This is a genomic window from Paenibacillus sp. NPDC056579, assembly GCF_042793215.1.
Lineage (GTDB): Bacteria > Bacillota > Bacilli > Paenibacillales > NBRC-103111 > Paenibacillus_S.
Genome location: NZ_JBHTVD010000008.1, coordinates 1 through 57,671, shown reverse-complemented (window position 1 = coordinate 57,671; position 57,671 = coordinate 1). Strand labels below are relative to the sequence as shown.

Annotated in this window: 57 protein-coding genes, 1 tRNA gene and 1 pseudogene; 16 read left to right on the top strand and 43 right to left on the bottom strand. The window is 49.6% G+C overall.

What is annotated here, in order from left to right:
- Positions 1–108: 108 nt before the first annotated feature.
- The 3 genes from ACFQ88_RS27035 to ACFQ88_RS27025 all read left to right on the top strand — a co-directional run bounded on the left by ACFQ88_RS27035 (position 109) and on the right by ACFQ88_RS27025 (position 2,932).
- Positions 109–768, top strand: a complete 660-nt coding sequence (locus ACFQ88_RS27035) for a type 1 glutamine amidotransferase domain-containing protein (protein ID WP_379458972.1) — start codon at positions 109–111, stop codon at positions 766–768.
- Positions 769–840: 72 nt separating this feature from the next.
- Positions 841–2,058: an MFS transporter gene (locus ACFQ88_RS27030; RefSeq protein WP_379458970.1), complete on the top strand. Its 1,218-nt coding sequence runs from the start codon at positions 841–843 to the stop codon at positions 2,056–2,058.
- A 1-nt stretch (position 2,059) separates the two neighbouring features.
- A complete protein-coding gene (locus ACFQ88_RS27025; protein ID WP_379458968.1) occupies positions 2,060–2,932 on the top strand; it encodes a LysR family transcriptional regulator in 873 nt (290 codons plus the stop codon).
- 56 nt (positions 2,933–2,988) lie between these two features.
- Here the strand turns inward: ACFQ88_RS27025 and ACFQ88_RS27020 are convergent.
- The 5 genes and pseudogenes from ACFQ88_RS27020 to ACFQ88_RS27000 all read right to left on the bottom strand — a co-directional run.
- Positions 2,989–3,252: pseudogene (locus ACFQ88_RS27020) on the bottom strand (helix-turn-helix transcriptional regulator); the annotation flags it as partial.
- 359 nt (positions 3,253–3,611) lie between these two features.
- Positions 3,612–5,114, bottom strand: coding sequence for a P-loop NTPase family protein (locus tag ACFQ88_RS27015; protein WP_379458966.1), 1,503 nt, complete (start codon positions 5,112–5,114; stop codon positions 3,612–3,614).
- Between the two features lie 120 nt (positions 5,115–5,234).
- Complete coding sequence (gene rlmH / locus ACFQ88_RS27010; protein ID WP_239630607.1) at positions 5,235–5,714, bottom strand: 23S rRNA (pseudouridine(1915)-N(3))-methyltransferase RlmH; 480 nt, start codon at positions 5,712–5,714, stop codon at positions 5,235–5,237.
- A 161-nt stretch (positions 5,715–5,875) separates the two neighbouring features.
- The gene (locus ACFQ88_RS27005) at positions 5,876–6,043 is read right to left on the bottom strand and encodes a CxxH/CxxC protein (protein WP_239630606.1); all 168 of its coding nucleotides are present in this window, start codon (positions 6,041–6,043) and stop codon (positions 5,876–5,878) included.
- A gap of 36 nt (positions 6,044–6,079) precedes the next feature.
- Positions 6,080–7,315, bottom strand: coding sequence for a S1C family serine protease (locus tag ACFQ88_RS27000; RefSeq protein WP_379458963.1), 1,236 nt, complete (start codon positions 7,313–7,315; stop codon positions 6,080–6,082).
- 142 nt (positions 7,316–7,457) lie between these two features.
- Between ACFQ88_RS27000 and ACFQ88_RS26995 the strand changes: the two genes are divergently transcribed.
- Positions 7,458–7,697, top strand: coding sequence for a hypothetical protein (locus ACFQ88_RS26995; RefSeq protein WP_239630604.1), 240 nt, complete (start codon positions 7,458–7,460; stop codon positions 7,695–7,697).
- Here ACFQ88_RS26995 and ACFQ88_RS26990 read toward each other — a convergent pair.
- The 6 genes from ACFQ88_RS26990 to ACFQ88_RS26965 form a co-directional block, all read right to left on the bottom strand.
- Positions 7,663–8,469, bottom strand: a complete 807-nt coding sequence (locus tag ACFQ88_RS26990; protein ID WP_239630603.1) for an MBL fold metallo-hydrolase — start codon at positions 8,467–8,469, stop codon at positions 7,663–7,665. The two genes, ACFQ88_RS26995 and ACFQ88_RS26990, sit on opposite strands and share 35 nt — an antisense overlap.
- A 40-nt stretch (positions 8,470–8,509) precedes the next feature.
- Positions 8,510–9,247, bottom strand: coding sequence for a two-component system regulatory protein YycI (gene yycI / locus ACFQ88_RS26985; protein ID WP_239630602.1), 738 nt, complete (start codon positions 9,245–9,247; stop codon positions 8,510–8,512).
- 343 nt (positions 9,248–9,590) lie between these two features.
- On the bottom strand, positions 9,591–10,877 hold the full coding sequence (locus ACFQ88_RS26980) for a YycH family regulatory protein (protein ID WP_239630601.1): 1,287 nt from the start codon (positions 10,875–10,877) through the stop codon (positions 9,591–9,593).
- Positions 10,874–12,703 (bottom strand): cell wall metabolism sensor histidine kinase WalK, encoded by a 1,830-nt coding sequence (gene walK, locus ACFQ88_RS26975; RefSeq protein WP_379458959.1) that lies wholly within the window; start codon positions 12,701–12,703, stop codon positions 10,874–10,876. The genes ACFQ88_RS26980 and walK overlap by 4 nt, the downstream gene beginning before the upstream one ends.
- A gap of 3 nt (positions 12,704–12,706) precedes the next feature.
- Entirely contained in the window at positions 12,707–13,423 is a 717-nt protein-coding gene (gene yycF / locus ACFQ88_RS26970; protein WP_239630599.1) for a response regulator YycF, read from the bottom strand.
- A gap of 181 nt (positions 13,424–13,604) precedes the next feature.
- The gene (locus ACFQ88_RS26965) at positions 13,605–15,164 is read right to left on the bottom strand and encodes a peptidoglycan DD-metalloendopeptidase family protein (RefSeq protein WP_379458958.1); all 1,560 of its coding nucleotides are present in this window, start codon (positions 15,162–15,164) and stop codon (positions 13,605–13,607) included.
- A gap of 180 nt (positions 15,165–15,344) precedes the next feature.
- Here ACFQ88_RS26965 and ACFQ88_RS26960 point away from each other — a divergent pair, with 180 nt between their 5' ends.
- On the top strand, positions 15,345–15,605 hold the full coding sequence (locus ACFQ88_RS26960) for a hypothetical protein (protein WP_379458957.1): 261 nt from the start codon (positions 15,345–15,347) through the stop codon (positions 15,603–15,605).
- 331 nt (positions 15,606–15,936) lie between these two features.
- Here the strand turns inward: ACFQ88_RS26960 and ACFQ88_RS26955 are convergent, their stop codons facing one another.
- The 16 genes from ACFQ88_RS26955 to rpsF form a co-directional block, all read right to left on the bottom strand.
- On the bottom strand, positions 15,937–16,716 hold the full coding sequence (locus tag ACFQ88_RS26955) for a hypothetical protein (RefSeq protein WP_379458955.1): 780 nt from the start codon (positions 16,714–16,716) through the stop codon (positions 15,937–15,939).
- 242 nt (positions 16,717–16,958) lie between these two features.
- Positions 16,959–18,722 carry a glycoside hydrolase family 2 protein gene (locus ACFQ88_RS26950; protein ID WP_379458953.1) on the bottom strand — a complete coding sequence of 588 codons (1,764 nt, stop codon included), beginning with the start codon at positions 18,720–18,722 and terminating at the stop codon, positions 16,959–16,961.
- 17 nt (positions 18,723–18,739) lie between these two features.
- Positions 18,740–19,564 (bottom strand): carbohydrate ABC transporter permease, encoded by an 825-nt coding sequence (locus ACFQ88_RS26945; RefSeq protein ID WP_379458951.1) that lies wholly within the window; start codon positions 19,562–19,564, stop codon positions 18,740–18,742.
- A complete protein-coding gene (locus ACFQ88_RS26940) occupies positions 19,565–20,440 on the bottom strand; it encodes a carbohydrate ABC transporter permease (RefSeq protein WP_239630593.1) in 876 nt (291 codons plus the stop codon).
- A 90-nt stretch (positions 20,441–20,530) separates the two neighbouring features.
- Entirely contained in the window at positions 20,531–21,826 is a 1,296-nt protein-coding gene (locus ACFQ88_RS26935) for an ABC transporter substrate-binding protein (protein ID WP_239630592.1), read from the bottom strand.
- Between the two features lie 309 nt (positions 21,827–22,135).
- A complete protein-coding gene (locus ACFQ88_RS26930) occupies positions 22,136–23,062 on the bottom strand; it encodes an ArsR/SmtB family transcription factor (RefSeq protein WP_379458948.1) in 927 nt (308 codons plus the stop codon).
- A gap of 240 nt (positions 23,063–23,302) precedes the next feature.
- Positions 23,303–24,586: an adenylosuccinate synthase gene (locus tag ACFQ88_RS26925; RefSeq protein ID WP_379458946.1), complete on the bottom strand. Its 1,284-nt coding sequence runs from the start codon at positions 24,584–24,586 to the stop codon at positions 23,303–23,305.
- A gap of 221 nt (positions 24,587–24,807) precedes the next feature.
- Complete coding sequence (gene dnaB / locus ACFQ88_RS26920) at positions 24,808–26,151, bottom strand: replicative DNA helicase (protein WP_379459438.1); 1,344 nt, start codon at positions 26,149–26,151, stop codon at positions 24,808–24,810.
- Positions 26,152–26,381: 230 nt separating this feature from the next.
- Positions 26,382–26,828 (bottom strand): 50S ribosomal protein L9, encoded by a 447-nt coding sequence (gene rplI / locus ACFQ88_RS26915; RefSeq protein WP_379458944.1) that lies wholly within the window; start codon positions 26,826–26,828, stop codon positions 26,382–26,384.
- Positions 26,825–28,786, bottom strand: coding sequence for a DHH family phosphoesterase (locus ACFQ88_RS26910; protein ID WP_239630587.1), 1,962 nt, complete (start codon positions 28,784–28,786; stop codon positions 26,825–26,827). Before ACFQ88_RS26910 ends, rplI begins: the two co-directional genes overlap by 4 nt.
- A 22-nt stretch (positions 28,787–28,808) precedes the next feature.
- Positions 28,809–29,732 (bottom strand): DUF2232 domain-containing protein, encoded by a 924-nt coding sequence (locus ACFQ88_RS26905; RefSeq protein ID WP_379458942.1) that lies wholly within the window; start codon positions 29,730–29,732, stop codon positions 28,809–28,811.
- A gap of 5 nt (positions 29,733–29,737) precedes the next feature.
- Positions 29,738–30,040, bottom strand: coding sequence for a MazG-like family protein (locus ACFQ88_RS26900; RefSeq protein ID WP_239630585.1), 303 nt, complete (start codon positions 30,038–30,040; stop codon positions 29,738–29,740).
- 52 nt (positions 30,041–30,092) lie between these two features.
- Positions 30,093–30,509 (bottom strand): CBS domain-containing protein, encoded by a 417-nt coding sequence (locus tag ACFQ88_RS26895; RefSeq protein ID WP_239630584.1) that lies wholly within the window; start codon positions 30,507–30,509, stop codon positions 30,093–30,095.
- A 226-nt stretch (positions 30,510–30,735) separates the two neighbouring features.
- Positions 30,736–31,023 (bottom strand): 30S ribosomal protein S18, encoded by a 288-nt coding sequence (rpsR, locus tag ACFQ88_RS26890; RefSeq protein WP_239630583.1) that lies wholly within the window; start codon positions 31,021–31,023, stop codon positions 30,736–30,738.
- Positions 31,024–31,043: 20 nt separating this feature from the next.
- Positions 31,044–31,544, bottom strand: a complete 501-nt coding sequence (ssb, locus tag ACFQ88_RS26885; RefSeq protein ID WP_239630582.1) for a single-stranded DNA-binding protein — start codon at positions 31,542–31,544, stop codon at positions 31,044–31,046.
- 45 nt (positions 31,545–31,589) lie between these two features.
- Positions 31,590–31,874, bottom strand: a complete 285-nt coding sequence (gene rpsF, locus ACFQ88_RS26880) for a 30S ribosomal protein S6 (RefSeq protein ID WP_239630581.1) — start codon at positions 31,872–31,874, stop codon at positions 31,590–31,592.
- A 252-nt stretch (positions 31,875–32,126) separates the two neighbouring features.
- Here rpsF and ACFQ88_RS26875 point away from each other — a divergent pair, with 252 nt between their 5' ends.
- Together ACFQ88_RS26875 and ACFQ88_RS26870 are read left to right on the top strand one after the other, a co-directional pair.
- A complete protein-coding gene (locus ACFQ88_RS26875; protein ID WP_239630580.1) occupies positions 32,127–32,306 on the top strand; it encodes a YjzC family protein in 180 nt (59 codons plus the stop codon).
- 101 nt (positions 32,307–32,407) lie between these two features.
- Positions 32,408–32,656 carry a hypothetical protein gene (locus ACFQ88_RS26870; protein WP_239630579.1) on the top strand — a complete coding sequence of 83 codons (249 nt, stop codon included), beginning with the start codon at positions 32,408–32,410 and terminating at the stop codon, positions 32,654–32,656.
- A 179-nt stretch (positions 32,657–32,835) separates the two neighbouring features.
- Here ACFQ88_RS26870 and ACFQ88_RS26865 read toward each other — a convergent pair.
- The 4 genes from ACFQ88_RS26865 to ACFQ88_RS26850 all read right to left on the bottom strand — a co-directional run bounded on the left by ACFQ88_RS26865 (position 32,836) and on the right by ACFQ88_RS26850 (position 34,483).
- Positions 32,836–32,926, bottom strand: a tRNA-Ser gene (locus ACFQ88_RS26865).
- Positions 32,927–33,073: 147 nt separating this feature from the next.
- The gene (locus ACFQ88_RS26860) at positions 33,074–33,304 is read right to left on the bottom strand and encodes a DUF951 domain-containing protein (RefSeq protein ID WP_379458937.1); all 231 of its coding nucleotides are present in this window, start codon (positions 33,302–33,304) and stop codon (positions 33,074–33,076) included.
- 3 nt (positions 33,305–33,307) lie between these two features.
- The gene (locus tag ACFQ88_RS26855; protein ID WP_239630577.1) at positions 33,308–34,228 is read right to left on the bottom strand and encodes a mechanosensitive ion channel family protein; all 921 of its coding nucleotides are present in this window, start codon (positions 34,226–34,228) and stop codon (positions 33,308–33,310) included.
- A 12-nt stretch (positions 34,229–34,240) separates the two neighbouring features.
- A complete protein-coding gene (locus ACFQ88_RS26850) occupies positions 34,241–34,483 on the bottom strand; it encodes a putative Se/S carrier protein (RefSeq protein WP_379458935.1) in 243 nt (80 codons plus the stop codon).
- 108 nt (positions 34,484–34,591) lie between these two features.
- Between ACFQ88_RS26850 and yyaC the strand changes: the two genes are divergently transcribed.
- Entirely contained in the window at positions 34,592–35,218 is a 627-nt protein-coding gene (yyaC, locus tag ACFQ88_RS26845) for a spore protease YyaC (RefSeq protein ID WP_239630575.1), read from the top strand.
- Here yyaC and ACFQ88_RS26840 read toward each other — a convergent pair.
- The 12 genes from ACFQ88_RS26840 to rpmH all read right to left on the bottom strand — a co-directional run bounded on the left by ACFQ88_RS26840 (position 35,190) and on the right by rpmH (position 46,499).
- Positions 35,190–35,684: a DUF4446 family protein gene (locus ACFQ88_RS26840; protein WP_239630574.1), complete on the bottom strand. Its 495-nt coding sequence runs from the start codon at positions 35,682–35,684 to the stop codon at positions 35,190–35,192. The genes yyaC and ACFQ88_RS26840 overlap by 29 nt on opposite strands.
- Positions 35,685–35,766: 82 nt before the next feature.
- Positions 35,767–36,921, bottom strand: coding sequence for an aminotransferase class V-fold PLP-dependent enzyme (locus ACFQ88_RS26835; RefSeq protein WP_379458932.1), 1,155 nt, complete (start codon positions 36,919–36,921; stop codon positions 35,767–35,769).
- Positions 36,922–37,025: 104 nt separating this feature from the next.
- On the bottom strand, positions 37,026–37,883 hold the full coding sequence (locus ACFQ88_RS26830; RefSeq protein WP_239630572.1) for a ParB/RepB/Spo0J family partition protein: 858 nt from the start codon (positions 37,881–37,883) through the stop codon (positions 37,026–37,028).
- Positions 37,880–38,638 (bottom strand): ParA family protein, encoded by a 759-nt coding sequence (locus ACFQ88_RS26825; RefSeq protein WP_239630571.1) that lies wholly within the window; start codon positions 38,636–38,638, stop codon positions 37,880–37,882. The genes ACFQ88_RS26830 and ACFQ88_RS26825 overlap by 4 nt, the downstream gene beginning before the upstream one ends.
- Before the next feature lie 546 nt (positions 38,639–39,184).
- Positions 39,185–40,000 (bottom strand): nucleoid occlusion protein, encoded by an 816-nt coding sequence (noc, locus tag ACFQ88_RS26820; protein WP_239630570.1) that lies wholly within the window; start codon positions 39,998–40,000, stop codon positions 39,185–39,187.
- Positions 40,001–40,245: 245 nt separating this feature from the next.
- Positions 40,246–40,977, bottom strand: a complete 732-nt coding sequence (gene rsmG, locus ACFQ88_RS26815) for a 16S rRNA (guanine(527)-N(7))-methyltransferase RsmG (protein WP_379458929.1) — start codon at positions 40,975–40,977, stop codon at positions 40,246–40,248.
- A gap of 3 nt (positions 40,978–40,980) precedes the next feature.
- Entirely contained in the window at positions 40,981–42,867 is a 1,887-nt protein-coding gene (gene mnmG, locus ACFQ88_RS26810) for a tRNA uridine-5-carboxymethylaminomethyl(34) synthesis enzyme MnmG (protein WP_239630568.1), read from the bottom strand.
- Between the two features lie 52 nt (positions 42,868–42,919).
- Complete coding sequence (gene mnmE / locus ACFQ88_RS26805; protein WP_239630567.1) at positions 42,920–44,296, bottom strand: tRNA uridine-5-carboxymethylaminomethyl(34) synthesis GTPase MnmE; 1,377 nt, start codon at positions 44,294–44,296, stop codon at positions 42,920–42,922.
- A 93-nt stretch (positions 44,297–44,389) separates the two neighbouring features.
- Complete coding sequence (jag, locus tag ACFQ88_RS26800) at positions 44,390–45,007, bottom strand: RNA-binding cell elongation regulator Jag/EloR (RefSeq protein ID WP_239630566.1); 618 nt, start codon at positions 45,005–45,007, stop codon at positions 44,390–44,392.
- On the bottom strand, positions 45,004–45,738 hold the full coding sequence (yidC, locus tag ACFQ88_RS26795; protein WP_239630565.1) for a membrane protein insertase YidC: 735 nt from the start codon (positions 45,736–45,738) through the stop codon (positions 45,004–45,006). Before yidC ends, jag begins: the two co-directional genes overlap by 4 nt.
- Positions 45,739–45,815: 77 nt before the next feature.
- Positions 45,816–46,160: a ribonuclease P protein component gene (gene rnpA / locus ACFQ88_RS26790; protein WP_239630564.1), complete on the bottom strand. Its 345-nt coding sequence runs from the start codon at positions 46,158–46,160 to the stop codon at positions 45,816–45,818.
- Positions 46,161–46,364: 204 nt separating this feature from the next.
- Positions 46,365–46,499 carry a 50S ribosomal protein L34 gene (rpmH, locus tag ACFQ88_RS26785; RefSeq protein ID WP_028550661.1) on the bottom strand — a complete coding sequence of 45 codons (135 nt, stop codon included), beginning with the start codon at positions 46,497–46,499 and terminating at the stop codon, positions 46,365–46,367.
- Between the two features lie 503 nt (positions 46,500–47,002).
- Here rpmH and dnaA point away from each other — a divergent pair.
- The 8 genes from dnaA (at position 47,003) to ACFQ88_RS26745 (ending at position 57,332) form a co-directional block, all read left to right on the top strand.
- Positions 47,003–48,367 (top strand): chromosomal replication initiator protein DnaA, encoded by a 1,365-nt coding sequence (gene dnaA, locus ACFQ88_RS26780; protein WP_379458925.1) that lies wholly within the window; start codon positions 47,003–47,005, stop codon positions 48,365–48,367.
- Between the two features lie 274 nt (positions 48,368–48,641).
- Positions 48,642–49,784: a DNA polymerase III subunit beta gene (gene dnaN / locus ACFQ88_RS26775; protein ID WP_239630562.1), complete on the top strand. Its 1,143-nt coding sequence runs from the start codon at positions 48,642–48,644 to the stop codon at positions 49,782–49,784.
- Positions 49,785–49,824: 40 nt separating this feature from the next.
- Entirely contained in the window at positions 49,825–50,040 is a 216-nt protein-coding gene (yaaA, locus tag ACFQ88_RS26770) for a S4 domain-containing protein YaaA (protein WP_239630561.1), read from the top strand.
- Between the two features lie 51 nt (positions 50,041–50,091).
- Positions 50,092–51,201 carry a DNA replication/repair protein RecF gene (recF, locus tag ACFQ88_RS26765; protein WP_239630560.1) on the top strand — a complete coding sequence of 370 codons (1,110 nt, stop codon included), beginning with the start codon at positions 50,092–50,094 and terminating at the stop codon, positions 51,199–51,201.
- A 32-nt stretch (positions 51,202–51,233) separates the two neighbouring features.
- Complete coding sequence (remB, locus tag ACFQ88_RS26760; RefSeq protein ID WP_028550666.1) at positions 51,234–51,482, top strand: extracellular matrix regulator RemB; 249 nt, start codon at positions 51,234–51,236, stop codon at positions 51,480–51,482.
- 28 nt (positions 51,483–51,510) lie between these two features.
- Positions 51,511–53,418: a DNA topoisomerase (ATP-hydrolyzing) subunit B gene (gene gyrB / locus ACFQ88_RS26755; RefSeq protein ID WP_239630559.1), complete on the top strand. Its 1,908-nt coding sequence runs from the start codon at positions 51,511–51,513 to the stop codon at positions 53,416–53,418.
- Between the two features lie 257 nt (positions 53,419–53,675).
- Positions 53,676–56,168 (top strand): DNA gyrase subunit A, encoded by a 2,493-nt coding sequence (gene gyrA / locus ACFQ88_RS26750; RefSeq protein ID WP_379458879.1) that lies wholly within the window; start codon positions 53,676–53,678, stop codon positions 56,166–56,168.
- 105 nt (positions 56,169–56,273) lie between these two features.
- Positions 56,274–57,332, top strand: coding sequence for an HD-GYP domain-containing protein (locus ACFQ88_RS26745; RefSeq protein ID WP_239630557.1), 1,059 nt, complete (start codon positions 56,274–56,276; stop codon positions 57,330–57,332).
- The last annotated feature ends 339 nt before the right edge of the window (positions 57,333–57,671 follow it).

Genomic DNA, 57,671 nt, shown 5'->3' with positions numbered 1-57,671 from the left:
TATAATTTTTTTTATGGATATGTACAAAAAACATAATTTGTTTTATTGATAATGCGGTCTTACAATAGCACCTGTAACCACAGTTCAACAACATAGGAGGCCATATCAATGGGAAAACAAATTTTGATGGTTGTCACCAATCATACCGATATGCAGGAAGGCAAAAAGACGGGAATCTGGCTGTCGGAGTTCGCGGAGGCTTATCTGGCGTTCCAAGAAAACGGCTATGAAGTTACCGTAGCAAGCCCCAAAGGAGGCGCTGGTCCGATTGATCCGGGCAGTGTAGACGACCAAACACCGCAAGCCATCTTGGACGCTGCCAAGCATCTGGAGCACACCCGTAAGCTGGATGAGGTAACGGCAGAAGCTTTCGAGGCGATTTTCCTGCCCGGCGGTCACGGCACGATGTTCGATCTACCGGATAACCAACCACTTCAGCAATTGCTTCGTGAATTTTATGAAGCCGGAAAAATCGTCGCCGCTGTTTGCCATGGCCCTGCCGGTCTCGTTGGCGCGACGTTGTCCGATGGACAGCCGCTGGTTGCAGGCAAGCGCGTGAATGCTTTTACGGATAGAGAAGAAGCAGCGACAGGCTTGGGCTCTTCCCTGCCTTTCCTCTTGGAGAGCAAGATCCGCGATCTGGGAGCGATTTTCGTAGCGGCACCCAACTGGAGCTCCCATGTAGAAGTCGACGGCAACCTCATTACCGGACAAAATCCCCAATCTACGCTCGCTGTTACCGAAGCAGTATTGAGTAAATTAAGCTAATACTATACGTGAGACTGATTGAACACATGGATCAGCCTCCTTACTTTATACAAAAGGAGGACACACCCTATCATGATAACGGAACAAATGGCTAATCATTCTGAACAGGCGGCACAGTCTTCTCGCAAAGGCTCGACTCTCGCCATCTACGCGCTCACTCTCGGTGCATTCGCTATCGGGATGACGGAATTCATCATTATGGGGTTGCTTCCAGAAGTGGCAGCCAGTCTGAAGGTCTCTATCCCCATGGCCGGCTTTCTTATTACGGGCTATGCCTTGGGGGTCGCGATCGGTGCTCCCTTCATTACAGTGGCAACTCACAAAATGCCGCGTAAAGCACTTCTGCTATTTCTGATGATACTATTTATCGCGGGAAATGCGCTCGCCGCTATCGCACCGAATTATACGGTGTTGATGCTGGCCCGCATCTTGGCTGCACTTACCCACGGTTCGTTCTTCGGAGTCGGCTCGGTCATTGCCGCGGAGCTAGTTCCCAAGGAAAAGCGTGCAGGCGCTATCGCCATCATGTTTACCGGACTGACACTGGCTAATATATTGGGAGTGCCGTTTGGAACCTATCTCGGACAGGCGTACGGCTGGCGCTCTACGTTCTGGGCGATCACGTTGATTGGGATCATTGCGCTGATCGGGATTGTCATCCTCGTCCCAAAGGTTGCCAGTGCAGTATCCAGCCTGCAAAAAGAGCTCGGGGTACTCAAACGCCCTGCGGTTCATATCGCTCTCTTGATGACCGTATTCGGATTTGGCGGCGTGTTTACAGCTTTTACTTACATTTCGCCCATCCTGGTCGATATTACGGGCTTCTCACCTGGCTCGGTTTCCTACATCCTCGTCCTGTTCGGGGTCGGGATTACGATCGGGAACATTTACGGAGGCAAATTGGCGGACCGCAGCCTGTTCCCCTCCTTGCTTGGAATCCTTGCTTTGCTCGCGATCATCCTTGCGGTATTTAGCTTCACGGATCAGCATAAGCTCCTTACCTTGATCACTGTATTCGTATTAGGAGTCGCAGCATTCGGTACCGTCCCAGGCCTGCAGCTGCACATGCTGAACACGGCCAAAGAAGCTCCGACACTCGCCTCGACATTGAATATCGCGGCCTTTAATCTGGGCAATGCTCTGGGTGCCTATATCGGGGGGATCGTCATTGATGCGGGCTTTGCAGGAGGACTGTCAGCCGTACCTTGGGTCGCTTCACTTGTGACGGTTATCGGAATTTTGTTTACAATATGGGGAGCACAGTATCAGAAACTAAGGAAGGGCAGCTAACATGGTAGACTTTGAGTGGTACCGAAGCTTTATTAGCATCTACAAGCATAGCTCTGTATCGGAAGCGGCCAGAACAAGGATGATGACCCAGCCGGCCATGAGCCAGCATTTGGCTTCTCTGGAAGCCGAGGTGGGTGAACCCTTGTTTACACGAGCTCCCCGCAAAATGATTCCGACCGAGCGAGGCAAAGCGCTGTATACACAGGTGGTGCCGCTCATCGAGGCTTTGGAAGAAACCTCTCAGACCCTCAAGAACAGCACGGCCACTTCTTTGCCCATACTTCGGATTGGGTCTGCACATGAGTTTTTTCGGGAAAAGATCGCTCCACATATCGGCAGCTACCAGATGCGAGTTATTGCTTCTCTCGGTGTCGCTTCCAAGCTGCTTGACTGGCTGCTGGAGGAAAAGGTCGACGTCATCGTCATGTCGCAAAAGCTTGTCGCCCCTGGCATCGAATATATCCCGTACATGCAGGAGGAGTTTGCGCTGGTGGCGCCTCCTGATTACGTTGAGCCGGCTTTTGCCGACAAGGCGTCGTTTGAAGCGTGGTTATGCTCCCAGCCTTGGATCAGCTATGGCTTGGACTTACCCATCATCCGCCGTTTTTGGCGCGAGCATTTCCAGAAACGCCCGCAAACGCATCCTACCCACGTCGTGCCCGATCTGCACAGCGTGCTTAAGGCCATCGAGCATGGCGCGGGAATCAGCTTGCTTCCTACGTTCATGCTGGATGATCATTTATATCGCAGCAAGGTCAAGATTATGTACCCGTCCTGTACCGTTCATAACGACCTGTACTTGGCGTACCAGATGAAAAAACGGAATTCACCAAATGTGAAGGCGTTTATTGAAGCAGTGAAACGGACCGTTTGATTTTGGCGCGATGAGTGAAAGAGGCTGTTATCCTTTGGCGGATAGCAGCCTCTTTTTCAATGGATATGGGAGATATATTCGAGCGCGGTTGTTCCATATACGCTTTTAAAGTGTTTGTTCAAGTGGGTTAAATCAAAAAAACCGCATGCCGCTACGGCTGCATAAACATCTCTATGGGTTTCGATTACCTGCTTGGCACGTTCTATTTTGCAATTAAGGAAGTATTGATAAGGTGAAATGCCCGTATGAGTTTTAAATAGCCGGATAAACTGAAATTTCGATACATTAAGCTCTGTACAGATCTCATCCAGCTTGAGGACTTTCCATTTCTGTTTCTTCATTGATGTCCTATCGGCCGTGATTCTGGTCACTATAGTTTGGAAGAGCACGTTGACCCAACGGCACTTCTTGGATTCACTCAAGGATAAGTTTAAGGTAACCTTCTAAGTTCAATCAATCTTTACAAAACAAAAAGCCCTTTTGATTAGGGCTTTTTGTTCGTTCAGTGTGCTCAGCATGCTTTCACACGTATACAAATCCATGCCCGCAAGGAATTCAACAAAAAACTTGCCGTCACTTATGGTACGGTTCTCCGCTCTATCTTTAACGGCAAGTTTTTGGGTACTGTTTCTAAATCTTTATAGTCAATAAAAGGGCACCCATTGAAGGCGCCCTTTTATTATTGTCTTTGTAAGAAACCAGCAAATTGCGCATGTCTTCTCAATGTAACTTTTATTGCGTCCTTTATTGAAGACGGCATGGTTGCTTCTGTTGAAAAAGCCTTTATTTCAATTATTACCTTCGGCTTTTGAGAACCTGGGCGCTTTATGAAAATATCAGCCCGTACTGAACTATACCCAGAAGTTAAGGTTTCTTCATAAGTAGCCTCAAGTCCGCTTGTTCTAAACACTCTTGCTATCCTTCTCCCAAGCTGGGTTGGCTTAGTTGTAACACTTTCATACCAAACCCTTGCTTCTTCAGCCCGTTTGGACTCTCTCTCCTTTAGAGGAGTATACTCATATTCATCCCACTTATCAGCTACAACTTGGTAAAAATGAGTTCTCATAAACCTTCCAACATAAGAGTCACCATAAGTACCCTCTGGATTATCTAAGTCATTACAGAGCCTATGAAGGTCTGCAGCCCGGATAGGTATTATCCTTACGTCAAAATAAAGACGCGTGCGATTCAATTCCTTCAATGGTAGTTGGGCCCGATCCTCGGTATTTAGCTCTCTATGCCAGGCTTCCCAATTAAGTTTGTAACCTTCACGGGCTTTAGAGAATTGCAAAACGCGCTGGGTTCGTAGAGCATCCGAAACTGGCCACATTAGTATTACTTGGTATTCCGATAGATTGTGAATATCAATTAGATTATCAGCGAGACGTACCCCCACTGCCTCCATAGCACTCCCAATGGTATGGTAATCTATGCTAATTCCCTTTACATCTTCTTCAATAATCTCAAAATCAGCCAGCGACTTGTCACTATTATGGAAACTAAATGTTTCATCTATAATTTTTGGCCATTCATGCTTATCAGGACCAGTAATAATAAAGCTATCATGTAGTAAAATTCTTCTATTACGCGAAGTTGCATCAACCAGCATTTTCTGAAAATCTACGCTGGTTGTTAACCAGATGAAGATAATTGGTATTTGACTTAATTCACCTCGGTCAAAAAGGCTCAAATATTCAACAAACTGCGTTGGGATCTTTTCCTTGCCTACGACGTTTTCTTCGTATTGATCAATAATAGCAATCAACAATTTCCCGACGTTATGATCTCTTTCTCTTTTAATCCTTGTCAGGAGTGAGTCTTTTATTTCTATATCTTCTCTACCCAAGACAAAGGTATATGCACTCGGGATATGGGTACTTATTTCACGGGCAGCAGATGTTTTTCCGGCACCACTTTCTCCATATAGCGGTAGAAACCGTATGCCACCACTAATTTGCATTGATTTGTTTGCACGATTTACTAAGGTTAACAGTTCAGTATTTGGTATTAATCGACCTCGGTAAGCCTCATCTAAGCTTTCATAGCGGGATGGTAAGCTAATACTCATATTTTCTATCACAACCTTTAGGTAAAGTATACTAGTTATATTTACAATACCACGATTGCCATTAATATACAATTTGTAACATTTTTCCGGGGCGCTCGTCTCAAGCAAAATCATTCTGTGGCCTCTAAATAGTTCTCAGAACCCTACTGGCGCCGACTTTGTCGTCAATCATGGCGCCTCTACAAATGCCCGCCAAAGCCCAGGCCCGCTGCGCGCTTCTCAAAAAACTTGCCGTTATTTGTGATACGGTTCCTTCCTAATAATCTTAAACGCCCGATAAATCTGCTCCACCAGCACCAGCCGCATCAGCTGGTGCGGCAAAGTCATGCGCCCGAACGACAGCTTCAGTTCGGCGCGCTCCAGCACCGCGGGGGCCAGCCCTAGCGAGCCCCCGATCACGAACGCCACGTGGCTGCGCCCGTACGTGGCGAGGCCCTCTACATGCCGCGCGAGCTCCTCGCTCGATAGCGGCTTGCCGTCAAGGGCAAGCGCCACCACGTAGGCGTCGCCCTTGATTTGCGCGAGGATGCGTTCGCCCTCGCGCTGCCGCACCTGCGCCTCCTCCGCGGCGCTCATGGCCTCTGGTGCCTTCTCGTCAGGCACCTCGCTGATCTGCACCTTGGCATAGGGCCCAAGGCGCTTCACATACTCTGCGATCCCCTGCACCAGATACGATTCCTTCAACTTGCCTACCGCTACTATCTGTATTTGCATGAAATGCTACCATCCTTTTCATCTTATCTATCTAGCTATGGTTCTTAACCTGTGTGGGAGCCAATTAGGCTAACTACCCAGCATCCCGCTACAGCCATCATCCAAGCCAACAAAAAAAGAAGGCCGCGCCCCTACCTGCGCGCGCAGCCCTCTTTTCCAACTTACACAACCAAAAACCGCGCCTTTTCCATGCAGCGCTCGCAATGGGCGGGCGGCTCCCAAGCCGGGAAGCGCGTCTCCTCCAAATCGACGATATCCGGCGCATCCTCGTATTCGTCGACGAATTGGTCGATCGCCAGCTCCAAATGCTCCTTGCAAACTACATACATATCGAGACCCCACTCTGCTCTACGCTCTAAAATAGGTTACCTATCCGGCAGCTCGCCCATCGTCAGGGCGGCGGTAGCCTTTTTCCCTGCGCGATAATAAGTAACGTTGATTTTGTCGCCTATATTTTTCTGCGAATAAATGTACTTCCTCAGCTCCAGTGTACTGTCCACCGGCTTGCTGTCCAGCTCCACAATGACATCGTTCGTCTTAAGTCCTGCATCCTTGGCAGGCCCCGTAGCTTCAATAACTATAATACCAGTTTTCACACCGGAAGGCAGCTTTAATACTTCCGTCCCTTTAAAAGATTGCAAATTTTGCGTCACGACACCCAAATAAGGCCGTTTGATCTTCTTATCTTTAATCAACGTATCAATGATCGGCTTGGCGGCGTTGATCGGGATTGCGAAGCCCAGCCCTTCCACGCCCGTATCAGCCACTTTCAAAGTGTTGATACCGACGACTTTACCTTCCAGATTGACCAGCGCACCGCCGCTGTTGCCCTGGTTAATGGCCGCATCCGTCTGGATCACGTCCATCTCCCAATCATACTCGCCCTGCTGTCCGAGGGAAACCGGGATCGTCCGTTTCGGCCAGCTGATAATGCCCTTGGTTATCGTCGGCGCATAGCCCAGTCCCAACGGGTTGCCTATGGCGATAGCCGTTTCTCCGGCCTTCAGCGCGTCGGAGTTGCCGAACTCCGCCACCTGCTTCACGCCGCTTCCGTCAATCTCCAGAACGGCAAGATCGGTCATCTGATCGCGTCCCAGCAGCGTTGCCTGCTTGCGCTCTCCCGACGCGGTGACGACGTCCAGTTGGCTGAAGCCTTCCACAACGTGATTGTTCGTTACGATACGCACTTTATCGCCCACTTTTTGGAACATGACGCCCGAGCCTAAGCCTACCGCTCCGCGGATTACTTCTTTGTCCGTCTCCTTGTTCGAAGCAATAATGCTGATGACCGTAGGGCCGATCTTTTCCGCCGCGAGCACCGCCGAATCACTGGCAGCCTGCTGACCGTCCGGACCACTGCCCGGAGAGAGGCTCCCTGAGCCTGTAGAAGAAACCGCTACCGCCGCCGAATCAACGGAACCGTTCCCTCCTCCAAACAGAAGCACGAGCACGAGCATAACAGCCGCACCGCCCAGTGCCGGCAGCAGCCAGGGGTACTTTTGCAAACCATGGATTTTCCAGCTCTTCTCTCCGGTAGACGGAGACCATCCATCCCACCGGGACACCTTCGTGGAATAAAAATCATCATCGAACAGACTCATCGCTTCCCGCTCCCTCCTCTGCACTCTTTGCAGAGCCGCCTCTAGCATTCTTCAAAACTTTTAAAAAGAAAAAGGAATGTTTTCATAACCGAAAGACTAGAATAAGAGTATAACCCCGTTCCCGGAAAGGATGCCGAAGCCTATGAATCGGATTACCAACCATTTGGAGCAAGTAGATTTCATCGCCAAGCTGGCCGACCTCAAAAACGCCCATTACCAAAACGCCCTGTTAGTAAGCGCTCTGATCGAAGTGCTGGTGGAAAAAGGCATTATTACCGCCCGAGACATAGCCGCCATGTCGGCCCATCTGGACGCCGCCTATACACCCGAACCCGTATCGGAGGAGTCTACTCGTCCTCTTCCAACCGATCCCACTCTGTAGCGCGATCATAATATGTATCCATCAGACGAGCCCGATGGTCGTCAGGCTGCAGCCGGTCTTCTACCATATTATTCACGGTCAGCCTGGCCAAATCCATCAGATTATGATCGCGGCTCAAGTGAGCCAAGTACACCCGCTTCGTCTTCGGCGTCATGACATCGACCAGGCCGCTTCCCGCCGCTTCGTTCGATAAGTGCCCGAGATCGCTCAAAATACGTCGTTTGATGTTCCAAGGATATTTACCCATTCGAAGCATCTCGATATCATGATTGGACTCCAATACGAGCACGTCGCTGTCCTGAATTTTCTCCTTCACCTTGGAGCTCATATAGCCGAGATCGGTTGCGAGACTGAGCTTCTGATCCTCATGATAAAAGCAGTACCCCACCGGCTCCGCCGCATCATGGGAAATACCGTAAGACTCCACCTGGAGCGATCCGAAATTGCGCACCTCACCGGTTTCCATGACGCACCGCTTGTCATCGGCGATCTCTCCGATATGCCGGTTCAGCTCTTCCCATGTCTTCTCATTGGCATACACCGGCAAATCGTACTTCCGCGCGACTGCGCCTAATCCCTTGATATGGTCGGCATGCTCGTGGGTTACGAGAATTGCATCGAGATCTGCTGCGCTCATATCTTTTTCCTTCAAAAGCTGATCTATCTTTTTGGCGCTGAGACCGGCGTCGATCAATACTTTGCCATCCTCCGTCGCCACTACCATCGCGTTCCCCGTGGAACCACTCGATAATACGCTAAAACGAATTCCCATAGCTCAAACTCCTATCTTCAAAAACCTGCATTACTGCCTGCTACTTCTTGTTTCTTTGCGGCGGATCGACCGCCCCGTTCAACGCGTGCACGTAATAAATATCTCCATTGCATACAACCCGCCAGTAAGGAACGAGAAACATCGTCTGCGAATCGAACGTTTGCCCGTGATACCCGAGCTTAATGCTGCTGATGACCGTTCCGGACGGGAGATAATTATCTATTAGACTGCGAAGCACCGTATAGGAGGAAATGACCTTCTGTTCCTTCTGCTCGTTCTCCGACTTCACTTCCGCATAGCTTTGCTTGTAGGATGTGATCAATCCGTTCTGCTCCTTTAATTCGAGCCTTACCTCGAACATCGGAAACGACCCGAACATCTCATGAAACATATACGTCCCATTGGCGCTAAGCACCGGATCGTACTGGTATTTATCCATATTCGGTATTGCCGCCCGGGCGGCCGCGTCTCTCGGTGCCCCTTTGCTCAACAGCGGACTGTATTTAAAAGGCGTTTCCAGCGTAATCTCCTTATCCGACGTCAACTTCTCATCGAATTGGACTACGATCTCCTTAAGCCTTGGCACTTCGGTCGGCAGCTCCGCCGATATTTGAATGTTTTTGCTCTTGATCAGCCTCTGTAATTCTTCCGCTGCGCTCGCTGTACTGGCGTCGAACTCGAGCAGGTCGGATCGGGTCGTCCACAGCTGGTAGCCGAGCACCAGATTCAGCAGAAAAAAGGATAAGATTAATATCGTTTTGGCCCGGCTCCAATCCATGGACTTCACCTCCTCTGGGCTTCTTCGTAAGCATGTACTGATCTTTTCTGTATCCGCGCGCTTTCCCAACTAGGAAAGCCAGCCCCTTACTCCTCCACCAGGCTTTCTGTAGGAAAGCCTACTGTCGTAAAATTTCTCTGAAAATTTGCGCTTAAGCAGGTGGTGTATCTCCCGGAGGAGCGCTAGCGTTCGCCTTTGAAACCCGTGAAGATACCATTACATCTAATCAGCAAGTTCACGGGTTTCAACAGCGGCCGGAGGGAGATGTACCACCGTTCGAAACGGATCAGCAAATTTTCAACTCCAAAGTTTTCCTACACAGGCTTTCCTTCAGAAAGCCCCTCTACTCCAAAAATTCGTAAGTCCCATCCCTAAGCTCCACAACCCATGACGGGTCCAGACGCATCCGGTCTTCCCCCACCCCTACAGTCGGACGATAGCCGGGAAATACCGAAATGACGGCGCTCTTCTTCGCGTACTGATTCAGCTTCGCGTCCAGCGCATCACCGAAGAGCATCGCGACTTCTTTACTGGTTGCGCTTTGCGGCTCCGGAATAATCATCGACCGCTCATAGCTCGATACGACACCTTTTTGCAGCACCATCTTGATGAAGCCGATGTTGTCGTTGCGCTGGTTGATGATGGGAAGCGAGCCGTAATATTGCCGGAAAATGAACGCCTGATTAACGGGCAGCAGCCGCTGGGGCACCTTCTGCACCGTATACTGGCCGTTCCAGCCGCCATGCTGATTAACGAACTGCACAGCCGACAGCAGATTTTCCTCCACATCAATCTTGGCGTCCACTGACGCCACCGGGTCGGAATAAATGAGCCAGCGCTCGTCGTTCTTCAGCTGAAGTCCTCTTTTGGCATCGGTATAAATCTCCGTACCGTCGCGCTCGGATAGATTCCGGGTAATGGCCGGATCGACGAAAAAGCTTCGCTTCAATTGATCCACCGTAAATTGCGAAAATCCGAACGAATAGCCGGGAAAGGAAACCGGCTTAGTAGGCAAGTAATAGTCGCCTTCGACCGCTTTATATGGCACCGTTCCTTCTATCGCCATGAGCCGCTCGATATCTTTGGCCGAAATGTCCGCCTTCTGCACCTCATACACCGTGCTGGCCGTATCGGTGAACAGAATAGTGCGTACCTCGTCCTTGGCCTCTCTGGCAATAATCCAGATGCGTGTAATCGTATCGTTGTCCAGCGGGAGGTCGCCCTTCATCTGCATGACCCGATGCAGCACACTTATGGGAATGCCGTCGCGAAACACCACTTCAATACCCTGCTGCTTGCCGCGAACCTCTTCCACATTCATATTCAGGGCGGAGACCGTCGTTTTGCGGAAGCCCGACAACGTTCTCTGCTTCACGCTATCCAGCACCTGATTGTAAGGAGCCGTATTCGGGTACAGCACCGTATGAACCTGATTGCCCATATGAAGGACCACTTGGTCGGGGAACAGCAAATCCTCCAGCTTGGCCTGCGTGCCGATTGGATCGGTCTTCACATAATCCTGCTGCTCCAACGGATCGAACTTCGGCGAGCTGTAGGACAGGAAATAGCTTTGCATCAAACTAACCGCAACCAGCATCACCAACAGACCGGTTTTCACCTTTTCAATCATCCTGCAGCCTCCTCCATCGTATACGGAAGCGTGAAGGTTACCTTCGTTCCTTGGCCAAATTCCGACTCCAATCCTATAGTTCCGCCATGAGCCCGCACTATTTCCCGGGCAATCGACAAACCTAGCCCTGTCCCGCCCATGTTGCGGGATCGAGCTTTGTCGACGCGGTAGAACCGTTCGAAGATGCGGCTCAAATCCTTCTTCGGAATGCCGATTCCGGTATCCTGCACCGAAACCTCCAGCTGCTTCATGTCAAGACGCCGCGCCATCAACGTAATATGACCTCCGTCAGGCGTGTACTTGATCGCGTTGGACACCAGATTGTCCAGCACCTGGTCGATTCGGTCGCGGTCCAGCATAATTTCCGCCACTTCAGGGTCAACCTTCACTTCAATCGCGATATCCCGCTGCTCCAGCTGGAACGCGAACCGGTCCGCGACTTCCTCCAGCATTTCTGCTACGTCCGTGATCTCTCTGCCTATGATAGCCTGCTTCGAATCAAGCCGGGACAATTGCAGCAAATCGGTAACAAGCCGGATCATCCGCTCCGTCTCGTTGCGGGTCACGTTAACGAATTTGCCGGCGAGCTGAGGCTCCTCCAGCGCTCCGTCTTCCAGCGCCTCCAGATAGCTCTTGATCGTGGTCAGAGGCGTCCGGAGCTCATGCGACACGTTGGCCACGAACTCTCTGCGGGCTTCCTCCAGCTTCTCTTGATCCGTCACGTCCTGCAGCATCGCAATCGTACTGGCAGAGCCCTTTTCCTTACTGTAAACGGTTGTAAAGGTCACTCTGACCGACAGATGCTCCTCTTCCCCTTCATGATAAAACTGCAGCATCATCATCGGATCGTCGCCCGATTGCAGCTCCTTCATCGTTTCACGTGTGATGCCCAGCACCTCGGGAAGCGTCCGCCCGACGATGTCGTCCTCGGTCAGCTCCAATATTTGCTTCGCCCGGCGGTTGACTACAATAACACGTCCGTCATCATCGGTTGCGATCAGGCCGTCATTCATATTCGATAAGATCGAGGCGAGCTTCTCCTTCTCTTCCTCATTCAATGACAAAGCATCCCGCAAGCGCTCCATCATAAAATTAAACGTCTGCCCCAGCTGTCCGATCTCGTCCTTCCCGAAGACGGCGACCTTTTCGTTAAAACGCCCTTCGGCAACCGCCGTCGCCTGGCGCGTAATCGCCTTGATCGGGCTCGTTATCGTAGCCGACAGCACGACGCCGAGACCGGCCGTCAAGCCGAGAGCGATCATCGTTCCCGTAATCAGAAACTGGTTGATCCTGTTCATCGTGCTGTACAGCTCTTCCATCGAAGCGATAATGTAAATCGCGCCGTTCACCTTAACGCCGGATCCGACCGGCTTCGTAATAATCATTTTGCGGACGCCGTCAAAGTCGGTGAACATCCGCTGGTTATCTTTAATCCCCTGCAGAGCGCGGTTGACTTCCGTCTGCGTATTTTTTTGCCCGATAATCGCCTGGTGGCTTGCCATCGAAGTCGTCAGGACAAAGCCGTTGGCGTCGATCACCTGAATTTCGGCGCTGCTGTTGGCGAACAGCTTGTTCACGACATCATTCATCTCGGCATACGTTTTCTTCGTATCCCCCAGCTTCGTTTCCTCATTTAAGTACTTTTCCACCCATTGGGTGAGCAGCTCCGCCTGAATGTTATGCGATTCGATGAAATCGTTCTTGAAGTAGCTCTCCAGCGTCCGGACGAAGTAGACTCCGATCAGCTGCATGGCGATTAAAATCAGCAGCACATAAATGATAATGACCTTCGCCTGGATCGATTGAAAGAAACGAAGTCCTTTCATGCGTCAGAAGCCTCCGCTTTTCGGATTGCGCATCATGTAGCCAAGCCCTCTCCGTGTCAAAATATATTCAGGCCGGCTCGGATCGTCCTCGATTTTCTCGCGCAGCCGCCGAATCGTCACATCGACCGTACGCACGTCGCCGTAATATTCGAAGCCCCATACCGCCTGCAGCAAATGCTCCCGGGTCATCACCTTGCCGCTGTTTTTGGCCAAATATTGCACCAGCTCGAACTCACGGTGCGTCAAATCCAAAGGAACCTCATCTTTATAGACCACATACATGTCGGAGTCGATAAAGAGCCCTTGGATTCGTATTCCCTGCCTTTTCTCCGGCTCGGAAGGGGCAGGATTAGCCGCCTTCGTCTGACGCCGCAAATGAGCCTTCACGCGGGCCAGCAGCTCCCTCGTACCGAACGGCTTCGTGACGTAATCGTCGGCGCCCAGCTCGAGCCCGAGCACCTTGTCGATTTCGTTGTCCTTGGCCGTGAGCATAATAATCGGCGTGTTCAGACGCACGCGCACCTCCCGGCACACATCCATCCCGTCCTTAACGGGGAGCATCAGATCGAGCAGAATCAGATCCGGCTCCTCGTTGAAGGCAAGCTCCACAGCCGCCCCGCCGTCGTAGGCGCATATAACCTCGTGGCCTTCCTTCTCCAAATTAAACTTCAATATATCCGCAATCGGTTGTTCATCATCGACAACGAGTATTTTCGCCATCCTTACGATCACCGCCTATGAAGAAACTAGTCTTGTATTTAAGCAACAGAAAATCCAGACAAACCCATGCTTCTATCTTACCACACCTTGAAGCAAAAAGAGACATGGACAAGCAGCTTTCCTGCTTCTTCCATGCCTCTCTATTAAGATCTATGAAGAATGATTTTCCACGAAATAAGTGCTAACGATTTAGGAACTTCAGAGGGTTTTGCGGTGCGTCGCTTTGCTGAACCTCGAAATGCAAATGCACGCCTGTCGAATCCCCGGTGCTTCCCATCAGACCGATTTTTTCGCCCTTCTCGACGATTTTGCCGGTTGAGGTGTCAATCTTGCTCAAATGCCCGTACAGCGTCTTGTAGCCGTTCATATGGTCTATAATGACCGCGTTGCCGTACCCGCTCTTCACGCCTGCAAAGACCACTTTGCCGTTATCTGAAGCCAAAATGTTTTTGTTCGGCGACGTCAAGTCGATGCCCTTGTGGAATGCTCCCCATCGGGTACCGAAGGTACTGCTGATGCTCGACGATACGACCGGCCAAGCGAACTTGCCTGTCCCTTCGCCCTTGATTACCTTCGTTCCTTTGCGAACGACGGCTTTCACCGGCTCCTCGATGATTTCCTCGTTCAGAACCGTTTCATCCGTCATGAGACCGTTCACCTTCGTGACCTGAATCATGACTTTTTTCATGCCGTTCTTGCCTTCCTTAATAGTCTGGGACGTTCCCGCCCGCATGCTGTCGTCCTTCTCGTATTCCGTCTCATACTGTATCTCTTGAGACTCCGCTACCTTCTCGACCGTCCGAACGGCGAGCTTCGGCTGCAGCACCGTCAAATCCAGCTGCTGACCGACCTTGATCATATCGTCGCTGATCCAAGGGTTGTTTTGATAGATGACCTGCTTCGGAATATCCAGCTTCTTCGCGATGCAGGAGACGCAGTCGCCTTTTTCCACCGTATATTTCGTAGGCTGCACATCGCCCGTTTCCAGCTTCTTCTTCAGCTCCGCCGGATCCATTACGTCCTGAGGCTGAATTTCGATTTCCTTCAGCTCTACCTTTTGCACGAACTCTACCTTTTCCAATTCCACTACTTGGGCAGGCGGTGCAGCAGAGGCGGACAACACGCGAACCTTGGCTTCCTTCTTATTCTCCAGCGCGGTGTCTTTAATCGATTCGAGCAGCTGTTCTGCCGTTTGCTCATCCTTGACGACTCCCATGGATTTGCCGTCTACGCTCAGCTCCGTTCCTACCGGATAAGCGGTAATGGCGCTGGCGACGCGGTTCAAGACGTCCTTGTCGTTCGTCTCCTCCATGAAAACCTTTTCAACCTGAAACGTGACCTCGGGCTCCTTGACCTTCATCCGGACTTCCTGACTGGAGGCAGCCAGTTCCTTGGCTTTCATTTGCTTCAATTGCTCTACTTCCGCCGTATCCTTGACGGTTCCTACTTCCTGCCCGTTCACCGAGACATGATATACGTTCTTCAAGCCGGTGTGCACATAGGTATGGCCACCCCAAACGACTGCAGCTATAACGCCCAATGCGGATATAGTTTTAGCAAGAGTCCATTTATGTAAAAGAATATCCTTAGCTTTATGTGCAGAAGCTTCCATCTGTTGTTCTTCGGTAGCTAGGCTGACTTCCGTATCGGCAGTCACTTTTTGCGTGCGGATTTGCGAAAGCTTCTGCTTGGACTTGTCCAGCAGCTCCTTCATCCAACCCGTTCCTCTGAAAACTGTCATGTTCTACTCCTTTAAGCCGTTTTCTACGAAAAATACATAAAAACACCTGAATTAGAGACAATAACCACGTAAGACGACCTTCTTAATCAATTTACCACAGTTCGTCTTCATTTTTCAACATTATTCACGGGCTCTGGTTTCGATTGCCGGGGTTTCGTGGCAGGGGTGTGAAGTCAATCCATGGAAAACATAACGGCATTTTTCAAAAATCGGGAGGATATGGACCGCGCTGCGAGCGCATTGCGAGAGCAAGGAGCCATCGATATTCAGCTGTACTCCGCCGGTCAGACGGAACTAGGGGAACTACCTGGAGCTTCCGCTGCATTAGGCATGTCTTCTGCAGAAGAGCATCATGATCATCATATTCTTCAGGTCGTTGTCGAATCATCACGCTTTCGCCAAGCCGAGGATACATTGGCCCGCTTTGGGGGCCAGAGGTAAGGGACCATGACATCAGTATCTTATAAATTCTATTAAAGTAAAAAAACCTAGCCTGCGGCTAGGTCCATGTCTAAATTCGTACGTGTACGCGTGGGAAGGGAATGGGGTGTGGGATTCCGGCCGCTGTTGAAGTCGTGTTCCTTTGAATGATAGGCTTGTCGCGGTAGTTCACGAGCTTCAAAGGCGGACACTGCCGCTCCTCCACCTACACCCATTCCTTCTCTTGTTCTACTCTGAGCTTTGTGCTGCTTCCCTACTCCCTAACTTGTCGTTAGAGATCATCTGTTAACCTGGTGCCATCACAGCCGCATTCCCTCATCGGCCGATTTCATCAGCCTGTCGTCTTAATCATGGTAAGAAGCTGCGAATATTCCTCCGGCTTCAAATACGTTTGCAGCAGCTGCTCGATCTGCTTGAGCTCCGCCGCCGTAATGCCGTCCTCCATCAAACGGGATATCGTCTGCATTTCCGCTTGCGGAACCCGCGTTACGAGCATGTTGAAAATTTTGTTCTTCTCGTCGCCCGACAGCTGATCCTTCTTCTTGGTAAATTCCTCTCCGGACACGACGATCCGCTTGCTTTCCTCCGCTGCCGACGACCCGGCTCCCGAGCTTGCCCCGCTTCCGGCCACCGCGTCCTTGCTGATGCCAGAGCCGCTTTCCTGTCCGCTTTGGTGGCCGAATACGGCAACCGCATCCTCCGGCGGCTTTTTGCCGGTGGAAGACCCGCTTCCTTGGTTCGTGGAAGCGTCGGTTCCCGTAGAGCTGCCGCCGGCAGCTCCCGTCTCGGACGGCCGGAGCGGATCCGCAGGGCCGCCCGAAGAATCGATGGCTCCGGCGACGGACCGGTCCGCCGGCACCGTATTCGTACCGGCAGCCTGCTGACCGCCGGTCCCGCCCGTCCCTTGGCCGAACAAGCCGGAGGCCGTGCTGCCGAGGTGTGCCACGAATTGCGACCAGCCGGGCGCAGCGCTAACCGCCGATTTTAAATTATATTGCGTCAATATCAGATCCGCATAAGTGCTCACAGCCCAAAAGGTGGATGCAATACAGACCGCCGACGTAATCAAAGCGGTCAATACGAGCTTGACCAGCCATTCTATTGCTTTCATAAATTCCGCAACTCCCATCTAACTTAAGAAATCCTTATAGCAAGCACCAACGTGCCTCTACCTTCCCCAGTATTGACGATTTTGGCCGATGCCAACCGTTCTAGCCTGTGAAACTTTCATGATGCAGCCAGCGGATCGCTGCTCCGCCACCTGTGGATTACCCCGGATACCGCAGCTCCACGCAAAAAAGACCCGGCGCAAAAGATACGCCAGGTCTCTCCATGCAAACAAGGAAGCCCAAACTACTCCAGATTGATAGCTCGAATCTTGCTCAATTCGATTTTCGGCTTGCGGTCCTCCGTCAGCAATCCGTTGATCTCCTGCTGAACATCTGTCGTCTGCGTATAGCAGTAGCCGCAAACATACGGTACGTTCTTGATCGCTTGCGTAATCTCCCGGTACCGTTTCAAAAACTGCTCCTCCGACTGAACCATGCTGCCGTAGCCCCAGCCGGATTCGTTCTTGAAGGCGATGCCTCCATATTCGCTTATGATGATCGGCTGCCCCCGGTAGGCGTATCCTTGAGCGAAGGCCAGCCTATGATTGCTGAACGAGCGCTCATTGCTCACGAGCGGCTCCTTGTCGGCGTAGCGCGAGGCGAACCTCTCGCCGAACTCCTCGTAATCATGCAGCGTGAGAATGTCCGACACGGTATGCTCCCAGCCGTCGTTCACGACAACCGGTCTCGTCGTATCCAACGACTTCGTCAAATGATAGACCGCCTCCGTAAACGCCTGCTGCTTCCGGTCGGTATAAATATTGGGAACTCCCCACGATTCGTTGAACGGCACCCATGTCACAATGCAAGGATGGTTGTACTGCTGCCGGACGATATCGGTCCATTCCTTCGTAAAACGGCTTACCGCTTCATCCGAGTACTCGTAGGTGGCGGCCATCTCGGACCAGACGAGCAGCCCTTTGCGGTCGCACCAGTACAGAAATCTCGCGTCCTCGATCTTCTGATGCTTCCTCACGCCGTTGAAGCCCATCTCCAGCGTTTTGTCGATATCCTCGATGATCGCCTCCTCGGAGGGCGGCGTCAGCAGGCTGTCAGGCCAATATCCCTGATCGAGCAGCAACCGCTGGTACAGCGGCCGGTTGTTCAGATAGATCGTTCCGTTCTCGATCGAGATTTTCCTCATGCCGAAATACGAGGAGACCCGGTCCAGCTCCCGGCCGCCTTCATACAGGACGAACTCGACATCGTACAGGTTCGGGTGTCCCGGCTGCCATAGCATCACTCTCCATTCGTGGATTTCGCTCGCTATGTCGACGCTTAAGCTGACTGATTCGCGGTCCACCAGAGCGGATATCTGCTTCACCGGCTTCCCTTGAAACGTAACCGCCGTCTCGATGCGAAGGCTGCGCCCTTCCGAGCCTTGAACGCTGTATTGAAACCGGACGGAACGAGTATCGATATCCGGCGTTATTTTGACATCGGCAATGCAGGCGTCGTTGACGAACTCCAGCCACTCCGTTTGCCATATACCGGTCGTTTGCGTATACCAGCAGCCGTAGTTTTCTTCCTTCCACCTCTGCTTGCCCCTTGGCTGGTAGCAGCTCATGGTGTCCTCGGCTTTAACCACAATGCTTTGCTCGTCTGTATCGTTGCGAAGGGCTTGCGTAATATCAAACGAAAAGGCCGTATACCCGCCTTCATGACTACCGATAAACCGGCCGTTCACCCATACTTTAGCCAAGTAGTCAGCCGCCTGAAAATGAAGGATTACCCGCTTCCCCTTCTGATTTGCAGGAAGCTTCACCTTTTTCTGATACCATACGTGGCTGTGATGAGCTTCCTCCCCTATCCCGCTTGCTTTGCTCTCATAGGTGAACGGAACGATAATGCTCCGGTCCATCACGGACCCGGCATACCACTGCTGCTGCTCGCCTGCGTTGCCGTCGTCAAAACGGAAGCCCCACTCCCCGTTCAAGTTCAACCATTCGCCTCTAACGAACTGCGGTCTCGGATATTCCGGCCTCACTGCACTCTTTTCATGAACCATTATCTGTTCTCCTCCTCTTATCCTTTAATTCCGCTGAAGCTGATTCCCTTGACGATTTGTTTTTCAAACAGCATGAACGCAATAATGACCGGTATCGATGCGATAGCATTCACAGTCATAGGAGTCACGTAGTCGACCGTATAGTTCGCGAGCAGCGTAGGGATGCCGACAGGCACCGTATACAGCTCCTCGGAAGTAATGGACAAGTACGGCCACAGGAAATTGTTCCACGATCCGATGAAGGTGAAGATGGAAAGGGACGCGATGGCCGGCTTGGCCAGCGGAAGCACGATCGTGCTGTACGTTTTGAACGAGCCGCAGCCGTCGATTTCCGCGCTTTCGACCAGTTCTCTCGGCACACCGTCGAAGAAGCTTTTTAAAATGACAACCCCAAGAGGCGCAGCAATCCCCGGCAAAATAATGCCTAGATAGCTATCCAGCAGCTCCATATCCTTTACCACGGCATAGAGCGGAATGATCGTCGCTTCTCCGGGAATCATCAGGCCGGCGACAAAGAACAGGAAGATCGCCTGTTTATAGTGAAATTGAATTTTCGAAATGGCGAAGGCGGCCAGAGAAGTAAACAGCACGGTCAGCACCGTCTTGACCAATGCGATAAACAGGCTGTTGCCCATCCACCGGAGCATCGACGTTTTGCTTAGCACCTTGGTGTAATTGTCGAACGTATACGGCGGCAAAAACCAGTCGACCAGCGTTTTGATCGGCGAGCCTTCGGTCTTGATAGAGACGAACAGCATCCAGACCACCGGTATCAGGAAACATACTGCGATAATGATGGCGATAACCAGCTGGATCCGATGCAGCAGCGTGACAGACTTCACCTAGACCTCCTCCTTAGGCTTTACCTTGAGCTGAACAAAGGCAAGCACGAGCAAAATCACAAACAATGCGTACGACATCGTGGCTGCGTAGCCCAAATCGTTATTTTTAAAGCCGGTCTCATATATGTATTGGATAATCGGCCTCGTCTTGGTGCCGGGCCCTCCTCTGGTAATGAGCCAGATTTGCGAGAACACCTTGTATGAGGCGATGATTTGCAGCAGCAGGATGACCCGAGTGATTGGCCCCAGCAGAGGTAATGTCACGTGCCAGAACAGCTGCCCGTCCGTGGCGCCGTCGATTTTCCCCGCTTCGTACAAATAATCGGGGATATCCTGCAGAGAGGCAAGGTACAGCACCATATTGAACCCGACCGTCCACCACAGCGTCACGCCTACAATGGATACCCATGCGAGAGTTTTGTCGGCCAGCCAGAACGGTTCCGCCGTACTCCCTAGAAGATGCAGCAGCGAATTGATAAAGCCCGTATACGGCTGGAGCATGAAGATAGCCAGGAAGGAAATGACGGAGACCGACAGGATGCCCGGCAAAAAGTAGCTCCCCCGCAAAAACGTACGGAACCTCGTTTTCATATTTGCAAGCAATGCCAGCACGAGGGCCAGCACGATCATCCCCGGAGTCGACAGCAGGACGAACAGCGTCGTGTTCTTCAGCGCTTCCCAAAATTGCGGGTCCTTGAGCATGGCGGCATAGTTGGCCAATCCCACATAGTCCATTTTCTTTATCAGCGTCCAATGATACAGGCTCATTTGCAAGCCCTTCAGCATCGGATAGATCGTGAACAGAACATAGACGATAAAAAAAGGCAGAAGGAACGGAACCGCCTTCAGGTTCCCTATCCGTTTCTTGCTTTTCATTGCGCACCTCTCTCACTGGATCCTTATAAAGCCCGGAGGGGCATCCTTCGCCCGCTCCGAGCTTCCGGACGTAAGATTCATCAGTCGTTTTTACTTGATGACTGTTTTCATTTCCTCAATCATTTTCTTAAAGGCGTCTTCCGTCGGAACGCTGTTGTTCCAGATCGTATCCAGGTTGCGGATGACGACGGTTTTGACCGCCCAGTTATAGGCCGAAGGCTTGTTGAAGCTGACGGTGTCGGCAACGGCTACGTAATCGCTTCGGTAAGGAAGCTTCTTGAATTCCGGATCGTCGACGATTTTGGACTTCGCCGGGATATGTCCCGCTTTGGCCCATATTTGGCCGTGGTCGGCAATATAGTTCATGAAGGTGATGGCTGCTTTTTGCTTTGCCTGATCCTCTTTCTTCTGAATCGGAAGGATGAGCGTATGGGAATCGCCCCAGGTCGCTTGCTTGTCAAAAAATTTCGGGATCGGCATGACGCCGAAATCCAAGCCGTTCGTCTGCTCCATCGTGCCGGTGTTCCATACCCCCGACATGAAGAATCCGGCATTGCCCGCCTGGAACGACTTCGTGAAGTTTTCCAGATTCAGCGGAATGACCTGCTGCTTGTGGTACAAATCTTTAATGTAGTTGGCCGCTTGAACCGCCTTGGCCATATCGATCGAAGGGGTTTTCAAATCGTCGGCTATGACATCCTTGCCGCCGAGCTGTGTATATAGCGCCCACCAGAGCCGATACGGATCGTCACCTTTGCTCGGGAAGGCGAAGGCCATCTGGTTGCTTTGGAGGCTCGACTTCAGCTTCACGGCGAAATCCACGAAACCTTGCGCCGACTGGGTCATGATCGGTTTGCCTTTGTCGTCGAGCAGGCCCGCCTGCTTCAGCAGCGCTTTGTTATAGAAAAAGATGAAGGGGTGGGTATCGATAGGGACCGCGTAGTGCTTGCCGTTCAGCATGGTCGCATTCATAATGTTCTGATTAAAAGAGCTCCAGTCCAGATTCGATAGTTTGGCCGGCGCATCCAGCTCCGTTACAACGCCTTGCTTGATCAGCTCCGGAAGTTTGGACGTATGGGAAACGCCAATATCCGGGCCGTTGCCGGACGAAACCCCGGTGATCAGCTTGGTGTAATATTCCCCCCATTCCAGCATCACGTTCTTCACCTGAATATTCGGATTGTCTTTGTTGAACGAATCGATCATCTGCTGCATGAAATCTCCGTCTCCGCCGCTGAATAGAGACCAGAACACCAGCTCTACCTTGCCGTTCGAGGCAGGCGGCTTGTCGCCCCCTTCCCCTGCCTTGGTCCCGCCGGATGTGCAGGCTGCAAGCAGCCCAAGAACAAGAACCAGCGATAGTAGTAATGAAAGCCCTTTCTTCATAGATTACACTCCCCTTCATCATAGTGTTCCGAACGATAACGAAACGACATCCTTGTTTCATTACAATATTTATGTAACGGTAGATCCAAGAATGCTATCGATGGTCATTTCTTTTTGGGGAACATTCGTAGTGCTTTCGGGGATACAGGCTTGTCCTGCGCATACTTTCGTTCACTATATCGTGATTTATTACCGTTTTTTTGTAATAAAGGACAGTCCGCGGCTCATGGCTTCTTTTGCAGACACAAAAAAAGAGACTCCCCACGCAAGCAGCGCCGGCAGTCTCCCGATGGTTGTCCATCTATGATTCTATGATTCCTGATAGGTGACCTTCATCTTAATATCATGCTCGAAGTCCCCGAATTCTTTGCCAAACAAGTTAATGCCGCCCTTATGGACCGCATTCGATTTGACCCCGATCTTGAACGTGACGAAGTCGCTCTGCGCCAGCTTGAGATCGGTGACGTTGACATTCGAGATAGGCACATCGTCGATAGACGATTTGGATTTATCGATTTTCCACGTCTTCACCACACCGAACTGCGTGTTATGTTCAGACCACCAGGCCGGATTCAGCCGACCCTTCCGCCCCCCGAAGTCTCCCGGACACGTCCATGTTCCGATTTCCATGTCATTGACCCATACCGTAATATCGGACGGCCAGTCGTTATCGTAGCTTGGCGCCTCCGAGCAGAGCTCCAGGCTGAACTGTACCGATTCCACGCCCGGTTTGTAGGCGGTGCCCAGCGGAAACTTGTACTCCACGTAGCCTTTCCGAAACCATATTAGCTGCGCCGTCGCCCGGTTCGGATGGAAAAAGCTCGAGGGACTGTCCTCGGGAATGATCATCTGCGTGGAATTGGCCATACCGCACGTTGGATACACCTCACAGTCGACAAACTGCCCGACAGGCATATCGATCTCGTAAGCGTGAATGCCGTTCTGTACGAATGTTCCCGGATTCAGGTTAATATGCACATCATGAAAGCTTCGGCTGCACACCTTCATGACACCGCGGATGCCGGGCTGCAGCTCGGTCAAGACCAGTCCCGCCTTCTCTAGAATCCGAATATGGGATGCCGCGGTCGATACCGGAATATGCAGCGATTCAGCTATCTCCATAATGTTCATGTTGCGGGTGTTCAGCAGATGAAGAATGTGGATTCTGACCTCGGAAGCCAAGGCGTGCGCTACCTTTGCCAGCTCATCAGGCTTACTTATGTCCAAATTAAGCATAGACGCCTCCATACGTAAATACAGACTAGGGTGCCGGGTATTCCGCTGAACGGAACGCTTTCGGTCTTGCCCGGATGGATGGGAACGGAACTTTTTCACAGTTCATTTTACTTTCTGTCCATAGTCATTGTCTATGAGGCGAATTGAACTTTCAGACGTTTTCCACGTAAAAAAACCTCCCGAAGCTCAACATACAGCCTCAGGAGGTTGATATTCGTACCGTTATTGAAGACGGTACAATTAATAGATCGGTCTTACCAGGTTCGTTTGCTCGCGATTGCGGCCAACCGAGAAAATAGCGATTGGGATGCCTGTCAGCTCGGATACGCGCTCAACGTAGCGTCTTGCATTAGCCGGTAAATCCTCCAGCTTACGAACGCCGGTGATGTCCTCGCTCCAGCCTGGGAGCTCCTCATACACCGCTTCGCACTCTGCCAGCATGTTCAGGCTTGCAGGGTAATGCTCGATCACTTCGCCGCGGTATTTATAAGCGGTACAAATTTTGACCGTTTCGAGGCCCGCCAGAACGTCCAAAGAGTTCAAGGACAAGCCGGTAATGCCGCTTACGCGACGCGCATGACGGACAACAACGCTGTCGAACCAGCCTACACGACGAGGTCTGCCGGTTACTGTACCGTACTCGTGACCCTTCTCGCGAATCCAGTTCCCGGTTTCATTATGAAGCTCGGTAGGGAACGGACCGTCGCCGACACGGGTAGTGTACGACTTGGCTACGCCGATGATTTGACGGATTTTGGTCGGTCCTACGCCGGAACCGATACATACGCCGCCAGCCGAAGGGTTGGACGAAGTAACGTACGGATATGTACCTTGGTCGATATCCAGCATAACGCCTTGCGCGCCTTCGAACAGCACCTTCTTGCCATCGTCGATCAAATCGTTCAACACAACGGAAGTATCGGTCACATATTGACGGATACGCTCTGCATAGCCCAAGTATTCATTAATGATAGCGTCGGCATCCAAGCCTTGCGAACCGTATACTTGCTCGATCAGCACGTTCTTCTCGGCAACCAGATGGCGAACCTTACGCTCGAATTCTTTCGCGTCCATCAGGTCGGCGATACGAATGCCGTTTCTCGCCGCTTTATCCATATAGCAAGGGCCGATCCCTTTGCGGGTCGTACCGATTTTGTTGTCGCCTTTGCGCTCTTCTTCAAGACCGTCCAGCACCAGATGATACGGCATGATAACATGCGCGCGATCGCTGATTTTCAGGTTATCCGTAGTAAAGCCGTTCTCATGAATATATTGAATTTCATCCAGCAACGCGCCCGGATTAATAACCATCCCGTTGCCGATCACACATACTTTATCTTTGTAAAAAATACCCGAAGGAATCATCGTCAGCTTATATTTCTTGTCATCAATCAAAATCGTATGGCCGGCATTGTTACCGCCTTGATAACGTGCCACCACTTCAGCGGATTCAGCCAGGAAATCCGTAATCTTTCCTTTTCCTTCATCGCCCCATTGGGTTCCGACAACCACAACCGTTGACATGCACATAACCCCCATTAGGTGAGATTCACCTATAATTAGCCAAAAGGCCTAAAAGCACCATGAATATTTTATCAGTACAACGCGGTAAAGTCAATAAAAACGAACAATAGTGCAGGCCTCTGTACCATTGTTCGGATATATTTCATATTTGAAAATGCGACGCCAAAATGCTGCATTGATGCATGGCTGCCGCCGATTTTGTTCCCCGTGCAACATTAGAATTACCCGGCAGCCATATCTTGATGCGTCCGGTCGAGACTGACAAACTTGTTGAAGTTTTTCAAAAAAGCAAGCTCGACCGTGCCTACCGGACCGTTCCGCTGCTTGGCGATAATGATCTCGATGATGTTCTTCTTCTCCGATTCCTTGTCGTAGTAATCGTCCCGGTACAAAAACGCGACGATATCGGCATCCTGCTCGATCGAACCGGATTCCCGCAAGTCGGACATCATCGGCCGCTTGTCTTGACGCTGCTCTACGCCCCGGCTCAGCTGCGACAGTGCGATGACCGGAACATCGAGCTCACGGGCGATTTGCTTCAGCGTACGCGAAATCTCGGATACTTCCTGCTGCCGGTTATCTCCTTTGCCCCGTCCGTGGATCAGCTGCAGGTAGTCGATCAAAATCATGCCGAGTCCCCTCTCCTGCTTCAACCGCCGGCACTTGGCGCGAATATCGGCGACCGTTACCGAAGGCGAGTCGTCGATATAAATGTTCGCTTCGGACAAAGCTCCGATAGCCATCGTCAGCTTCTCCCAATCGTCGCCCTCCAGGAAGCCTGTCCGCATGCGTCCGGCGTCGACGTTGGCTTCGGCGCAGATCATACGCTGCACCAGCTGCGCGGCGCCCATCTCCAGACTGAAGATGGCGACGGTCTCCTTCTCGCGCACCCCAACGTTCTGTGCGATGTTCAATGCGAAGGCCGTCTTACCTACGGAAGGACGGGCGGCTACAATGATCAAGTCCGAGCGCTGAAAGCCGGACGTCATCTTATCCAAATCGTGGAACCCCGATTTGACTCCGGTTGTTCCTCCTTTATTGTTATAAAGGTATTCAACCTTATCGAACACCTCCATCAGCACGTCGCGGATGGCGACGAAGCCGGTGCTCGAGCGGCGCTGCGATATTTCGAGAATGCGCTTCTCCGCATCGCTCAATAGATCGCCCACATCATCCGCCGCGGCGTAGCCGTCGGTGACGATGTTCGTTGCGGCGCGGATCAACCGACGCAGCATCGACTTCTCTTCTACGATTTGCGCGTAGTAGTCGATATTGGCCGCTGTCGGCACCGCGTTCGCCAGCTCCGACAAATACTTGATCCCGCCGATTTCCTCCAGCTCCTGCTTGTTTTGCAGTCGCGCGGTCAGCGTGATCAGGTCAATCGGCTCATTCTCCTCCGCCAGCTCGATCATGGATTCGAAAATACGCTGGTGCGATGTGCGATAAAAATCATCGCTCGAAATACGTTCCATCGCGGTGACAAGCGAATCGCTGTCAAGCAAAATAGCGCCGAGCACGGCCTGCTCGGCTTCCAGGTTTTGCGGAGGGATCCGATCCATAAACATACCTTCAGCGTTCAAGTCGTATCCTCCTCTTTAGGAAATGACCCTGTCATGGGTTTGTGAAAACATGGGCCGAGCCCTATCCCGGCCGTCCCGGCTCTCTATTGTATCCAACGGTGAACAGTAGGAAGGCTTTCCTTATAGGAAAGCCTCGGTGGTTGCCGCAACGCTCTCTTGTCTATCATACAATTGCAAGGAGCGCAGCAGCTATAAGTATATTCATCCAGCCCGGATTATTCTTCGGTTACATGGACCTTCAGCTTCGAGGAGACTTCCGGATGCAGCTTCACGGCAACCTCGGTAACTCCCAGCGTACGGATGGAATCCTCCATCATGATTTTCCGCTTGTCCAGCTTGATCTTTTGCTGCTTCTCCAGCTCTTCCGCTACTTGCTTGCTCGTAATGGCGCCGAACAAGCGTCCGTCTTTTCCGGACTTCGCTTTCAGCTGAACCGTCAGCGCCTCCAGCTTTTTGCCAAGCTCAACGGCGTCGGCTTTCTCTTGATCCTTCTTCCGCTGTTCCGCCTTCTTCTGGGTTTCCAGCACTTTCATCGACGATTCGTTAGCCGGTGCAGCCAGCTGCTGCGGGAACAAGAAATTGTTCGCGTAGCCCTCGGAAACGTTTTTGACTTCCCCTTTTTTACCTTGACCTTTAATATCCTTCAGCAAAATGACTTTCATTCGAAAAGCCCCTCCTCTGCTTCAATCTCATCTAGTATTTGTTTCAGCTTCTGCTCGGCTTCAGCTACCGTGCTCTCCAGCTGAGTCGCAGCATTGGTCAGATGACCGCCGCCGCCCATCCGTTCCATAACTACCTGAACGTTCATTTGTCCCAGCGACCTGGCGCTGATCCCGATCAAACCGTCCGGCCGCTCGCCAATGACAAAAGATGCCATAACTCCTGTCATAGTTAACAATGTATCAGCAACTTGCGCGATGAGCAACTGCGAATATTTCCGGTTAGGCTCCGTGACGGCTATTGCGATATGGTCATGGATGATGACCGCATTCTTGATGACCTCGGAACGCTGAATATATGCGTCCAGATCCTCCTTCAACAGCCTCTGGATCAGCGACGAGTCCGCTCCGTTGCGTCTTAAGAAAGAGGCCGCCTCGAACGTCCTGGCGCCGGTACGCAGACTGAAGCTTTTCGTGTCCACGACAATCCCGGCAAGCAGCGCCGTCGCTTCCAGCACGCCCATCGTCAACCGGTCGTTGAAGTATTGCAGCAGCTCCGTCACGAGCTCACAGGTGGAGGAAGCGTAAGGCTCCATGTACACCAGCGTCGCGTCCTGAATGAATTCTTCTCCGCGGCGGTGATGATCGACGACGAATTTGCGCTGCGTCAGCTGCAGCAGCTTCGGCTCGGCAACCATGGAAGCCTTGTGCGTATCCACCACGACAGCGAGCGTCCGCTGATTCGTAATTTGCATCGCCTGCTCGGGGGTAATGAACCACCGGTTCAGCTTCTCGTCTTCATATATTGTATCCATCAGCTTTTGAATGGAAGGATTGATTCCTTCCAGCACAATATAACCTTCTTTATTGCTCACATGGACCGCCTTGAGCACCCCAATCGCAGCGCCAATTGCATCCATATCCGGGTACCGGTGACCCATGATGATGACTTTGTCGCATTCCTTGATCAAATCGCGGAGTGCATGAGAGATCACCCGCGCCCGGACTCTTGTACGCTTCTCGATAGCGTTAGAGCGTCCGCCGTAGAACGACAGCCGCTCGCCGACCTTGACGGCCGCCTGGTCGCCGCCGCGTCCTAACGCCATATCCAAGCTCGTCTGCACCAGCTGTCCGAGCTCCGTCAGCGAGTCGATGCCGGCAGCGATCCCGATGCTCAAGGTCAGCGGAAGCTTGTTCTCGATCGTCAGGTCGCGAACCTCGTCCAATATTTCAAACCGGGATTGCTCGAGCGATTTCAGGCCTTTTGTGTTCATCAGAATGAGGAACCGGTCTGATGCCGTGCGCCGCAAGTAGACGTTGTTCTTTTGCGCCCACTCCGTAATCTCGCCGGTCACCCGCGCGAGCATGATGCTCCGGGTCTGATCATCCATCCCCTGCGTCGCTTCTTCTAGATTGTCCATCATGACGATCCCCATTGCGATGCGCTCTTCCTCATACCGTGCCGTCAAGGTACGGTGCGCCGTAATGTCGGTAAAATACAACAGCCGCTCGTCCGGCTTGATTTGAACCAGGTACATACTTTTGCCGATGGCGATCTCGAGCTTCAAATCCTTTTCCTTGCGCGCCTTGAGCGCCGGAAACAATTCCACCAGCGATTCGCCTATCAGCGATTCCTTCGACACCATCTTGGCGACGAACGGGTTGTGCCATTCAATGATCTTCTCCTCGTTATACAGCAATATCCCGATCGGCAGCTCATGGATGACTTCATTGCCGGCTCGCTTGATCCGATGGGATAGCGTTCCTACATAATCGTTCAAATCTTTGCGGAACGCCTGCTCCGCCTTCAAGGTGAAGTAAGCCAAAATGCCGCACAAAAACAAGGCGATCACACTGATCAGCCATTGATATACCATAAGAATGAATATCAAGACCGTCAATAAAACAAATATCCATACGATATGCAAGCCGTGCCATCGCTTTAGCAGGAACTTTGGCATTCCACTCGCTCCTAATCCATCATTATTTTCGCGTCATTCGTTCACGGATCGGAAAGGCTACGTCAAACACGCCTAGCATACTGAAGATGAAGTAGGCCGGAGGGAAAATGAACAGCAGCACGATGCCGCCGATAGGCAGCGCCCGATTCCAACGATTCGTATGAACCACGAAAAACAAAAACGCTAGTGCTTGTATTGCAAAAGCAGCTGTCAGCAGCGGCAGCAAGTTAATCAATATGGTGAACAGCATCGAATTCGTATCTTTAACGAAAAATTCCATAAACAAAGCGATCATATAATACCATACGAACGACCGCGGCAGCATCCATTCGCGAATCGGCTTGAATGCAGGAATCGATTCTCCGGAACGGTTCAATATTTTTCTCGACAGCCAATGCGTGATGACGATGAGGAATAAGGAAATCCCTATCATGTACAGCGGCAGCATTTGGCTCATCAGCTGGACAAGAACATCCTGGTCCAGCGCTACCATGCCTTTCAGCTGATCCGGCAGCGTGTTGATGCTCTCCGTCATAAACTGCTTGATTTTATCGATAATATTAAATCCGAACATATAACTGACTACAAGGCTTAACAGCATCTCGGCCAGCAAAGTCACCGTTCCGGCCGTCAGTACCGTACGGGCTGCGGCCCGTTTCTTATACAGATTGCCCATCTGGATGACTGGAGGCAAAAAGAACAGCGACATCGACACGAGCAGCACGCCCGCCCATCCTACCAAAAACAAGGAGGTCAGCACGTACACTATGGCCAGGCTCACGCCGTAATGGAGCAGAAACCGCTTCGTATCCAGCTTTACGAACTGAACGACGACCGGAATCATCAATAAACTGAATGTAATAATACTAAGCGGCGTAATAACCGAAAGCAGCAGTAAGATTGTCGCTGCACTCCAGCCTAGCATTCGTACGGAACTCTTCCCCAACACCTTCACCTCTTACGCAAATGTTCTTCCAAAGCGGAAATATCGCCGTACCATTCTTCCAATTGGTGCCCATCTTGCCTATGCTTCTTCATTTTCTCCAAAACCGCTTCGTCTAAACTGCGCAGGGAGATGCCGAGACGCCTTCCAAGAATATAGCAGCAGGCAACAAGGCTTGCTAAACCGTCTATAATTTTATGATGGCTTCCTTCCCATATGCCTTTTAACAAATGTGCCATTTGATCGACGAGCTCTGTTTTCAGCCATTCAATGATCTTGGCCCGCTTTGCCAAATCCATATCCCGATCCATTGGACAAGCCGCCTTTCTCTATAACCGACACTTAGTTAATTATACCACAATTTCAAACCTTTTGTTCTGCCTGCCAAAGCTTGAAGCAATAATCGATGATCTCTCTTCGGCGGATGATGCCTATGAATACCTCATTATCGTCGATAACGGGAACGTAATTCTGATTGGTAGCCAGCGTAATTAGATCCTGCATCTGCTGATCGATCCGGACCGGCTTGATATGCATATGCTGCGGAACGTCCTTCAGCTGTACTTTATGAGTATTCTCGAACCCGATCTCAGGCGAATGCTTCAGCTTCCATAACAGGTCGCCCTCGGTTATCGTACCGGCGTATTTGCCGTTGTCATCGATTAACGGCACCGCCGAGTAGCGGTGGTATTCCATACGCTCCAATGCCTGACGCATCGTTGAATGAGGGGATAAATAAATGACGTCATCTTTAGGCAGTAGAAAAAACGCGATATTCACCTAAGCCACCCTTTCTCCTTCTTAACTTCCATGGCGCTGCCTTCTTCATAATACACTATGATGGGAGCCGAAGATATACAACGCCTCTTTGCAGATCCCTTTTATTTTACCAGATGTGCGCGATAGGTTCACCTTTCCCAGTTAGTCCCTCCACCCGGTAAAATAACTCCACCCACCCAATAAAAAAAGACAGCCGGTATCCCGGCTGTCTTCTTCCGTCCATCTACTACTCAGTTGTGTAAGGCAACAACGCTACTTGACGGGAGCGTTTGATCGCAATCGTCAGCATACGTTGGTACTTAGCGGAAGTTCCTGTTACACGGCGAGGAAGAATCTTGCCGCGCTCCGAGATAAACTTCTTGAGCGTTTCGATGTCTTTATAGTCAATGTGTTTGATTTTGTTTACAGTAAAGTAACACACTTTACGGCGCTTGCCGCCTTTTTTACCACCACGACCGCCGAATTTACGCTCACCGCGCTCTTCGCCGCCGTTGTCTCTTCTTTGAAAGCCCATCGTATTCAGTCCTTTCTACGTTAGAATGGCAAATCATCATCGGAAATATCAATCGGTCTTCCGTCATCCTGGAACGGATCTTGATTGTCGCGCGCTCCGCCGTAACGCTGTTGACTTTGACCTTGTTGACCTTGACCTTGCGGTCCCGGGCCACCATAACCGCCGCCACTCATTCCTTCTTCACGGTTCCCGCCGCCGCTGTTAGCAGATTCCAAGAAACGAACATTATCCGCAATAACTTCCGTCACATAAACGCGCCGGCCTTCGTTATTATCGTAGTTGCGCACTTGTATCCGGCCTTCTACAGCAGCCAAACGGCCTTTACGCAAATAATTGGCACAGGTCTCAGCAAGCTGACGCCATGTCACAATATTGATAAAGTCCGCTTCACGCTCTTTCTGCTGGTTCGTAAAAGGACGATCCACAGCCAGCGTAAATGTCGTCACGGCAACGCCTGACGGGGTATAACGCAATTCAGGGTCACGAGTCAGCCTTCCAATCAGAATCACACGATTTAGCAACCTATTACCCTCCCAGCATGTCAATTACGGCACGTATGCCTTGTCCTACGCTACGTCTTTAACGATCATGTAACGAATGATTTCGTCGGAAATCTTCATCACGCGGTCAAGCTCGGAAATAACCTCGTTGTTAGCGTTGAAATGAACTAACACATAGTGGCCATCGCGGAACTTGTTGATCTCATACGCAAGACGGCGTTTACCCATTACATCGTGCTTAGTAATTTCTCCACCGTTGTTGATGATGCCTTGGAACTTCTCAATCGTAGCTTGAACAACATCTTGTTCAATGTCCGGACGAATGATGTACATTACTTCATATTTGCGCATGGTTTCACCTCCTTTTGGACTAACGGCCCCCTCAAATAGGGAGCAAGGAGCGAGAATTTCACTGTCGTATCAAAACTCGCACCATAATACTATAGCAAAATCGAAGACCAATGACAAGTTTATTTTCGAAATGACTGATTTCTTGTCGATATTCCTCACGTTTCTGTCGGCGCATGGTAAATATTATGGCTCATGGATTGTGCCGTGCATGGAAAAACTAGCATTACACTTTCGTACAGGAGGTGACCTGATATGGGCGAATGGAGCCAGTTTAGTCCTGGAGACACCGCTCCCAACGACGGCGAATATATGGAGATCGGGGAAAATGCCTTTCACATGGGAATTAACAATCCCAAAATCATCAACTTGAAAAAAGGCGACAAATTCCCGGAAACCTCCAATCATAACCGGAAGTGGAAGCGTAAGTACTAGCCTTATTCGTGATTCATTACCCTCTCTCCGCCGATGCCTATCTGGGTACCCACGTGCGGAGGGAGACCAATCCTCATTTCATCCAAAAGGAGCATACCGCGATGCGATACCCTATAACCGCTCTGTGCGCCGCCATAGGCGCAGCCCTGAGTCTCGTTCATTATTTCGGGCATGAAATCGAACCGATCTATATTTTGTTCTATTGCTTGAGCGTACCGGCATGGTTTTACCCGATCTGGGGCACCAACAACGTCAACCCGGTGATTCTGTATACGCTGACGATTTTATCTTGGGCTGTCATCGGCTATGTGGTCGACCGGTTCACCGTACGAAGGAGAAGCCGGTATTAACCTAACCTCATACAGCTTTGTTTAAAAGGGAATGGCATTCATGTGCTGCATTCCCTTATTTGCTGTTTCTCCATTCCTACTATTATAAGTAGGCTTACGCAAAATGAAAAAACCTCCTGCGCATTCAACGCAAGAGGTTTATGTATAGTTTACCGCACGCTGCGGGTTCGTTCAATTGGTGGCGGAAAGAGTGGGATTCGAACCCACGCACGGCTTGCGCCGCCTAGCTGATTTCGAGTCAGCCCCCTTGGGCCTCTTGGGTACCTTTCCGCATTAAAAGGGACAAGTGTTATAATATCATAAATACATATCGAATTGCAATACTTATGATCGATAATTTTCTTCATTTTTTATCCAGTAAACAAATAAGGAACGAACGTCATCTTTGCGTTCGCTCCCTTTATGATGCTGTCTTTTTTACTCCATGGAATAAGGTCCGTTCTGCTGTGAGGCATCCGGATTCGACCGCAGCACTTTTTTCAGCTTGCTTTCGAATTTCGCCCGCGGAACCAATACGCTATGCTTGCATCCCACACACTTGATTCGGATATCCATCCCTAGACGAATAATTTCCATTTCATTGCTGCCGCAGGGGTGAGGCTTCTTCATTTGAACGATATCGCCAAGCTGATATTGCTTTCTTTCCATAGCTCACTCCCCCTTTTCATTCTTATGATAATTGACGACCCGCGGATACGGAATGTCGATTCCGTGGGCATCGAACGCCTTTTTCAGATCGGCGTACAGCTCTCTGGCCACCACCGGGTGCATATTCGGCTTGCATTCCACCGTGGTTCGCAGCGTTACATTCGCTCCGACCAGTGACTGCACTCCCAGAACCTCCGGCTCCTTCACCATGTTCAGGTTGTGCTCGTAGTTTCTCTGTACCGTCTCTTTCATCACCTGGATCGCTTTATCGATATCTTCCTCATAAGCGATGGTCACGTCGACTACGGCAACCGAATTATTGACCGAGAAGTTGGTCACCTGCGTAATCGAGCCGTTCGGTATGTAGTGAACTTCTCCAGTCCAGCTGCGAATTCGCGTAACCCTTAAGCCTATTTCTTCCACCGTGCCTTTGAACGTACCGGTCTGGATAACATCGCCTACGGCGAACTGATCCTCGAATATGATGAAAAATCCGGTGATAACGTCCTTAACCAGGCTTTGCGCCCCGAAGCCTACCGCCAAGCCCACAACGCCGGCTCCGGCCAGCAACGGCTCGAGACGGATCCCGAATTGATTCAGAATCATCAAAATCATGATGAAATTGACGACATATTTCACGATATTGCCAATCAGCTTGCCAATAGTCTTAGTTCGCCTCGTATCGAACTTCAACGGACTTTTCTCCCGCTCTACGAGCATATGCTCCAGTGCTTTGTTGGCAATTTTGATCACAATGCGGCAGGCGATGAAAATAAAAACGATTTTAATAATAGTAAATAATATAGTAGTCCATACTGCAGGATTCGAAACATAGTTCACGACTTGTTCTTTGAGGTTCTCCAATGCTGTTAAGCTCGCTCCCGCGTTCTCATTAGCAAGGAACAGATTGACCCACTGATCCATGCCTACACCACCTTATAATTCCATGTTAACATATTGATCGCCCACTTTGGAATAGATGCCCCGGATCTCGACCCGTTCTTCTCTCACGATGAGCTTTACCCTCTCAAAATCTTCTTCGGGAAACTCGAGGGATAACGCGCAGCCGGCCGTAATTTGTTTGGGCGTCGGGCACATATCGTTCTCGATATCGGCATATTCCAGCAGCATTTCGGCCCGCAACGCCTGTTGAGTCGAATCGAATGCCATCAGCAGCATGCTCCCGGCCTCCTCTACTTTAATTTCCATGGCTACGTATATTTCGCTATCTCTTTCCGTATACTAGTAAAAACGTTCTTATGCTCCTAGTAAATGGAGGGTTATTATATGAAACTGCCTTTTCATAGAGATCAAGCAGCGCCGCAAGAAGCCGGAATGACCGAATCGTTGAAGGTACAGCATACCGAAAGCAACATTATCGAAATCTTGTCCGGCAAGCTCTCTTCCATTTTAGCGCAAATTCCGTCTCATCAGCCTATCATTATTATATGTGTAGGCACAGACCGTTCAACCGGTGACTCCTTGGGGCCTTTGGTCGGAACCCAGTTGAAGAAATACCATTTGGAAGGCCTTCATCTCTACGGCACGCTGGATCAGCCCGTTCACGCCATGAATTTGAAAGAAACGTTGAACTCGGTACAGGAACGATTCACGAATCCGTTTATTATCGCTATTGATGCCTGTCTCGGTCAATTGACCAGCGTCGGCTGCATTCAGATCGGCGATGGACCGGTCAAGCCCGGTGCCGGTGTCAATAAAGACTTGCCCCCGGTTGGAAACATGCACATTACAGGAATTGTCAACGTTGGCGGTTTTATGGAATATTTTGTATTGCAAAATACTCGTTTAAGCCTGGTTATGAGCATGTCCGAGGTCATATCCAAATCATTCCATGTGGCTATAAGCAACCTGAAACAAATGACGGCTACTTCTTTTGCCCGACTCGATGGATAGCTTCCTTCTCTTCCGGTGAAAGAACGTATTGCGAAGTTCCTTGCGCAACCGGCTTGGCATATACATACGTTTCTTCGCGGTTGTGAATGCCGGTCAATACGACACCGTCGAGCTCCTCGTCCAGAATAGCTACCGAGAAGCTGAGGTCGCTGCCGTTTTGAGCGAACGCATTATATCGATGAACACCGATGTTGGACTTCATTTTCTTCATGTGGCGTACGATCCCGGTAATTTCTTGCTGGGATTTTTCTGTTTGCTGCTGCATTTCGGCCATCTTAGCCTGAATCTCAAGCAGTGCACCCTCTACATTGATTCCGGAATCTCCATTCAGCATAGTAAGATAGGTTTTACGAAGCTTTTTCAGCTTGCTCGATAATACAAGTACAATAATTAAAAAAACAACCAATACAGCCGCCATAAAGATTAACAGCACCCTTATATCCAGCAGCTCCAGTATTTCCCCCATACTCCTGTCCCCCTGCGCAAATTCACACGATCTCTAAGTCTTTCTCTACTCCATGCTTATAATCATACTCAACTCATGCCTGTTATTTCAAATGTTGGGCGATTTCCTTCACCGCGTTCACCAACCGCTCCACTTCTTCATCGGTAGTAAAATACCCAACACTTGCCCGGACCGCCCCTCGTTCCATCGTACCTGCACTTTCATGCGCCAATGGAGAGCAGTGAAATCCGGATCGCACCGCAATCTGAAATGAATGATCCAGTATAAAAGCGACCTCGGACGAATCCGCTTCATTGACGGTAAAGGTGACGATTCCCGTTTTATTTTGCCCCAAATCCGGACCGAGGAGCTTGATCCCTTCAATTCCCATAAGCCCGGACATCATCGCCTGGGTCTGCAGCCATTCTTTTTTATGTATTTTCTCCGGCGTTTCCTTGAGAACAAACTTGACTCCTTCGTTCAATCCGGCAATTCCTACCGTATTTTGCGTTCCCGATTCGTACCGGTCCGGTCTCACTGTCGGTTGATCGACCGCTTCCGATTGGCTTCCGGTCCCCCCTTGGAGCAAAGGCTCCAGATCCAGTTCCGGAGCAATATATAAGCCGCCGGTTCCTTGCGGTCCCAGGAGCCCTTTATGACCAGGGAAGGCAAGCATGTGGATCCCCATCCGCCCGACATCAATATCGATCGTTCCGGCAGTTTGGGCGGCATCAACAAGGAAGGTGATCCCCTTTTGCTTACACAATTCGCCCATTTGCTCCACAGGAAGAATCGAGCCTAATAGATTTGAGCTATGACTGCACACCAACAGGGACGTTTTATCGGTTACCGCGGCGGAGACATCGTCGATATTCAACTCGCCTCTTTCATTCGTCGGGACATAGGTGATCGTAATTCCTTTGGTTTTCCGTAGAAACTCCAATGGCCGGCGCACCGAATTATGCTCCACGGAAGTGCATATGACATGCGCGCCTTCTTTTACAAACCCTTTGATTGCTTGATTCAAAGCCATTGTCGTATTTAGCGCAAAAGAAATATCGTTGGGGTTTTTCACAGCGAACAATTTAGCCAAATTTTTCCTGGTCTCAAATAAAGTCCGGCTCGCCTTAACAGCCATCTGATGGCTGCCTCTTCCGGAGTTGGCGGCGTAGTGAAGCATACAATCCTGCATCGCCTCCAAAACTTCAGGAGGTTTGGGCCATGACGATGCCGCGTGATCCAAGTAAGCTACTTGCATAATTGCACCTTCCTTCACAAAAAGTAGCATACCTAGTCTGCCCCAAACCCATCGGCAATACCAAGGTATGCTACGTTCCTTTTTTTCAACATCGTTTCGTGCATTTACGATATTTTGCCTTGAAGCAGCTCCAACAATCGATCGAGGTCATCCTTGGAGAAGTACAACAGCTCGATTTTTCCTTTATTATTGTTGTTATGTTTAATTTTAACCGTTGTTCGGTAAGCTTCACGCAAGTTTTCTTCCAGCTGGTTAATATAAGGATCTTTGCGTTTCGACTTCGCGGTAGCTTTCTTCGTGTCCGCTCTTTCCTCGAGACGCTTCACTTCCTCTTCCAGCTCTCGTACGCTCCATTGATCCTTAATAGCTTGATCCGCCAATGATTTAATTAACTTCGGATCCTTCAATCCTACGATGGCTTTCGCATGGCCCATAGACAATGTTCCACGTGAAACATACTGTTTTACTTCTTCAGGCAGCTGAATTAACCGCAAAAAGTTGGCAATATGCGATCGGCTCTTCCCGACCTTCACGGACAGCTCCTCTTGCGTCAAAGAAAACTGGTCGATTAGCGCTTGATATGCAACGGCAACCTCCATTGCGTTCAAGTCTTCCCTCTGCACGTTCTCGATTAACGCAATTTCCATGACTTGCTGATCGGTAAACTTTTTGACAACAGCCGGGATGGTGGCATTGCCGCATACTTGAGATGCGCGGAACCGGCGTTCACCGGCAATTATTTCGTAACCTTTCAGCACGCTTCTTACGATAATGGGCTGAATAACGCCATGCTCTTTAATCGAAGCGGCTAACTCATTAATCGACTCTTCGTGAAACGTTCTTCTCGGCTGGTACGGATTCGCCCGAAGCTGAGATAACGGGATTTCCACTACTTTGTCGTCGTCATTAATGCTCAATGCTGGCAGCAGTGCGTCCAGTCCTTTTCCTAAACGTTTACTCACAGTGCGATCACTTCCTTTGCGAGCTCCATGTAGACTTCGGCTCCCTTAGATCGCGGATCATAAGTTACAATCGATTGACCATGGCTAGGTGCCTCACTCAATCTAACATTTCGCGGGATTATCGTATGATAGACTTTTTGCTGGAAATACTTTTTCACTTCTTCAATTACCTGCATTCCCAAATTCGTTCTTGCGTCGAACATCGTCAATAGAACGCCTTCGATTTGCAGCGAAGTATTAAGATGCTTTTGCACCAGACGAACCGTGTTCAACAGCTGACTCAGCCCTTCGAGCGCGTAATATTCACATTGTATCGGAATAATGACGGAGTCCGCGGCGGTCAATGAGTTAACGGTGAGAATGCCAAGGGAAGGAGGGCAGTCGATAAGAATGTAGTCGAATAAATGCTTAACCAGGTGCAGCGACTTTTTCAAACGCACTTCACGGGAAATGGTAGGAACGAGCTCGATTTCCGCACCGGCTAATTGAATTGTAGCTGGGATAATTTTCAAATTGGGAATGGCAGTGTCCACCATTGCTTCTTTGGGATGAATATCGTTGATAATGACATCATAAATGCAGTAAACAACGTCAGCCTTATTAACCCCGATACCGCTTGTCGTATTCCCCTGGGGATCAATATCTACCAAAAGTACCTTTTTACCTAAAGACGCCAAAGATGCTCCCAAATTAACGGATGTTGTCGTTTTCCCTACCCCACCCTTTTGATTGGTTATTGCAATAATCTTAGACAAAATCAGTTCACCTCAATAAAATACGATGTACGAGCATAATCAAACCACTACGCTCATGAGTCATACATAGTAACGGGGGGACAACAGGCCTGGTTCGTTTCAAAAAAAAAGAAAACGAGTACACCACAGTTGAAGAACAGCAGCCCAAAGCGGCTCCGCTCGCCAATTACAGCGATCTCATCAAAACTCTTCCTTCTACCCTCGAATTTCGCATTTTTCTCTCAGTTGACTCCAGCAACCACACGGTAAACGACGAAAAAGAAGCATTTCGCTGTGAAAACAGTCAAAAATGGCTATGTAAGCAGAGAAAAGACTTCCCGAAAGTTAGAAGTAAACCATTTGCGGTAAAGAAAAGCTCCCATTACGGAGCTTGGTTAATAAGCGATATGAAGTCTACTTCTCTATCATACTATATTTTTAATAACATAGGAATGTTTAAGTTCACGAAAGCTTAATATACAGCGAAAAACAGAGATAAACCATCCATGTCAAAGATGAATGCATAAAGTTTATCCTCGAATCCAGTGTATCTGATAAACGGACGCCTTATCGCTTCGGTATTTTAATGACGATTTCATAATGATCCTCGAAATCTTGTTCCGTCGTATTGATCTGCAAGCCGGAGGAAGTCACCATATCTACCGATTGGCGAATCGTATTAAGAGCGAGACGGACATCTTTGGAGAAAGAAATGCGTTTTGCCTTCTTCAGCTTCACGGTCTCCTTCAAAAACTGGATCCGCGCCTCCGTCTGTTTGACATTCAGCTCTTTGGTCAAAATATCCTCCAGCACCTTAACTTGAAGTTCCTCTTGATCCAAAGACAGCAGCGCCCGAGCGTGCCTTTCCGTAATCTTCCTCTCCATCAAAGCCAATTTGACCGGTTCACTCAAGTTGAGCAGACGGATCTTATTGGCAATCGTAGACTGGCTCTTGCCCAGCCGTTGAGCAAGACTTTCCTGGGTCAGCGAATGAAGGTCGATCAGCTGCTGATATGCCAATGCTTCTTCGATTGCAGTCAATCCTTCCCGCTGCAAGTTTTCGATCAAAGCAATGGATGCGGCCTGCGAATCGTTGAAATCGCGAATAATAGCGGGAATTGTTTCCAGGCCCAGCTTCTTAACCGCTCTCCATCTGCGTTCGCCCGCAATAAGCTCATACATATTGTCCCTAATTCGGACGACGATCGGCTGTATAACGCCGTGAGTTTTAATGGTTTGACACAGCTCATCAATTCGTTCATCATCAAAAATCGTTCTTGGCTGATACGGACTCGGGACAATATCACGCACAGGAATGTTTTTGATTTCATCCGCCGAAGTTCTCTCCGTAAATCCAAACAACTTTGAGATCTGTTCTTTCATTAATTAACCACCCGATCTTTTGCCGTAAATATGTACCGTAACTTTGTCTTTACTCTAATATAATTCTCCAAATATATGAAATTTCCTGCAAGAGTTTGCTAGACAACTATGTGAAAATAGTGAACAAAAAAAGAAACCTCTTACCCTGCAGTTCAACAAAGTACCAACAGCGACCAAGAGGTTGTTTTACAATAAATCAATAATCATGTTCCACGTGAAACAAAGATCAGCAACAATAAAACTTTTTACTGTTTAATAAGCGGCATTTTTAACGGTGTTCCCGCTTTTCGAGGATACTTCGCAGGTGTCGGAGATCCCTTCTGAATCAAGACCAAATGTCTCTTCGATGCTTCCTGCTCCGGCAGCTCCATCCGGTATGTATGCAATAGCTGCCCTTTCAGTTCTTTCAAACTGAATCCCGCTTCTTGAAGCTCCTCTTCGACCTCGCTGCCCTTCATGGCAAGAAAATGACCTTGTACTCTTACAAAAGGCAAACAGAACTCGTTCAGTACAGTCAATCTGGCAACCGCTCTCGCCGTAACCAAATCGTATTGATCGCGATGCGCTTTATTCCGGGCTACATCCTCCGCTCTGCCGTGAAGGCAGTTCACATCCGATACTTGCAGCTGCGTACACAAATGATTCAAAAACTGAATCCGTTTGTTTAGCGAATCTACAATCGTCACGTGAAGATGCGGGAAAGCAATTTTGAGTGGTATACTCGGAAATCCGGCGCCCGATCCGATATCGGCAACCGTTTTCTTTTCTTCCATGTTCACAAAAAAAGCAACAGAAAGAGAATCGTAGAAATGCTTAATATACACTTGTTCTCTCTCTGTGATGCCGGTCAGGTTCATTTTCTCGTTCCACTCCACCAGTTCCTTGTAATACGTTTCGAACTGATCCAGCTGACGGTCCGATAAATGAATCCCTTTTTCGGCTAACAAATCTCGGAATTTCGATTGAATGGAATCCATACTTTACCCTCTGGCTGCAACCACTTTATTATATTGCTCCAAGTAAACCAGCAGGATGGAAATATCCGCCGGAGTGACACCGGAAATACGCGATGCCTGGCCTATGGAGATCGGACGGATTTTGGCGAGCTTTTGCTTCGCTTCCGTTGCAATACCGTGTACATCTTCGTATACGATATCGTCAGGAATTTTCTTTTTCTCCATCTTGCGCAGACGGTCTACTTGGGCCAACTGTTTCTCGATATAGCCGGTATATTTGATTTGAATTTCGACCTGCTCCATCATTTCATCCGTTAAATGGAGCGGAGACGGCGAAATGGAAGCAATGTCCGCATACGACACCTCAGGACGGCGAAGCAGCGTGATCAAATCGACCGAATTGTTGAGCTCTGCACTTCCCAATGAGGCCAAAAGCTCTTGAACCTCCACCGGTTTGACCTTCGTTGTTTTCAGACGCTCCAGCTCTTCGGCGATCAGCTGCTTCTTAAGCATAAATCTTTGATAACGGTCTTCTTTGATCAAGCCGATTTCGTAGCCGATAGGCGTCAATCGTTGGTCCGCATTATCATGTCTCAGCAGCAGACGGTACTCTGCACGAGAAGTAAGCAAACGATACGGCTCATTCGTACCTTTCGTAACCAGGTCATCGATCAACACGCCAATGTAGCCTTCCGAACGATCCAAAATCACAGCTTCCTTACCTTGAACCTTGCGAGCGGCATTAATGCCAGCCATGATGCCTTGACCTGCCGCTTCTTCGTAACCGGAAGTACCGTTAATTTGTCCCGCCGTAAACAGACGTTCGACTACCTTCGTTTCCAGAGACGGCTTCAGCTGAGTCGGAATCACCGCATCGTACTCGATAGCGTAACCGGTTCTCATCATCTCTACTTTCTCCAGACCCGGAATCGAACGCAAAATGCTCAGCTGCACATCCTCCGGCATACTGGTCGACAAGCCTTGCACATAATATTCCGACGTATTGCGGCCTTCCGGCTCGAGGAAAATTTGATGCTTCGGCTTATCGCTGAAGCGGACGATTTTGTCTTCAATAGAAGGACAATAACGCGGTCCGGTTCCTTCAATAGCGCCGGAGAACATTGGAGCGCGGTGCAGGTTGTCGTTAATGATTTTGTGCGTGTCTTCCGATGTGTATGTCAGCCAGCATGGCAGTTGATTCGGAACCTCCTCCGTCGTCTCGAAGGAGAAAAACTTCGGCTTCTCGTCACCCGGTTGAATCGTCGTTTTGCTGAAATCAATCGTATCCTTGTGCACGCGCGGAGGCGTACCCGTCTTGAAACGAACGAGCTCGAGCCCGTTGTCCTTCAACGATTGCGACAGCTTCACCGCAGGCTGCTGGTTGTTCGGTCCGCTCTCATACATCAGCTCGCCCATGATGATTTTACCGCGCAAGTACGTACCCGTTGTAATAACGACGGCATCCGCCATATAGCGGGCGCCCGTTTTTGTAACGACCCCTTTGCAGACGCCGTCCTCAACGATAAGCTCCTCTACCATCCCCTGACGCAAAGTGAGCTTTTCCTCTTTTTCCATCGTTTCCTTCATCATATGCTGATAAAGAAATTTATCCGCTTGTGCGCGCAGCGCGTGAACGGCGGGCCCTTTCCCTGTGTTCAGCATCCTCATTTGAATGTACGTTTTGTCGATATTGCGCCCCATCTCTCCGCCCAGTGCATCGATCTCGCGTACGACGTGGCCTTTGGCAGGTCCGCCGATCGATGGGTTACATGGCATGAAGGCGATCATATCCAGATTAATCGTGATCATCAGCGTTTCACAGCCCATACGTGCCGCGGCAAGCGCCGCTTCACTGCCTGCATGGCCGGCGCCGACGACAATGACATCATATTGTCCAGCAATGTAGCTCATTTCGCATTACCTCCTATAATAATGGAATCATAAAGTGAATCAAGAAAATATATTATTTACCCAAACAAAATTGGGAGAAAATTTGATCTATCAACGAATCCCCGACCGAATCTCCGATAATTTCGCCAAGCTGCTCCCACGCATTCCGGATATCGATCTGTACCATATCGATCGGAACGAACGCCTCCGTAGCGCTGTAGGCTTCCTCTAGGGAGCCCATCGCCTTTTTCAGCAAAGAAATGTGTCGCACATTGCTCACATAAGTCAGGTCACTTGATTCTACCTGACCGCTGAAGAAAATGCTAGCGATAGCTTTTTCCAAGTCCGTAATGCCCTGCTGCTCGAGCAGCGACATTTTTACCACCCGCTCCGGTGAAAAATGACTCGTCAGCACATCCATTTCGATTTGCTGCGGCAAATCCAGTTTATTCACGATGACGATCGTCTGCTTCTCTTTCAATTGCTCAATCAATCGCAGCTCATCATCCAGCAGCGCTTCCGCCCCGTTGAACACGAGCAGGATCAAATCGGCATCCGCCAGCGCACTTCGCGATTTTTCCACACCGATCTGCTCGACAATATCCGAGGTTTCCCGGATGCCCGCTGTATCCAGCAGCTTGAGCGGAATGCCGTTCACATTCACGTACTCCTCGATCACATCCCGGGTCGTACCAGGGATATCGGTTACGATGGCCCGGTTCTCCTGCGCCAACGTATTTAATAGAGAAGATTTGCCCACATTCGGCTTACCGACAATCGCCGTCACAATGCCTTCGCGCAAAATTTTCCCCTGCCGCGCCGTGTTCAGCAGCTCATCAATCTGTCCCATGGCGAGCGAGCATTTCTCTTTAATGAAAGCATTCGTCATTTCCTCAACGTCATGCTCCGGATAATCGATGTTCACCTCGATGTGAGCCATCAATTCAACCAGATCGTGGCGCAGCGCTTTGATCCTTTTCGACAAGGTGCCCTCGGACTGCTTCATCGCCACGCGAAACGCCCGATCCGACTTGGCGCGGATCAAATCGATAACCGCCTCCGCCTGGGACAAGTCGATCCGTCCGTTCAGGAACGCCCGTTTCGTGAATTCGCCCGGCTCGGCCAAGCGTACATCGTGCTCGAGCAGCAGATCGAGCACTTTTTTCACCGGAATGAATCCGCCGTGACAGCTGATCTCCACCACATCCTCCATTGTGAAGGACCGCGGAGCTCGCATCACCGTAACCAATACTTCATCTATACGCGCCATAGTGGAGGGATCTTTCACGAATCCATAGTGAACCGTATGCGTCGGTACCTCGGCCAATGGGGTCTTGCCGAAAAAGACGCGATCCGCAGCAGCGACCGCCTGGTCACCGCTAATCCTAACGACGGCAATTCCTCCTTCGCCTAGCGGAGTGGAAATAGCCGCAATAGTATCCTGAATCATAGCTGTGTCCTACCTTTCCATCTCCTCACCCGAGAAAAAAATATGGTTTAAAAAAAGCAATGAGTCATAACATGACATCATTGCAGCGACAATTTATCTGGACAAAATAACGACTCTTCGATTCGGCTCCTCGCCTCTGCTGAAGGTGCGAACCTTCGGATGATCCTGCAGCTTGGCATGAATCACCTTGCGCTCTTGGGGCGACATTGGCTCCAGTACGACTTCCTTCTTCGTGCGGATCACCCGCTCCGCCAACCGGGCGGCGAGATCCTCCAACGTTTTTTTGCGGCGCTCGCGAAATTGCTCGGCATCCAACACGATACGCATATGCGAAGTGGAATAACGGTTCGCCACAATGTTGACCAGGTATTGAAGCGCATCCAACGTTTGCCCTCTGCGCCCAATGAGCATTCCGAGCTCCGAGCCGAACAGATGCAGCTCCAGCCCTTCTTTCGTCGACTTCTTCTCTATACGAACCTGCAAGCTCATGGTTTGAAATACTTCTTGTAAAAAATGAATGGCTTCTTCAACAGCATCGGGAATCAGCTCCAATTCCACTTTCGCATCCTTGGCGCCGATTAGACCGAACAGCCCTTTAGAGGGCTGCTCCAACACTACTATTTTTACCCGATCCTCCGTGGTATTCCATTGCTGAAGTCCATTCTTGACGGCTTCCTCAATCGATTTACCCGTAACCACTATTTTTTTCATTTCGACTGGCCCACCTTATTATCAGATCCACCATAAATAAAATAGGATTGAACGATCGTAAAGACGTTGCTGTATACCCAGTATAACGGCAAGGCTGAAGCAAAGTTCATTGCCATAACGAAAATCATAACAGGGAAAATAAACATCAGGCTTTGCATTTGCGGGTTCATCTGCGTCTTCATCATCTTCTGCTGCAGATATGTGGTCAACGCCGCAAGGAGCGGTAAAATGTAATACGGGTCCTTCGTTCCGAGCTGCATCCATAAGAAGGAGTGTTCATTGATGTGGTGATTACGCATAATCGCATTATATAGAGCAATCAAGATTGGCATTTGGACAATCAACGGAAAACATCCTGCCAGCGGGTTAACCCCGTTGCTTTGGAACAGCTTCATGGTCTCTTCCTGCTGCTTCTTCGGATCGTCCTTATACTTATCTTTGATTTTTTTCATTTCCGGCTGCAATTCCTGCATACGCTTCGAGCTCTTGTACTGCTTCAGCGTAAGAGGCAATATAATGAATCGGATAATAACCGTTACGACCAAAATCGATAATCCGTATTGTCCCCATAGTATGGATGCGAACCAATCCAGCACCTGAGCTAATGGGCCGACAAAATACTTGTCCCAAACACCGTTATTCGGGTCGATGGGAGCCGTCGCCGGTGCACAGCCTGCGAGGAGTAAGAGCAGGAATGTAAGCGGCAAATAGGTTGCAAGTCGACGAGTCAAAATAATATCCTCCTATTTTATCTTTTCCAATAATAAACTATATCATATCTCCTGGTAAAAAAGAAATGGAGTCGCCGTTATTTTCGCACCAAAACGGACGCTCTCTTCATCACATGGAGGATGCTTTTTTCCGTTTCCTGATAGGATAACCCGACAACCGGCTTGCGCGCTATCAAAATGAGGTCGAGTCCGCCGGAAATCTTATTCGCATTCAGCCGAACAATTTCTTTGACGACTCTGCGGATCCGGTTGCGGACTACGGCATTGCCGAGCTTTTTGCTGACCGAAATGCCCAGTCGAAAAGATTCCTGCTGCGGACGGCTGTAATAATATAGTACAAACTGGTGGTTAGCCATCGATTTGCCGCCGCGGTACACTTTGTCGAAATATTCTCTTTTCGTCAACCGATTTTTCTTTTCCACGAGTGAACTCTCCATCTTTTTCAGCCCGATCCGTATGCCAAAACAATACTAGCCTACGCCAAAACCGGCCGTTTTAAACTAAAAATGAGCCATAAAAATACAAAATCCCCCGAAAGCGAAGCACCCCTCGGAAGCTGTACCCGCCATTCAGAGGATCATCCGTTCGTGCACAACAAAAAAGACCACCTGTCAGTGGTCTCTCGTTTATGCGCTCAATACTTTTCTTCCTTTTAGTCGACGAGCAGCCAGTACTTTACGACCATTTTTCGTACTCATTCTCTTACGGAAGCCGTGAACTTTCTTATGCTTACGAACATTCGGTTTGTATGTCGGTCTCATTTATCATTGCACCTCCTCGAGGAAATTCCCTTCCCAAAATACCTTATAACATTAAACCATCTTACAGCCCAAAAGTCAACTTGAGAAAAGCTACAAAGTTTTGACAGCGGAGTTGTGGATAGATCGCCAAAAAGTGCCCTGTGAATAAAAAATATCGACTATCCTCAGGTTTTGTCGAAATAGTAACAGCTTATAAACAATATCTTGTGTTGTTGATAATATTTACACACAACTTCTTGAATATGTGGATAAATCGAAACAATCCATTGTAAATCAGGTTATATTTTGTTATTATGATTATGCTTATCCTGTGGATAGTGAACGGTTATCAACTATTTTATCAACAGCCTGTGGATATCTTTGTGAACAATTTTCAGACCCTCTGTATAACAATAATCCTCATCATCTGAATGATGTGGATATTTTGCGACACATCCCGCATTTTTTCTACATCCGTATGGCTTAAGCCACATTGGTTATTTTTTTGAAGGAGTGAATACATTGTGGAAAGCCATCCAAACGAGCAATGGCAGCAGGTACTTTCCATTATTCAAACAAGGCTTAGTAAGCCAAGCTATGAAACTTGGTTTACATCCACAAGAGCCGTTGTTTTCAATGAATCCAAAGTCGTTATCTGCGCACCGAACAATTTCGCCAGAGAATGGCTGGAAAACCGTTATACCAAGCTGATCAAGGATACGATTTTCGATTACATTGGAAAACCGGCGGAAGTGAAATTCGTTATTGAATCCGACGAAGACAAAGCAGCCGGCACTCCCTCCTCCCCGCCGAACATTCCAGCGAAAGCCCCAGCGGCCGTCCCAGAAGAAACGTTCAGTCACATGATGAATCCCAAGTATACGTTCGACACGTTTGTCATCGGATCCGGGAATCGTTTTGCTCATGCGGCTTCTCTTGCTGTGGCCGAAGCGCCGGCGAAGGCTTATAATCCGTTGTTTTTATATGGTGGAGTAGGACTGGGCAAGACCCACTTGATGCATGCGATCGGCCATTACGTGCTGGAGCACAATCCGAGCGCCAAAGTGCTGTATATCTCGTCCGAAAAATTTACGAACGAATTCATCAACGCCATCCGCGACAACCGCGGCGAAAGCTTCCGCAACAAGTACCGGAACATTGACGTGCTGCTTATAGATGATATTCAGTTTCTTGCCGGAAAAGAACAAACGCAGGAAGAATTTTTCCACACGTTCAACGCGCTGCACGAAGAGCGCAAGCAAATCATTATTTCGAGCGACCGGCCGCCGAAGGAAATCCCTACGCTAGAGGAACGTCTTCGCTCCCGTTTCGAATGGGGACTGCAGACGGACATTCAGCCGCCGGATCTGGAGACGCGGATTGCGATTTTGCGGAAAAAGGCGAAAGCAGACAACCTGGAAATCCCTAATGAGGCCATGGTATACATAGCCCATCAGATCGATACGAACATCCGGGAGCTGGAGGGCGCATTAATCCGGGTCGTCGCTTACTCTTCCTTGATCAATGAGGACATTACATCCCATTTGGCTGCCGAAGCGCTGAAGGATATTATTCCGAGCAGCCGGCCGAAGGTGATAACGATCCAGGATATTCAGCAAAAGGTCGGGGAATTTTACGGGTTGAAGCTTGAGGATTTCAAGGCTCGCAAGCGGACGAAAATGGTGGCTTATCCACGGCAAATCGCGATGTATTTGGCTCGGGAAATGACCGATTTTTCATTGCCCAAAATCGGCGAAGCGTTTGGCGGGCGCGACCATACGACCGTTATCCATGCGCATGAGAAAATATCGGAAGCGCTCAAGAACGATCAGGAGCTGTACAAGATCATTCAGAACCTGATGGAGAAAGTAAAGAATATTACCGTCTAGTACTCGTAAAACTATATACATTTTTATGTGGTAAAGAAAAGCTGCTTGCGCCGGATGAGGCTTCTAAGGAGATTCCGCGTCTTTTTAAGTGGCTTTTCGTTTCTGTATAACTATAAGCCTATGCACAAACTATTCACATGTGGATAGGCTTTCGTTTTGAGACTTTTGCTCACATATCCACATATCCAGTGCCCCTACTACTATTACTAAATAAAAACATGGTATTATAGATGTATTCGGCATCTCCCTATTTTCGTATCCTAGGAGTGACAATATGAAGTTAACGATCCTGAAAGAGCATCTGAACGAATCCATACAACACGTATCCAAAGCCATTTCCAACAAGACTACCATCCCTATTTTGAGCGGGATTAAAATAGACGCCGACGCTACGGGCATGACTTTGACGGCTAGCGATACGGACATATCGATCCAAAGCTTTATTCCCATTGAAAAAAACGAATTGAATATCATCGAGCTGGAGCGCCCGGGTAGCGTTGTTCTCTCTTCCAAATTTTTTGTCGAAATTGTTCGTAAGCTGCCGGCACAAGTCGTTGAAATCGAAGTGAAGGATCATTTCCAAACGACCATTCGTTCCGGTTCCTCGGAAATTCAGCTGGTCGGACTGGATCCGGAGGAATATCCTACGCTTCCAAGCATTGAAGAGAACCGTAAAATTCAAATGCCGAGCGATCTGTTGAAGACGATGATCAAACAAACGTCTTTCGCCGTTTCCACCAATGAATCGACTCCTATATTGACGGGAATTTTGTGGACGATCGCCGATCGTACGCTGAAATTTACCGCCTGTGACCGACACCGCTTGGGCAGCAGAGAAACGAACATTGAGGTCGATGCCGACTTCCAGCTGAACAATGTGTCCATTTCCGGTAAGACGTTGAACGAGTTATCCAAAATTTTGCCGGATCAAAATACGCTGATCGACATTATTTTTGCCGAAAACCAGGTGCTGTTTAAGCTCAGCTCGATTCTGTTCTATACGCGCATCCTGGACGGAACGTATCCGGATACTTCCAAACTCATCCCGCAATCGTTCCAAACCGAGCTCGTTATTAACGCCCAGCAGCTGGCCGAAGCGATTGACCGTGCTTATTTGCTGTCGCGGGAAGAGAAGACGAATATCGTTAAATTGGTGATGCGCGAGGATCATACGATCGAAATTTCGTCCAGCTCCTCCGAGCTCGGAAAAGTAACGGAGCAGTTGGATGTCACAACGCTTACCGGAGAGCTGCTGCGCATTTCGTTCAACTCCAAATATATGCTCGATGCGCTCAAAGTGATGGACAGCGACTTGATCCGCATGTGCTTCACCGGCGCAATGCAGCCTATCATCATTCGTCCGGAAGAAACGTCGAGCCTGCTGCAGCTTATTTTGCCGTATCGGACAACGAGCTGATCGGCGTCAATAGTTTTACGCAAAGGAGCATGTAGGTCATATGAAGATGATTTCTATCCACACGGAGTATATTACTTTGGGGCAGTTTCTGAAGCTCGCGGATTGTATATCCACAGGTGGACAAGCCAAAAGTTTTTTGCAGGAAGCGGAAATTTATGTGAATGGCGAGCCGGAAAACCGCCGCGGCAAAAAACTTGTCCACAACGACCGCATTCGCGTCGAGGGCTGCGGTGAATTCCAGGTCGTACGCAGTTAGGATGTTTCGTAGCGGCTATGCACCCGGCATAAGCCTGTAGGAGGAAATGGTTTGCAACTGAAAAAGCTGTCATTACAGCATTACCGCAACTATGACGAAGTGTATTTTGAAACCGGCCATATGGTGAACATTATCGTGGGTCCCAACGCACAAGGAAAAACGAATTTGTTGGAATCCATCTTTGTTATGGCCTTAACCAAATCGCATAGGACCCACCAGGACAAGGAGCTTATCCAATGGAATGCTCCCCACGCGCTGCTGCACGGAGAAGTGGAGAAAAAATACGGCACGGTCCAGCTCGATCTGACCATCGCCCAGCAAGGGAAAAAGGCGAAGATCAACGGCCTGGAGCAAAAAAAACTGAGTAATTTCATCGGCTCCCTGAATGTGGTCATGTTCGCTCCGGAAGATCTCGAAATTGTTAAGGGCTCCCCTTCGGTACGCCGCCGGTTTTTGGATATGGAGATCGGCCAAGTCCATCCCGCCTATTTGTACGACTTGTCGCAATACCAGAAAATTTTGGCCCAGCGAAACAATTATTTAAAGCAGCTGTTCGCCGCGAGGGACACCAAAGCAAGCATGCTGGACGTATGGAACGAACAATTGGCGACTTTTGGTATTAAAATTATTAAAAAACGTCAAAGCTTTATAAAGAAGCTGCAAGCCTGGGCGGAGAAGATCCATCTGGGCATTACGGGCGGGAACGAGCAGGTGCGTATCGCCTACTCTACCTCGTTCGATTCGGCGGTTTTGGAAGATGAAACTGTTTTATTTGACCAATTTATGATAAAGTTATCACAGGTGAAAGAACAGGAATTGCGGCGCGGCGTGACGCTCGTCGGTCCGCATCGGGACGATTTGTTGTTTTATATCAACGATAAGGAAGTGCAAACGTTCGGTTCGCAGGGGCAGCAGAGGACGACCGCACTCTCTTTGAAGCTGGCAGAAATCGAATTAATCCGCGAGGAAGTCGGGGAATATCCGATCCTGCTGCTGGACGACGTTCTGTCAGAGCTGGACCGGTTTCGGCAGACGCAGCTTATCGAGACGTTCCAGAACAAGGTTCAAACGTTCATAACAACGACCGGGATTGAAAGCATAGATTTAGCCAAGCTCGACAGCGCTTCTGTCATTCATGTACGGAACGGAAGCTTAACATAGATAGTCTCACCTTGTAAGGAGATGACCCGGCCATGTTCATCCATTTAGGCGGAGAAAAAATTATTCGTGCATCCGAGCTCGTTGCTATATTTGACCTATCCATCGAAAAATCTTCAAAAATATCCAAGCAATTCATAAGCTACGCACTCAAAGAGAAGAAGGTCGAAGTAATCGGAGAGGAAGAAAGCAAGTCGCTTGTGGTCACGCAGTCCAAAGTGTATTACTCGCCGATTTCCTCCATGACTTTGAAGAAACGGGCGCATCATCTGTTAACAAACTAGATTTTACCTTGGAAAAGTGGGTGTCAACATGTCTGTGAATCAAAACACGTATGATGAAAGTCAGATACAGGTACTGGAAGGGCTAGAGGCCGTACGGAAACGTCCGGGGATGTATATCGGCTCCACCAGCGGAAGAGGCCTTCATCACCTGGTGTGGGAGGTTGTCGATAACAGTATTGACGAAGCTTTGGCCGGATATTGTACGAAAATTGATGTTACGGTCCATACGGATAACAGCATTACCGTTACGGATAACGGTCGCGGTATCCCTGTAGGGGAACATCCGCAGATGAAGCGTTCTACGCTGGAAGTCGTATTGACGGTATTGCATGCCGGCGGTAAATTCGGCGGTGAAGGCTATAAGGTATCCGGCGGTCTGCACGGGGTCGGTGTGTCCGTTGTGAACGCTCTCTCCAAGAAGCTGGTCGTGCAAGTCAAGTACAAAGGCCAAGTCCATCTGCAGGAGTACCAGCGTGGCGTTCCGCAGTACGATCTGAAGGTGATCGGGGAAACCGAGCTGACAGGAACGGAAATTACATTCTGGCCGGACGAAGAGATTTTCACGGAAACAACGGAATACGACTTCGATACGCTGCAGTCCCGGATCCGGGAGCTGGCGTTTTTGAATAAAGGCATCGAAATTTCCCTGACAGACGAACGGAGCAACGTATCGCAAACGTTCAAGTACGAGGGCGGGATCATTTCCTTTGTCGAATATTTGAACCGCAACCGCGAAGCTATCCATGAGCCGATCTACACGGAAGGCTCCAAAGACTTCATTCAGGTTGAAATTGCGCTGCAGTATAACGACAGCTATACGGAGAACATCCATTCGTTCGCGAACAACATCAACACGCATGAAGGCGGAACTCACGAATCGGGCTTCAAGAGCGCATTGACGCGGATCTTGAACGATTATGCCCGTAAATATAATGTCATTAAGGACAGCAACTCGAACCTTTCAGGGGATGATGTGCGCGAAGGCTTGGTCGCTATCATTTCCGTGAAAATTCCGGAGCCGCAGTTCGAAGGGCAAACGAAGACGAAGCTTGGAAACAGCGAGGTTCGCGGTATCGTCGAATCGCTGTTCTCCGAGAAGCTGATGGAGTTTCTCGATGAGAATCCGGTGGTGGCCAAAAAGATTATCGAGAAAGGCATTCAGGCTGCCCGCGCCCGCGAAGCGGCACGCAAAGCTCGCGAGCTGACTCGGCGCAAGAGTGCGCTGGAAGTCAGTGCCCTGCCGGGCAAGCTGGCGGACTGCTCCTCCAAGGATGCGTCGATCAGTGAAATTTACATCGTTGAGGGTGACTCAGCGGGCGGTTCGGCCAAACAAGGACGCGACCGTCACTTCCAGGCGATTTTGCCTTTGCGCGGTAAAATTTTGAACGTCGAGAAAGCAAGGCTCGACCGTATTTTGTCCGACTCCGAGATCCGGGCCATGATTACGGCGCTCGGTACAGGGATCGGCGACGATTTCGATATTGCCAAAGCGCGTTACCATAAGGTAATCATTATGACCGATGCGGACGTCGACGGCGCGCATATCCGGACGCTTCTGCTGACCTTCTTCTACCGCTACATGCGCAAGCTGCTGGATGCGGGATATATTTATATTGCTCAGCCGCCGCTCTACAAGCTGGAGCGCAACAAGACGATCCGCTATGCCTATAACGACAAGCAGCGTGAGATTATCATGCAGGAGTTCGGGGAAGGCAGCAAGGTCAACATTCAGCGTTATAAAGGTCTTGGAGAGATGAACCCGGAACAGCTGTGGGAGACGACGATGGATCCTGAAAGCCGTACACTGCTCCAAGTGAGTATCCAGGATGCTATCGAAGCGGATGCCATTTTTGATACTCTCATGGGCGAGAATGTCGAGCCGCGGAGAGATTTTATACAGCAGCATGCCAAATTCGTAAAAAACCTGGATTATTAATTCTAGCTAATGTTGCAGATCATCCTTACGCATTGTTAACGGCTGATACCGTCCTTTCTGCCGATCGGACGGTTCAGCCTTTCTATGGGTCCTTACCCCTATATCGTTCTTCTGAAAATATCATCGGAATCATTCATAGAATTCTTACCGATTTCGAGTTTACAGCGAAAAGCAGATGATCAAGCAGGACAAAGCGGCGGTCGAACCGTTATGCGGCAGCCTGCGAAGCAGTCTTTGCTAGCCTTTAGGAGGTCAACATGTCCGAAGAACAACGTTCTCAAATTAAAGATATCGATATCGGTTCGGAAATGCGAACCTCCTTTATCGATTATGCGATGAGCATCATCGTAAGCCGTGCTTTGCCGGATGTCAGAGACGGCCTTAAGCCGGTGCACCGCCGTGTTTTGTTTGCGATGTCCGAGCTAGGAATGTCACCGGACAAACCATACAAGAAATCGGCGAGAATCGTCGGTGAAGTTATCGGTAAATACCATCCTCACGGCGATGCTTCCGTTTATGGAACCATGGTGCGGATGGCGCAGGATTTCTCATTGCGTTATATGCTGGTGGATGGACACGGGAACTTCGGGTCTATCGACGGCGACTTTGCCGCGGCTATGCGTTATACCGAGGCTCGTTTGTCCAAAATCGCGATGGAAATGCTTCGCGATATCAACAAAGAGACGATCGATTTCGTTCCGAACTACGACGGCGAAGAACATGAGCCGGCTGTCTTGCCAGCTCGTTTTCCTAACTTGCTGGTGAACGGAAGCTCAGGTATTGCCGTAGGGATGGCAACGAACATTCCTCCCCACAACTTGACGGAAGTCATAGATGGGGTCCAACAGCTGATTGAGAACCCTGACATTACTCCGTTGGAGTTAATGCAGTCGATCAAAGGCCCGGACTTCCCAACCGGCGGCTATATTTTGGGACGAGAAGGCATTAAGCAAGCCTACAGCACCGGTCGCGGCTCGGTTACGATGAGAGCGAAGACGACCATTGAAGAAAACAATAATAAAGCCCGCATTATCGTTCATGAGCTGCCTTATCAGGTCATTAAAGCTCGTTTGATCGAGAAAATTGCGGAGCTGGTTCGTGAGAAAAAAATCGACGGCATCACCGATCTGCGGGATGAATCCGACCGTAACGGGATGCGTATCGTTATCGAGCTTCGCCGTGACGTCAATCCGAATGTCGTGCTGAACAATTTGTTCAAGCATACGGCTCTGCAATCGAATTTCGGTATCATTATGCTGGCGCTTGTTAACGGCGAGCCTAGGGTGCTCAACCTGAAAGACATGCTGCACCATTACCTGGAGCATCAGAAGGATGTCATCCGCCGTCGTACCGAGTTTGACCTGCGTAAAGCGGAAGCGCGCGCTCACATCTTGGAAGGCTTGCGCATCGCTTTGGACCATTTGGATGAAGTCATCGCATTAATTCGGGCATCCCAGACGACGGAGGAAGCTCGCGACGGCTTGATGAGCCAATTCTCCTTGAGCTTCGACCAGGCGCAAGCGATCTTAGACATGCGTCTGCAGCGTCTAACCGGTTTGGAACGCGAGAAGATCGAAGCCGAGTATGCCGAGCTGCTGAAGAAAATCGCCGAATACAAAGCGATTCTGGCTGATGAGAAGCTGGTATTGGCTATTATTAGCGATGAGCTCAAAGAAATTAAAGAGAAATTCGGCGACGAGCGCCGCTCCGAAATTACGTTCGGCGGAGACAGCATCGAGGACGAGGACTTGATTCCTCAAGAAGATGTTATCATTACAATCACTCATACCGGTTATGTCAAACGACTGCCGGTTACGACATACCGCAGCCAGAAGCGGGGCGGCAAAGGCGTCATAGGCATGGATACGAAGGATAATGACTTCGTAGAACATCTGTTCGTGACGAATACGCACCACTTCCTCTTGTTCTTTACGAACAAAGGCAAGGTGTACCGCCTGAAGGCTTACGAGATTCCGGATCTTAGCCGTACGGCACGCGGAACTCCGATTATTAACCTGCTTCAGATCGAGCAAGGCGAGACCATCAACGCGGTTATCCCTGTAGAAGGCTTCGAGTCCGAACAGTATTTGTTCTTCGCAACGAAGAACGGTCTGGTGAAGAAGACGCCTCTGAACGATTACGGCAACATCCGTAAAGGCGGTCTTATCGCGATCACCCTTCGTGAAGACGACGATTTGATCGGTGTGAAGCTGACCGACGGCAACCAAACGATCATTATGGGAACCAGAGAAGGGATCTCCATCCACTTCCCAGAGCAAGAAGTTCGTCCTATGGGACGTTCGGCTACCGGGGTCAAAGGGATCACGATCGGCGAGGACGATGCCGTTATCGATATGGACGTCGTAGATGAGAACAACAGCGTTCTGATCGTAACGTCCAAAGGCTTCGGCAAGAGAACGCCTGTCGCCGAGTACAGACAGCAGTCCAGGGGCGGTAAAGGGATCAAGACGCTCAATGTCACTTCGAAAAACGGCCATGTAGTCGGTTTGAAGATCGTAAGAGAAGATGAGGATCTGATGATCATTACGGCACTCGGGACGATTATTCGCACAAGCATGTCGGGTATTTCGATGATGGGCCGCAATACGCAGGGCGTGAAGCTGATCAATATTCGCGACGAGGATGAGGTGGCAACCGTTTCCCGCGTGGAGAAAAGCGATGAGGCCGAAGAATTGGAAGGTCAGGAGCTTGACGCCGAAGAGAGCGGTTCTGAGGAAAGCAATGAATAGCGCGATCAAATATTAATTTCTTTTGATTTAAGGAATGGGGCTTACATCCCCATTCCTTTTCGTTTAAAATAGGACTGACATGATAGAAAGTAAGGTGGACGTTCCATGGCGACTGTTTCCGTATCCCAGCTTAAGCCCGGCGAAAAGATGATAGAAAACGTGCTGACCAAGCGAGGCAGCATTCTCTTTTACAAAGGGAAAATCGTAACGGACAAAGATATTGAGATATTAAAGGCTTTTCTGATTCCATCGGTTTCGATCGAATCGAAAGCCAGCGAGCAAGAGACGGTCAAGGAAGCCGCTGCTGAAGAAGCAGTAAGCGTCGTACCTCCTTTTATTACGGAATACAATAAAATGCTAGTCTTGCTTAAGAAAGTATATACCTCTGTCAGCGGCCAGAACCCTCCGATTCTGGAGATTCGGACCCAGCTGGAAGCTCTCATACAGCACATTGATTATTATCGCATCCTTACCTTCACTCCCCGGATGTTTCAGCTTCAGGACTATATTTACCACAACAGTATCATGGTGAGTCTGACTTCATACAATTTGGCCAAGTGGCATGGTCTGCCCGGCAAAGATTTGATGCCGATTGCTTTGGCCGGCCTTCTTCATGACATTGGTAACGCCAAGGTCGATTCCAGCATCTTGTTCAAACCCAATAAGCTTACGTCCGAAGAGATCGAGGATATGAAGAAGCATACGATTATCGGCTACAACCTGCTAAAAAACGTGACCGCTATTAACGAAGGCGTTAAGCTGGCCGCACTGCAGCATCACGAACGCGAAGACGGATCCGGATACCCGATCGGAGTGAAAGGCGATCAAATTCACCTTTATTCCAAAATCATTGCCATTACGGACATATTCCACGCCATGACATCAGACAGGTACCATAAGAAGGGCTCTTCCCCTTATCTCGTTCTTGATCAATTATTTAATGAGTCGTTTGGCAAGCTGGATCCTGCACTCGTGCAGACGTTTATACAAAAAGTAACCCAATTCCATAACGGGGTACTGGTGAAGTTAAATGACAACCGGATTGGCGAGATCGTATTTTCCGACAGGACTCACCCAACCCGTCCTTGGGTGAATATTAACGGGCAAATCATTAATTTGACGATGGAACGAAGCCTTTACATACAAGATGTAATTGAAAAATAAGAAAGCGAACTTCCTTTCTGAATTAAAAATGACTTTTCGCTTGACTCTTATGATCCATTTGTGATAAATTAATCTTCGCTGCTTTTGCACGAAGGTTTTTTTATTTCGAACAGCAAAAAAGAAAATAAAAAAAACACTTGCAATTGAGTAGGCGAATGTGTTATATTATAAAAGTCGCCGCTAAACAAGGCGGCACAAAATGACAAAAGAAAATCGGAATAATAAGAATTGATTTTGTCAGAGCATTGTCCTTTGAAAACTGAACAACGAGTGAGTGTTAAATAGAGAATGCAAATTCTCGCTAGCATTGAATTTTGAGCTTAAGACAAGCTCTGTTAT

Excerpts from the sequence above, each read along its gene's own strand:
- ACFQ88_RS27000 (WP_379458963.1), bottom strand. The coding sequence starts at position 7,315 with ATGAGTCTGTTCGATGATGATTTTTATTCCACGAAGGTGTCCCGGTGG.
- ACFQ88_RS26835 (WP_379458932.1), bottom strand. The coding sequence starts at position 36,921 with ATGCAAGTAGCTTACTTGGATCACGCGGCATCGTCATGGCCCAAACCT.
- rpsF (WP_239630581.1), bottom strand. The coding sequence starts at position 31,874 with ATGCGCAAATATGAAGTAATGTACATCATTCGTCCGGACATTGAACAA.
- ACFQ88_RS26860 (WP_379458937.1), bottom strand. The coding sequence starts at position 33,304 with ATGGAAAGAAAGCAATATCAGCTTGGCGATATCGTTCAAATGAAGAAG.
- ACFQ88_RS26900 (WP_239630585.1), bottom strand. The coding sequence starts at position 30,040 with ATGGATCGGGATATGGATTTGGCAAAGCGGGCCAAGATCATTGAATGG.
- gyrB (WP_239630559.1), top strand. The coding sequence starts at position 51,511 with ATGTCTGTGAATCAAAACACGTATGATGAAAGTCAGATACAGGTACTG.
- ACFQ88_RS26910 (WP_239630587.1), bottom strand. The coding sequence starts at position 28,786 with ATGCCAAAGTTCCTGCTAAAGCGATGGCACGGCTTGCATATCGTATGG.
- rpmH (WP_028550661.1), bottom strand. The coding sequence starts at position 46,499 with ATGAGACCGACATACAAACCGAATGTTCGTAAGCATAAGAAAGTTCAC.
- mnmG (WP_239630568.1), bottom strand. The coding sequence starts at position 42,867 with ATGAGCTACATTGCTGGACAATATGATGTCATTGTCGTCGGCGCCGGC.
- ACFQ88_RS26940 (WP_239630593.1), bottom strand. The coding sequence starts at position 20,440 with ATGAAAAGCAAGAAACGGATAGGGAACCTGAAGGCGGTTCCGTTCCTT.
- ACFQ88_RS26980 (WP_239630601.1), bottom strand. The coding sequence starts at position 10,877 with ATGATTGAAAAGGTGAAAACCGGTCTGTTGGTGATGCTGGTTGCGGTT.
- ACFQ88_RS26955 (WP_379458955.1), bottom strand. The coding sequence starts at position 16,716 with ATGAAAGCAATAGAATGGCTGGTCAAGCTCGTATTGACCGCTTTGATT.
- ACFQ88_RS26995 (WP_239630604.1), top strand. The coding sequence starts at position 7,458 with ATGAATCGGATTACCAACCATTTGGAGCAAGTAGATTTCATCGCCAAG.
- jag (WP_239630566.1), bottom strand. The coding sequence starts at position 45,007 with ATGAAAAAAATAGTGGTTACGGGTAAATCGATTGAGGAAGCCGTCAAG.
- mnmE (WP_239630567.1), bottom strand. The coding sequence starts at position 44,296 with ATGATTCAGGATACTATTGCGGCTATTTCCACTCCGCTAGGCGAAGGA.
- gyrA (WP_379458879.1), top strand. The coding sequence starts at position 53,676 with ATGTCCGAAGAACAACGTTCTCAAATTAAAGATATCGATATCGGTTCG.
- ACFQ88_RS26840 (WP_239630574.1), bottom strand. The coding sequence starts at position 35,684 with ATGGGGGAAATACTGGAGCTGCTGGATATAAGGGTGCTGTTAATCTTT.
- yyaC (WP_239630575.1), top strand. The coding sequence starts at position 34,592 with ATGAAACTGCCTTTTCATAGAGATCAAGCAGCGCCGCAAGAAGCCGGA.
- noc (WP_239630570.1), bottom strand. The coding sequence starts at position 40,000 with ATGAAAGAACAGATCTCAAAGTTGTTTGGATTTACGGAGAGAACTTCG.
- rplI (WP_379458944.1), bottom strand. The coding sequence starts at position 26,828 with ATGAAAGTCATTTTGCTGAAGGATATTAAAGGTCAAGGTAAAAAAGGG.
- dnaB (WP_379459438.1), bottom strand. The coding sequence starts at position 26,151 with ATGTTTATGGATCGGATCCCTCCGCAAAACCTGGAAGCCGAGCAGGCC.
- ACFQ88_RS26990 (WP_239630603.1), bottom strand. The coding sequence starts at position 8,469 with ATGGGAATTCGTTTTAGCGTATTATCGAGTGGTTCCACGGGGAACGCG.
- ACFQ88_RS26925 (WP_379458946.1), bottom strand. The coding sequence starts at position 24,586 with ATGTCAACGGTTGTGGTTGTCGGAACCCAATGGGGCGATGAAGGAAAA.
- ACFQ88_RS26745 (WP_239630557.1), top strand. The coding sequence starts at position 56,274 with ATGGCGACTGTTTCCGTATCCCAGCTTAAGCCCGGCGAAAAGATGATA.
- ACFQ88_RS26965 (WP_379458958.1), bottom strand. The coding sequence starts at position 15,164 with ATGACAGTTTTCAGAGGAACGGGTTGGATGAAGGAGCTGCTGGACAAG.
- ACFQ88_RS27030 (WP_379458970.1), top strand. The coding sequence starts at position 841 with ATGATAACGGAACAAATGGCTAATCATTCTGAACAGGCGGCACAGTCT.
- ACFQ88_RS27005 (WP_239630606.1), bottom strand. The coding sequence starts at position 6,043 with ATGTATGTAGTTTGCAAGGAGCATTTGGAGCTGGCGATCGACCAATTC.
- rsmG (WP_379458929.1), bottom strand. The coding sequence starts at position 40,977 with ATGGATTCCATTCAATCGAAATTCCGAGATTTGTTAGCCGAAAAAGGG.
- remB (WP_028550666.1), top strand. The coding sequence starts at position 51,234 with ATGTTCATCCATTTAGGCGGAGAAAAAATTATTCGTGCATCCGAGCTC.
- rlmH (WP_239630607.1), bottom strand. The coding sequence starts at position 5,714 with ATGCAAATACAGATAGTAGCGGTAGGCAAGTTGAAGGAATCGTATCTG.
- ACFQ88_RS26855 (WP_239630577.1), bottom strand. The coding sequence starts at position 34,228 with ATGGATCAGTGGGTCAATCTGTTCCTTGCTAATGAGAACGCGGGAGCG.
- ACFQ88_RS27025 (WP_379458968.1), top strand. The coding sequence starts at position 2,060 with ATGGTAGACTTTGAGTGGTACCGAAGCTTTATTAGCATCTACAAGCAT.
- yycI (WP_239630602.1), bottom strand. The coding sequence starts at position 9,247 with ATGGATTGGAGCCGGGCCAAAACGATATTAATCTTATCCTTTTTTCTG.
- dnaN (WP_239630562.1), top strand. The coding sequence starts at position 48,642 with ATGAAGTTAACGATCCTGAAAGAGCATCTGAACGAATCCATACAACAC.
- yaaA (WP_239630561.1), top strand. The coding sequence starts at position 49,825 with ATGAAGATGATTTCTATCCACACGGAGTATATTACTTTGGGGCAGTTT.
- ACFQ88_RS26935 (WP_239630592.1), bottom strand. The coding sequence starts at position 21,826 with ATGAAGAAAGGGCTTTCATTACTACTATCGCTGGTTCTTGTTCTTGGG.
- yycF (WP_239630599.1), bottom strand. The coding sequence starts at position 13,423 with ATGGCGAAAATACTCGTTGTCGATGATGAACAACCGATTGCGGATATA.
- ACFQ88_RS26850 (WP_379458935.1), bottom strand. The coding sequence starts at position 34,483 with ATGCTGCTGATGGCATTCGATTCGACTCAACAGGCGTTGCGGGCCGAA.
- ACFQ88_RS26930 (WP_379458948.1), bottom strand. The coding sequence starts at position 23,062 with ATGCTTAATTTGGACATAAGTAAGCCTGATGAGCTGGCAAAGGTAGCG.
- walK (WP_379458959.1), bottom strand. The coding sequence starts at position 12,703 with ATGAAAGGACTTCGTTTCTTTCAATCGATCCAGGCGAAGGTCATTATC.
- rpsR (WP_239630583.1), bottom strand. The coding sequence starts at position 31,023 with ATGGGCTTTCAAAGAAGAGACAACGGCGGCGAAGAGCGCGGTGAGCGT.
- ACFQ88_RS26875 (WP_239630580.1), top strand. The coding sequence starts at position 32,127 with ATGGGCGAATGGAGCCAGTTTAGTCCTGGAGACACCGCTCCCAACGAC.
- ACFQ88_RS27015 (WP_379458966.1), bottom strand. The coding sequence starts at position 5,114 with ATGATTTTGCTTGAGACGAGCGCCCCGGAAAAATGTTACAAATTGTAT.
- ACFQ88_RS26950 (WP_379458953.1), bottom strand. The coding sequence starts at position 18,722 with ATGGTTCATGAAAAGAGTGCAGTGAGGCCGGAATATCCGAGACCGCAG.
- ACFQ88_RS26870 (WP_239630579.1), top strand. The coding sequence starts at position 32,408 with ATGCGATACCCTATAACCGCTCTGTGCGCCGCCATAGGCGCAGCCCTG.
- ACFQ88_RS26960 (WP_379458957.1), top strand. The coding sequence starts at position 15,345 with ATGGAAAACATAACGGCATTTTTCAAAAATCGGGAGGATATGGACCGC.
- ACFQ88_RS27035 (WP_379458972.1), top strand. The coding sequence starts at position 109 with ATGGGAAAACAAATTTTGATGGTTGTCACCAATCATACCGATATGCAG.